We start from the raw sequence: 56507 nt of genomic DNA on the forward strand, positions 1-56507 counted from the left end.
GGGATTTAACGTCGCAGCGACCTACTTTTCCACTCCTGTGAGGAGCAGTATCATCGGCCCTCCAGGTCTTAACGGCCGTGTTCGGGATGGGAACGGGTGTGACCCCTGGGGAAAAGCCGCGACGAAGGGTAGAAGGGTTGAGAAGGGTAAGGCGAAGCTCTGTCGAGCGTTCGTGGGTGATGCAATTCATTGATGAAAGGTCAAGTCTGTGGACCGATTAGTATCGCTCAGCTGAAGCCGTCACCGGCCTTGCACATGCGACCTATCAACGTGGTGGTCTACCACGGGTCTCATAGGGAGATCTCATCTTGAGGGGTGTTTCGCGCTTAGATGCTTTCAGCGCTTCTCACTTCCCGACATAGCTACCCAGCATTGCACCTGGAGGCACAACTGGAACACCAGAGGTCAGTCCATCCCGGTCCTCTCGTACTAAGGACAGGTCCTCTCAAATCTCCTGCGCCCACACTAGATAGGGACCGAACTGTCTCGCGACGTTCTGAACCCAACTCACGTACCACTATTGATCGGCGAACAGCCGAACCCTTGGGACCTGCTTCAGCCCCAGGATGTGATGAGTCGACATCGAGGTGCCAAACCTTGCCGTCGATATGAACTCTTGGGCAAGATCAGCCTGTTATCCCCGGCGTACCTTTTATCCGTTGAGCGATGGCCCTTCCATTCGGGACCACCGGATCACTATAACCTGCTTTCGCACCTGCTCGTCGTGTCTGACTCGCAGTCAAGCTCCCTTATACTATTGCGCTCTGCGGCTGATTTCCAAACAGCCTGAGGGAACCTTCGTACGCCTCCGTTACGCTTTAGGAGGCGACCGCCCCAGTCAAACTACCCGCCTGACATTGTCTTCCACCCGGATCACGGGTGCGAGTTAGAGATCAGCGTTAAACAGGGTGGTATCTCAACGTCGGCTCCACCGACCCTAACGAGCCAGTTTCATAGCCTCCCACCTATCCTGCACAGTCCAACGCCAACCTCAATGTCAAGGTGTAGTAAAGGTGCACGGGGTCTTTCCGTCTAAGTGCGGGTAACCGGCATCTTCACCGGTGCTACAAGTTCGCTGAGTCTCTGCTGGAGACAGTTCCCAGATCGTTACACCATTCGTGCAGGTCGGAACTTACCCGACAAGGAATTTCGCTACCTTAGGACCGTTATAGTTACGGCCGCCGTTCACCGGGGCTTAAATTCGCAGCTTCGCTTGCGCTGACCGCTCCTCTTGACCTTCCGGCACCGGGCAGGTGTCAGCCCCTATACCTCCTCTTTGGAGTTTGCAGAGACCTGTGTTTTTGTTAAACAGTCGCCTGGGACATTTATGTGCCACCACCTCGGGCTATGAACCCTACCGTGGTACCCCTTCTCCCGAAGTTACGGGGTTAATTTGCCGAGTTCCTTCAGCAGAGTTCTCTCAAACGCCTGAGGATTCTCTCCTCGACTACCTGTGTCGGTTTGCGGTACGGACACAAGCACCTCTCCTTAGCAGCTTTTCTCGGCAGTGTAGGATCAGGACTTTTCGTCAGATACCTTGGGCTCGCGGCGCCCGGACTTCCCTAAGCGCCACCCTTGATACCTTTCGCAGGACATTCCATAGCCCTGCGTCCCTACCTTCCTGCGTCCCTGCATCGTGCAAACGAGATGCTCATGGTGCTGGAATATTAACCAGCCTTCCATCGCCTACGCCTTTCGGCCTCAGCTTAGGGTCCGACTAACCCAACGCGGATTGACCTTGCGTTGGAAACCTTAGTCTTACGGCGGACGGGGTTCTCGCCCGTCTTTACGCTACTTATGCCGACAGAGTCTCTTCCCATGTCTCCAGCTGTCCTTACGGTCAACCTTCACAGACGTAGGGAATGCTCCCCTACCACTTACGTTCGCAGCTTCGGTAACATGCTTTAGCCCCGTTGAATTGTCGGCACAGACCCGCTTGACCAGTGAGCTATTACGCTTTCTTTAAAGGATAGCTGCTTCTAAGCTAACCTCCTGGCTGTCTAAGCACATCCACATCCTTTTCCACTTAGCATGTATTTTGGGACCTTAGCTGGCGATCTGGGTTCTTTCCCTCTCGACTACGGATCTTATCACCCGCAGTCTGACTGCCGGACTTCACGGCGTGCCATTCGAAGATTGGTTGGATTCAGTAAGCTGGTAAGCCCCCTAGTCCATTCAGGTCTCTACCTGCACGACGAAACATCCGACGCTAGCCCTAAAGCTATTTCGGGGAGAACGAGCTATCACGGAATTTGATTGGCCTTTCACCCCTATCCTCAACTCATCCAAGCGGTTTTCAACCCACACTGGTTCGGACCTCCATCCGGTGTCACCCGGACTTCATCCTGGTCAAGGATAGATCATCCCGTTTCGCGTCTATTTCCAGCGACTTCCGCCCTATTCAGACTCGGTTTCCCTGCGGCTTCGCCTCCTCGGCTTCGCCTCGCCACTGAAAATAACTAGCCGGCTCATTATGCAAAAGGCACGCGGTTCCACTGGTAAACCATAGTGGTTCCACTGCTTGTAGATTGACGGTTTCAGGTTCTATTTCACTCCCCTCATCGGGGTTCTTTTCGCCTTTCCCTCACGGTACTGGTTCACTATCGGTCAGATGAACATATTTAGCCTTACCGCATGGTCGCGGCAAATTCTGTCAAGGTTTCTCGTGCCCCGACATACTTGGGAACTCCACTCAGAGTCCGATCGGCTTTCGCGTAAGGGGCTATCACCCTGTCTCGCCGGCCTTTCCATGCCGTTCCGCTAACCGTCGGTTTTGTAACTCTGTGCCAGAGGGCAGCTCTGGCCTGCGGGTCCCACGACCCCCCCTACGCAACGCCTGCCGCTTACACGTAGGAGGTTTGGGCTCCTCCGGTTTCGCTCGCCGCTACTACCGGAATCACTGTTGTTTTCTGTTCCTGTGGGTACTGAGATGGTTCACTTCCCCACGTTCGCCTCTCCAAGCCTATGAATTCAGCTAAGAGATTCCTGAGCTTTCACCCAGGAGGGTTTCCCCATTCGGACATTCCCGGATCACCGTTCGCGTGCAACTCCCCGAGACTTTTCGCAGCTTACCACGTCCTTCATCGCTGTCATCTGCCAAGGCATCCACCGTCAACCCTTTGTAACTTGGCCTTCCATCAATGAATTACATTGACTTCAGACCCACGAGAGTTGTTGATTCGCTAAACTTGCCTCGCCTTAAGCCCACAGCGTCACTTCAACGCCATGGATCACCCTTCTCTATTCCTTCTATTTGATTGTCAATCAGCCCCGTCTTTCGACCCGCCCCTCGAGGCGGCTTTGAGCTGGATTCAAATCCCGCAGGATCTCAACTCAACTCAAATTGGTGGGCCTAGGTGGATTCGAACCACCGACCTCACGCTTATCAGGCGTGCGCTCTAACCAGACTGAGCTATAGGCCCCAGTTGCATGCACCACCAGGCGCTGGTGGACCCGACCGGGATCGAACCGACGACCTCCTGGATGCAAACCAGGCGCTCTCCCAGCTGAGCTACGGGCCCGCGAATCCGATGTGGGTCACGAGACACAGCGCGGTGCGCTGTGGCGAGTGGGGCCCCACACGGATGAGCATAACGCCCACAGAACCAACGATGACCACCCGTTGCCAGGCCCTCATCGCAGCACGCTCGTCAAAGACTTGCTCGAGCGTCTTTAAAAACCGGATAGAAATTCGATCGGAAGCGTTGACCTATGCCATTCCGTAGAACGGCTCTCCTTAGAAAGGAGGTGATCCAGCCACAGGTTCTCCTACAGCTACCTTGTTACGACTTCACCCCAATCACCAAGTTCACCATTGAGACCTAGCCCCCTTGCGGGTTACCACAGCCTCTTCAAGTGCTCCCGGCTTTCGTGATGTGACGGGCGGTGTGTACAAGGCCCGGGAACGTATTCACCGTATCATTCTGATACACGATTACTAGCGATTCCACCTTCATGTAGTCGGGTTGCAGACTACAATCCGAACTGAGGACGACTTTCTCCGATTAGCTCCATCTCGCGACTTTGCAACGGTTTGTATCGCCCATTGTAGCACGTGTGTAGCCCTGGACATAAGGGCCATGAGGACTTGACATCATCCCCACCTTCCTCCCGGTTAACCCGGGCAGTCCCCGTAGAGTTCCCGCCATGACGCGCTGGCAACTACGGGTAAGGGTTGCGCTCGTTGCGGGACTTAACCCAACATCTCACGACACGAGCTGACGACAGCCATGCAGCACCTCTGCAGCAGTTCTTGCGAAAAGGCACATCTCTGCACCGGTCCACTGCAGTTCAAGCCCAGGTAAGGTTCTTCGCGTTGCGTCGAATTAAACCACATGCTCCACCGCTTGTGCGGGCCCCCGTCAATTCCTTTGAGTTTCAGCCTTGCGACCGTACTCCCCAGGCGGAACACTTAACGCGTTAGCTCCGGCACGGAAGGGGTCAACTCCCTCCACACCAAGTGTTCATCGTTTACAGCGTGGACTACCAGGGTATCTAATCCTGTTTGCTACCCACACTTTCGCGCCTCAGCGTCAGTTACTGTCCAGGTGGCCGCCTTCGCCACTGGTGTTCCTCCTCATCTCTACGCATTTCACCGCTACACGAGGAATTCCACCACCCTCTCCAGTACTCTAGCCTTCCAGTCTCAGATGCAGTTCCCAAGTTGAGCTCGGGGATTACACATCTGACTTAAAAAACCGCCTACGCGCCCTTTACGCCCAATAATTCCGAATAACGCTTGCCCCCTCTGTATTACCGCGGCTGCTGGCACAGAGTTAGCCGGGGCTTCCTCTCCAGGTACCGTCAAGTAACACGATTATTAGTCGTGCCACCTTCGTCCCTGACGACAGGGTTTTACAGTCCGAAGACCTTCATCACCCACGCGGCGTTGCTGCGTCAGACTCTCGTCCATTGCGCAAAATTCCCCACTGCTGCCTCCCGTAGGAGTCTGGACCGTGTCTCAGTTCCAGTGTGGCCGATCACCCTCTCAGGCCGGCTACTGATCGTCGCCTTGGTGGGCCATTACCCCGCCAACTAGCTAATCAGACGCAGGATCCTCTCCTTGCCCCAGGCCTTGCGGTCCCCAGGTTTCACCTCCAGCATCCCAGCCGAAGGTCTCATGCGGTATTACCACTCCTTTCGGAGCGTTATTCCCCACAAAGAGGTAGATTCCCCACGCGTTACTCACCCGTCTGCCATGCACCTTGCGGCACATCCGACTTGCATGTGTTAGGCACGCCGCCAGCGTTCATTCTGAGCCAGGATCAAACTCTCAAGTTTAATATTCCTGAACTCTTCACCCTCGGGTTCCCCCTCGGGCCAATGTTCTGGTCGTATTTCTCTGAATTCCACGATCCGTCCTAGAACGTCCCGCGGAACCCTCAAAGGCTTCCTATCTTCTATCCGGTTTTCAAAGACGCCCACCGCGCTTCCGCACGGCCTGAAGTTGCCTCGCGAGTTCCCTCGCCGCCCCTTCCAGCACCTCGCAGCCTCAACTGCGCAGGACGTTCAGACTAACATCCCCGCCCGAAAGCGCAAGCAGAAATTTCACCGGACGCGCCGGAACCCAATGGGGAACCCGGGATCCATGGGCTCCCTGACGTAGAATCGACCTCCGGGAGGATGCGTGATCCACATCATCGGGGCGGGCCTGGCCGGCTCGGAAGCCGCATGGCAACTGGCCTCCCGGGGCCATGAGGTCCGGATCCATGAGATGCGGCCCCGCTGGACCACCCCCGCCCACACCACGGAGCGGGCCGCGGAGATGGTCTGCTCGAACTCCTTCAAGAGCGACGATCCCGACTCTGCCACGGGCATCCTCAAGGCCGAGCTGCGGCGGATGGGGTCCCTGATCCTGCGCTGTGCCGAGGCCACCCGTGTGCCCGCGGGGAACAGCCTGGCCGTCGACCGCGACGCCTTCTCATCCAAGGTCACTTCCGAGCTGAAGGCGCACCCCCGCATCCACTGGGAGGAGGCCCGCGTGGAGGCACCTGAGCCGGGCATCCCCACCATCCTCGCCACGGGCCCCCTCACCGCGGAACCGCTGGCGGACTGGATTGCCAGTGCCACGGGGAGCGGCCGGCTCCACTTCTACGACGCCATCGCCCCCATCGTGGAGCGCGAGAGCATTGACCTGGACATCGCCTGGATGGCCGCCCGCTACGACAAGGGTGGTGCGGACTTCATCAACTGCCCCCTGGACAAGCCCCAGTACGAGCGGTTCCTCGACGCGCTGCTGGCCGCCGAGCGCGTGCCGCTCCACGAGCTGGACACGCCCTACTTCGAGGCCTGCCTGCCCATCGAGGTCATGGCGGACCGCGGGCGGGAGACCCTGCGCCACGGCCCCATGAAGCCCATGGGCCTGGATGATCCGCGCACCGGGCGCTGGCCCCACGCCGTGGTCCAGCTCCGCCAGGACACCCTGGCGGGGGACCTGTTCAACCTCGTGGGCTTCCAGACCCGGCTCAAGTGGGGCGCGCAGAAGGAGGTCTTCCGCCTGATTCCCGGCCTGGAACACGCCGAGTTCGCGCGATTCGGCAGCATCCACCGGAATACATACATCCAGGCTCCGAAGGTTTTGGATGCGACACTCGCTGTCAAATCCATTCCAAACCTGTGGATCGCCGGCCAGCTCTCGGGGGTGGAGGGCTACCTGGAATCCGCCGCCGGCGGGCTCGCCGCGGCCTTCGCCGCGGACCGCGCCCTGCGCAGCCTCGAGCCCCTGCCCTTCCCGCCCGACACCATGCTCGGCAGCCTCCTGCACTACCTGGCCCTTGCCTCCAGCGCGGATTTCGGCCCGACCAACGCCATGCTGGGCCTGCTGCCGCCGCTTCCCGAGGGCCTGCTGGACCTGCGGGGAATCAAGCGCGAGGGAGGCACCCGCGCCGTGAAAGCCGCCAAGGGACGCGCCCACCGGGAGAGGGCCCTCCTCTCGCTGGAGCGGCACCTGAACCTGGCCGGAGGCCTGCCATGACCCGTCCCGCCCTTGCCGTGGGCGCCGCCGCCCTGATCCTCGCCCTCGGCAGTGGCGCCTGGTGGATGGCCCGCCGGACGCCGGGCGCCCCGCCTCAGGAGGAGTCCCTGGAGCCCTTCCGCGCGGCAGCCGCGGGCGCCGGAACCCTCATCGACCTCCAGCCTCCCCCCACGCCCCTGAGGAGCGTCCGCTGGGCCGGCCCCCTGCCCGGGGGCGCTGCGGTCGCGCAGGTCCTCTCCCAGACCGGCCGGCAGCAGGTCGTCCTCTTCCAGCAGGGCGAGCCGGGCCCCGCCATCTCCGTGCCCGAACCTCCCGGCACGCCCAACGGGTTCTTCTCCTTCGCGGATCTGGTGGACGCCGCGCTGGCCCCGGGCGATGCGCTGGTGCTGCTCTACCGCAGCGCTTCGGACCCGGCCTCTCCCGCACTGGTCCTGGCCTGCGACCTGGGCACCCGCCAGGTCCGCTGGTCGCTTCGCGCCCCAGGTGAGCACCTGGCGCTGTCCCCGGACCACCGCAGCGTGTTCCTCTTCGGCGCCTCGACGCCCGTGGGCATCCTGGACCTGGCCGGCCGGCCCGGCTCGTCGAAATCCGTCTCCGTGTCGGTGGACCTGCCGCCCGGCGTGGCCTCCATCTCCAGCATCCTGCCATTGGGCCGCCGCGCCTTCCTGGTGGCCCATGGCGCGGGGCTGTCGGCCTGGACCGATGGGGCATGGACCCACGCGCAGGCTCCCGCCCCCTCACCCCTCGGGTTCCCCGGCGGGCTGGGCCGGGTCGCCGGGGATGCGAAGGGCGGCTGGTGGCAGCCCGAACCCGGCGTGCTGGTCCCCCTGGGCCCTGGGGGGAAGCCCGGCCCGGCCCGCGATCTGAAGGCCCTGCTCCCGGAAAACGCGAGCATGGATGCGAACCTGCTCCAGCTCCTCGGCGAGGAGGCGGACGGCCACCTCTGGTTCGGGCTGGCGCGGCCCACCCTTCCCGCCCCCGTGGCCGCGCCCGCGCCTGCGCCAATGCCCGCTCTGGTGCCCACCCCAGCCGCCTCCCCGCTTCCGGAGGCCGCCGATCAGGTTCCGCCCGCTCCAGCGGCAGCGGTACCGGAAGCTCCCGCTCCGGAGCCCGCCGCCGGCCAGCCCTCGCGGGCCGATTGGATGGCCCACCTCGACAAGGGACTGGACCGGCTCTACCTGTGGAAGCCTGGCGAGGCCCGCATGAAGGTGGTGCTCCTCCCGGAGGCCTGGAAGCGCCTGGCAGCACCCCAGGGCATCCCCCCCTTGGCGGGGGCTCCCGTTGGGGACCTGCGCCCCGAGGCCGGGTTCATGCTCTGCGGTGGGCCGGACCGGACCTGGTGGCTTCCGCTGAGGGCCCTCCGGCCCCAGTGAGCCAGGCGCCTCCTCAGCGCCCCCGGCCCTTCCCTCCGGCCAAGTGCTCGCGGATCAACCCCTCGGCCACGGCCCCTTCATCGGGATGGTAGGTGCCGGTCTCCAGCTGGCGCTTGAGGGCCTTGAGCTTCTCGGCCCGGACATCCGGCGTCTCCGCCAGCACCTCGTGGGCCACCTCGACCAGATGCTCGGCCGCAGCGCCCTTGGGGCCCAGATGTTTCCTGCCACCGTCCTTGCGCGATCTGCCGCTGCTGTTCATCTCGTCTCCACGCGCCCCTCGACGGAGCCTTATCGGCAGATACCTGCGCAAACTCAAGCGCCTCGAGCCGTCTTTTTGGCGCCCGGGGCCAATCAAGGATCACCCGGCAGGACCGGAATGCCCAGGGCCACGAGGATCCGGTCGTGCCCGGCCAGATCCTGATGCACCATGGCCTTCCGCCACCCGGCCCCCAGCGCCCGCCGGCACAGCTCACCCCCCTGGTCCGCGCCGATCTCCAACAGGCAGGCCGGCGCCTGGCGGGCCCGCGCCCGCTCCAGCAGCTGCGTGGACAGGGCCAAGCCCCGGTCCGGGGCGAAGAGGGCCGAGGCCGGTTCGAAGGCCAGTTCCCGCTGGAGGCCCGGCTCATCGGCGGGGTCCACATAGGGCAGGTTCGCCACCACCAGGCCCAGGGGATCGGGAATGGCATCCAGCAGGTTCCCCTCGAAGAAGGCCAGGCGGGCGCCGAGCTCCGCGGCGTTCTGCCGGGCCACGGCCAGGGCCCCGGCGCTCAGGTCCGTGGCCGACACCTGCCAGTCCGTCTCCAGGGCCAGGCTCGCGGCGATGATGCCGCTGCCCGTGCCCACATCCACGCAACGGTCCACACGAAGGCGCCGACCCACATCCAAGGCCGCCTCCACCAGCAGCTCCGTTTCCGGGCGCGGGATGAGGGTCGCCGGGCTGACCCTGAACCTTCGCTCCCGGAAGAGGCACCAGCCCAGGATGTAGGCCCAGGGTTCGCCCGTCCTGCGCCGCCGCACCCAGTCGCTCACCTGGAGGCGAACCTCATCGGGCACGAGGTCGCCGCCGTGGGCGGCCATCCAGGACCGGGACAGCCCCAGCCCCTCCTCGAACCAGCGGAGGCTCTCGGCATGGGCTTCGGCGTGGTCCAGGAATCCGGCCAGGGCGGCGCCGAGGTCGAGGCGGAGCTGTCGGTAGGTCTGGACCATCCCTCCAGCCTAGCGCGGGAGGGATCGGTTCAGATCATCGGAGGCTCAGGCCATCAGGGCCTTGGCGCGCTCCTGGCTCTGCTGGGCGACGATCTCGTGGAGGCTGCCGCCGTGGCTGTCCATGGTGACCACGAGGGGGAAGTCCTCCACCTCGATGATCCAGAAAGCCTCGGGGCTGCCGAACTCCTCGAGCATCTTCACGTCCACCACGCGCTTGCAGCGCTCGGCCAGCAGGCTGCCGGCGCCGCCGGTGGCGTGGAGGTAGACGGCCCCGGTCTTCTGGAGGCCTTCGCTGGTCTTCTTGCCCATGCCGCCCTTGCCGATGACGCCGCGGACCTTGTAGGTCTCGATGACGTCAGCCTGGTAGGGCTCCTCGCGGATGGAGGTGGTGGGGCCCGCGGCCACGAAGCTGTAGTGGCCGTCCTCGTGCTTCTTCACCACGGGGCCGCAGTGGTAGATGACCATGTTCTCGAGGATGGGCTTCAGCCACTCGGGTTTCTGCTCCTTCATGTACTTGTGGCCCATGTCGCGGCTGAGGACGACGCGGCCGTTGAGCAGCACTTCGTCGCCGACCTTGAGCTGGCGGATCTGGTCTTCGGTGATGGGGGTGGTGAGACGGATCATGGGTAGCCTCGTCGCGGTCAGTCGAAGGACACTTCGCCGTTGGTCTTGAGCGTGATCGAGCCCCTGCGGCTGCTCCAGCACATGTAGCTGATGGAGACGTAGAAGCTGGCGGGGTGGCGGTACATCTCTTCCGCCATGACGCCCAGCACGGTGGTGTTGCCGCCATAGCCCATGGGACCGATGCCCAGGGTGTTGAGATCGTTGGTGATCTCCTTCTCGAAGGCGTCCATCTTCGGATCGGGGTTCGAGGTGCCGAGCTTGCGGAGGATCAGTTCCTTGCTCTTCTCGTAGCTGGTGACGCGGTCGCCGCCGATGGCCACGCCGAGGATGCCGGGGCTGCAGCCCTGGCCCTGGGCCTTCACCACGGCGTCGATGATGCACTTGCGCACGCCCTTGATGTCGCGGCCCGCGCCCAGCGCGGCGTCCGGCAGGCGGTACTGGGCGCCCACGTTCTCGCAGCCGCCGCCCTTCTGCATGACGGCGATCTGGACTTCCGGCTTGTCCCACTCCTCGAAGTGGACGGCCGGGTGGCCCTCATGGAAGGGGTCCATGTTGGTGCCCGTGTTCTTGCCGCTGAGGGCCTCCACGCAGTTGGGACGCAGCCAGGAGCGCTTGGTGGCTTCCGCCACGGCCGCCCGGACCTGCTGCTTGGCGGCGCGCTGGCTCAGGCCATAGGGGTGGCGCACCCAGACGATGATGGTGCCCGTGTCCTGGCAGAGGGGCGTCACGTGGCCATCCGCGAGGATGATGTTGCGCACCATGTCGTTCAGCGTGTTGAAGGCCCGGCTGCCCTCCTCCTCGGCATCGCGGCCCTTCACCAGGGCGTCGATCACGTCCTGGGGCAGACGGCTGGTGGAGCGGCGGAGCAGCTCGAGCATGGGCAGGGTGAGGTCCAGGGCCTTGAGGTCCGTGAGATCGGGCTTCCATCCGGCGGGCAGCACGGACTTGGACGCCACCACCTCGTTGGAGGTCAGGGTGGGAATGACGCATTCAGACATGGGCCCTCCGGAATCCAGACCCCCATCATCCGCCCGGCGAAGCTCACGCTCAAGTGATCAATGCCCGGTTCCCCTGCCACCGGGCTGGAACCACCGCGAGGCTAACCTGGGTCCACGAGGGAGCCGCCCATGAGCAAAGTCCTGTTCATCCTCAACGACCCGCCCTATGGCACCGAGCGCAGCTACAACGGCCTGCGCCTCGCGGGGGCCACAGCCAAGCGGGAGGGCACTGAAGTGCGCGTGTTCCTCATGGGCGACGCGGCGGCCTGTGCCAAGCGGGGCCAGAAGACTCCCGACGGCTATTACAACCTGGAGCGCATGCTGAAGGGCGTCACCACCCGCCACGGGCAGGTGGGCGTGTGCGGCACCTGCATGGACGCCAGGGGCCTCAGCCAGGCTGAGCTGGCGGAAGACTGCCGGCGCAGCACGCTCGAAGAGCTGGCCGACTGGACCCTGTGGGCGGATCGGGTGCTGGTGTTCTAGAACCCTAGCGGCCCCAGGCCCGACACAACGAGAGCGTCAGGTCCAGCAGGGGCGCCTCGCTGCGGGAGATGGCCAGGCCCTTGAGGTCCCGTTCGCACTGGTTCAGGCGGCCGAGCAGGGCCTTCACGCCCCTGGGCCTGAGCCGGTCGAAGGTGCCGCGGTAGCCGTCCAGGAGGAAGGACTGCTTGGGCGAGAGCCCCAGAGCGGCCGTCAGTTCCGGACCCTTGAGCCCCTGCGCTTGGGCCTCGGCATACTTCAGCAGCCGATCCACCTCGCGCCGGGCCTGGCCCAGCAGCATCAGGGGTTCGTCGCCATCCTCCAGGGCCATGCGGAGGGCCCTCAGCGCCCCGGCCGCGTCCCCCTTCTGCCAGGCCCCGGACCAGGCGAACGCCTTCTGCTCCGCCAGCCGGAAGGTGACCTGATCCACCATGGCCTCGCTGACCTGGTGATCCTCCGCCAGCAGGTCCAGCACCTCCAGGGCCCGCTTGATGAGGCCGGGGTTGCCGCCCTGGCGCTGGGCCAGCAGGGTGACCGCAGCCCCGTGGAGCGACAGGCCCAGGCGCCGGGCCTCCGCCTCGATGAAACCGGGGATCTCGGTGGCCTCCAGGGCGCTTACTTTGAGGATCCGTCCGGCCTTGGCCCAGTCCGTCCAGGGCTTGGCGCCCAGGGCCTTGCCGGGCGAGGCCGGAAGGGTGGACCAGGCCACCAGCAGGAGGTTCACGCCCTCGGGCGGTTTCTCCAGGAGGGCCTTCACCGCCCCGGGGAGTTCCTTCGCCCGGGTGAAGAGGTTGTCGGCCGCGGGCACGATCACCGTGCGGGCCTCGGCCCCAAGGGGCGCCGCCTCCTGGAGGGCCGCCATGACCTCGGGCCAGGGGCAGCCCTCGGCGCAGACCGTCAGGGTGAAGTCCGCCCACTCCGGGTCCACGTGCCGGGCCCTCCAGTCCGCCACGGCCTTCCGGCGGCCATCGCCATCCTCGCCGTGCACCAGGGCGAAGGTCTGGTCCAGCCACGCCGCGGCCATCAGTCCGTGCCTTCCAGCAGCTGGGTGAGGAAGCTCTCCGCGAAGTCGTCGGCGAGGCTCTCCAGCACCTGGAGCTCGCGGCTGTCGAAGCTGGCGAAGTTCTGGTCCACACGGTACTGGTTCGAGAAGGTCAGGCCCCGGCGGGACAGCACCACCGCGCCCGTCTGGCCATCCAGCAGCTCCACGCTGGCCACCACGGCCACCTCCACCCGCGAGGCGGACCCGGCGCTGGCCTTGAGCCGGTCATTGCCCAGGGAGAGCCCCAGGGCGCGGGAGTTGTAGCCTTCGAGTGTCCCCTGCAGCACCCAGCGGGAGGGCTCGCCCGTCCCCACCAGGCGCCAGGGGCTCGCCGCCACGATGCGGTTCTCCAGGGCCTTGGTGAAGCGGTCCTCCAGCCCCAGCCGCGGCGTCAGGTTGCGGAACCGCGCCAGGCGGATGGTCTCCCCCTGCTTCGCCCACGCCGCCGTCCGGGGCTGCCGGTCCAGGCGGTGATAGCCGCAGCCCAGGGCAGCCACAAGGACCAGAGGCGGAAGTACGAATCGGAACGCAGAGGACACAGTGATCCTACGGATGGTAGATGCCCACATAGGGCAGGTTGCGGAGCTTGCCGTCGAAGTCGAGGCCGTAGCCTACGACGAAGTGGTCCTCGATGGTGAAGCCGATGTAGTCCACGGGCACCTCCACCTTGCGGCGGCTGGGCTTGTCGAGGAGCGTGCAGATCTTCAGGCTGAGGGGCTCGCGGTCGTGGAGGAGGTTGCGGACCTTGAAGAGCGTGAGCCCCGTGTCCACGATGTCCTCCACCACCAGCGCGTGGCGCCCCTGGATGGAGCGGTCCAGGTCCTTGAGGATGTGCACCTCGCCCGTGCTCTCCGTGCCCGCCCCGTAGCTGGAGACCTGCATGAAGCTCACGTCGATGTCCAGGTCCATGGACCGCACGAGGTCGGCGAAGAAGGGGAACACACCGTTCAGTAGGCCGATCACCACCAGGTCCTGCCCCGCGTAGTCCCGCGAGAGCTTGGCGCCCAGCTCCTGGACCCGGGCCCGGATCTCGGCTTCCGTGAGCAGCGGGGTGATGCGGTCGCGCATGAAGGCTCCTGAGGGCTGAAGATGGACGGTTTTCACCATTTCCATTCAACCCCAGATGGGCTTCCCGGGTCCATCCAGGGACGGCGTTTCCTCGTCACTGCCCCCGGCGCCGGAGCCTAAGATGATGGCGGAAGCCACCTTGAACGAACCCCCGTTTCCCCAGCCGGCCACCCGGGCCGCCGACCGGATCCCCGATCCGGCCTCGCCGTACCACACCCCCGAGGTGCTGGCCTGGGTCGAGGCCGCCCAGGGCGGCGACCAGACCGCCTTCGCCAGCCTGGTGCGCCTGTTCTCCAGGGATGTCTATGGCAAGGCCTTCTCCATCGTCCGGAACCACCAGGATGCCGACGACGTCGTCCAGGAGACCTTCATCCGCGTCTTCCGGGCCCTGCCCGGCTTCCGTTTCGAGTCCTCCTTCCGCACTTGGCTCATCACCATCGCCACCCGCCAGGCCCTCAACTTCCGCGAGCGCATGGCCCGCGACCACGAAAGCCTGGAGGGGCCCGAGGGCACCCTGGACCACCCCGCGCTCCGGGTCGAGGAGAGCCAGGCGGCCGCGTTCCTGGACCAGGAGGCCCGCCGGCTGCTGCACGAGGCCCTGCCCAAGCTGCCCCGCCGCCAGAAGGAGGCCCTCACCCTGAAGCTGCAGCACGACTGGAAGTACGAGCAGATCGCCGTGCAGATGGGCACCTCCGTGGGCAGCGTGAAGGCCCACATCTTCCATGCCATCCAGAACCTCACCCGCCACATCAAAGGAGGCCGGGCATGAACGCCGAGCCCCTTCCCCCTCCCGGAACCTGCGCCGCCGCCCTCTCGGCCATCGAAGCCGATCCCCTGGCTCCCGGGGCCGCCGCGGAGTCCCACATGAAGACCTGCACCGCCTGCTCCGAGGCCCGGGTGTTCTTCCTGGCCCAGGAGGACAGCCCGGAGGCCCTGGCGCCCGCCGGATACTTCGAGCGCCTCCCCGGCCGCATCCTCCGGAAGCTCCCCGCCCGCCCGGCGCTGCGCCACCGCCTGGGCCCCCTGGGCTGGGCCGCTGCGGCCGCCCTGCTCATGGCCGTGGGAGCCGGCGCCTTCCTGGCGGGCCGGGCCAACCGGACGCCCTATGTGGAAGCCACCCTGCCCGCCCAGCCCGGCCTCCTCGAAACCTCCACCGCCGACACGCCCTTCCACAACCACGAGGAGGAGGCGTCCCAAGTCCAGTCCCTCAGCCCCGAGGAAATGAAGGCTCTCCTGGAGCGCCTGAATTCGGCTCCGGCCCCGACGAGGTGATCCCATGGTCCGTCCCGCCTTGCTGTTGTCCCTCCTGCTGCTCGCCCCGCCCATGCGGGCCCAGGCCGAGGACGAGCGCCCCCTGGTCCGCTTCCGCATGGAACAGCTTCAGCAGACCGTGGGGCTCCCTGAAGACCAGGCCCGCGCCGTGGTGGAACGCTGGTCCCGCTATGACCGGGAACAGTTCGACAAGACGCAGCAGATCCAGCAGATCCGGCGCAGGTTCAACGACATCCTCATGGGGCCGGGCTCGGAGGAGGAGAAGAACGCCAGGGTCCGCCCCCTGCTGGAGCAGTTCGTGGACCTGCGCCGCCAGCAGGCGGACCTCAAGTTCAAGTTCGAGGAGGACATCCGCGCCCGCCTGAGCCCCGCCCAGCAGGTGCGCCTCATCACCCACGTGGAAGAGATGCAGCGGCGCATGGTGGAGGCCATCCGCCAGCAGCGCCTCGGCAACGTGGCGGAACCGGGAATGCGGCCAGGCGCCGGGATCCGCCGGGGCGGCCGGAGGTAGGCCTCAGGCCTGGGGCGCCTCCAGAACCACGGGGATGACCAGGGGCCGGGTCTGCGTGGTCTTGCGGATGACCCGCCGCAGGGCCAGGCGCAGGGTGTCCCGCAGGGCCTCGTCGTCCTTGCGGACCTCCCTCGGGGCCTCTTCGTAGGCCTTGCGGGCCACGCCCGCCAGCAGCTCGGTATAGGCCTCGTCGTCGGAGAGCATCACGAAGCCGCGGCTGAGGATGGTGGGCTCCGCCACGAGGTCGCCGGTCTGGGGATCCACCAGGAGCGTGGCGAAGACCACGCCGTCCTCCTGGAGGATGAGGCGGTCCTTCACCACGCGGGCGTCCACCATGTGGTCCACGCCCTCGCTCACGAAGCACTTGCCCACGGGGACGGCCCCGGGCATGTCCAGCCGGTCCTTCCCGAACAGCCGCAGGCAGAGGCCGCCATCCAGCAGCGAGATGCGCTCCGGAGGCCAGCCCAGCGAGGCCGCCACCTTCCCGTGGGCCCGCAGGTTCCGGTAAGTGCCATGCACGGGCACCATCTGCGAGGGGCGCACGGCGCGGATGAGGTCCGCCAGCTCCTCGCGGCTGCCGTGCCCCGAGGCATGCACGGGCCCCAAGCCCTCCAGGGAGGCCTCGGCGCCCAGGCGCTCAGCCTCGTCCAGCATCCGAGAAATGGCCACCTCGTTGCCCGGGATGGCCCGGGCGCTCACCACCAGGCGGTCGCCCGGCTCGATGGGCAGGCCCTTCACCTCCCGGCGCAGCAGGCGCGCGAGGCCGCTCATGGGCTCGCCCTGGCTGCCGGTGCAGAGCACGAGCAGCTCGTCGGAATCGAGCAGGTGGGCATCCTTGGGGTCCGTGAGGATGTCATCGGGGAGGGCCAGGCGCTTCAGGGAGCGGGCCAGGGCCAGGTTCCGGTCGAGGCTGCGCCCCAGCAGCACCACGCGGCGCCGGAACTCGTAGGCCAGGTCGATGAGCGTCTGGAGCCGGTGGATGTTGGAGCTGAAGGTGGTGACGAAGAGCCGCCCCTTCGTCTGCTCGAAGGCCGCCTCCAGGCCCTCCCGGCAGGCCGACTCCGAAGGCGAGCGGCCGGGGCGGCCCACATTGGTCGAATCCGCCATGAGCAGGCGCACGCCGGCATCGCCCAGGGCCTTCAGCCGGTCCATGCCCGTGAGGCGGCCGTCGAGCGGGTCCGGGTCGATCTTGAAGTCGCCGGAGTGCACCAGCACCCCCTGGGGCGTGTGGAGTGCCAGGGCGCAGGCGTCGGGGATGCTGTGGGTGACGGGGATCCACTCCACTTCGATCTCGCCGTCGCCCACCTTCACGCGGCCGTAATCCGGCACGGGGTGCAGCAGGCCCACATCCAGGCCGTGCTCGCGGAGCTTCCCCTCCACCAGCCCCAGGGTGAAGGCCGTGCCATACACAGGCACCGGCCAGCGCCGCAGGAAGTAAGGGAGCGCGCCGATGTGGTCCTCGTGGCCATGGGTGAGCAGCACCGCCTGCAGCCGGTCCGCGAAGGGCTCCAGGTAGGCGAAGTCCGGCACGATGGAGTCGATGCCCGGCTGGTCGTCCGAGGGGAAGAGCTGGCCGCAGTCCACCAGGAAGAGGCTGCGCGCGCTGTGCACCACCAGCGCGTTCATGCCGAACTCGCCGAGCCCGCCGATGGGGACGAGCCGCAGCTCATCGGGGGCCGGGGCCTCGGTCCAGCTTGTGAATTCAGGCGCGACGGGCATCACGATGGGAACACCTCCGGGTGCTGGATCAACAGGGCGCGGGTGGCTGACAGCCAGGCCGCGGGCGGGACGACTTCCGCGCGGAGCGCCGGCGCCAGCCCCGCCTCTGATAGGGACTCGGCGGGCAGGAGCCCCTGCCAGTTGTTGGCGAGGGTCTTCCGCCGGTGGCTGAAGGAGCGGTGCAGCACCGTGAGCAGGGCCCGGCGCTCGACCAGGCTGGGCGCCTCGCTCCGGGGCTCGAACTGCACCACGGCCGAATCCACCTTGGGGGCCGGGCGGAAGGAGCCGGGCCCCAGCTTCACCAGCCGGGTCAGCCGGGCGCAGAGCTGGGCCAGCACCGACAGCGGCCCGTAGGCCTTGGTGCCGGGCTCGCCCATGAGCTTCTGGGCGACCTCCAGCTGGAACATGAGGACCATGCGGTCCCAGGGGATGCCCTCCGTGAGCAGCCGCGCCAGGATCGGCGTCGCCGCGTTGTAGGGCAGGTTCCCCACCACGGACCAGGGCCCGCCCTCGGGCAGGGGCAGGCGCACCGCATCCCCCTCCAGCAGGTGGAAGTGGGGCTTGCCAGAGAAACGCCCGCTCAACAAGGCGCAGGCCTCGGGATCCAGGTCCACGGCCCACAGGGGCCTTCCATCCGCCAGCAGCCGCTCCGTGAGCACCCCGGGACCGGGCCCGATCTCCAGCAGCCGCGACGCCTTCGACCCCAGGGCCGAGCCCACGATGGTGGTGATGGCCCCCTCGTTCACCAGGAAGTTCTGACCGAGCCGCTTCTTTGCCCGGAGTCTGGGAAGCTGGGCGGATTCAGACACGATTCAGGTTAGCACGGCGATTCGCGGGTTCGGGGGAGCCAGATCAATCACGTATACTTTTTATACATATCCGTGGGCCGCAGCTCGATCCAACCGAGAAGAAATTACCTATCAGCTCGTTTCACTTGATTTAGAATCAAGAAATATCCTCAACACAAGCCACCTATCCTTCTCTCACACCGAGGCGCCTATGGGATTCCGTCCCCGAGCTAGTTCCCCCCAGGGGGGGTACACCCTCATCGAACTGCTGGTGGTCCTGGCGATCCTGGCGATCGTGACCATGTTCGTGGTTCCGAACCTGGGGCCCAAGTCTCCCAAGGCTGTGCGTTCGGGCCTCCAGGACCTCAAGGCCTCCCTCCAGCAGGCCAGGGGTCTGGCCATGAGCACCGGGAAGAACCTCAACGTCCACATCGTCATGGCGGGGAACGTGGCGCGGATGACGGCGGTGGACCTCAATGATGACGGCACCGAGAAGGCGCCCGCCCTCATGGACGTCGCCATCGGCCAGGACTGGCGCCGCTATGCAGACTTCACCACCAGTGACCCGCCGATCGCGGAGGAGGGGGGCACGGCCGTGAAGGATCTGGCGGCCCTCACCACCCTGGGATTCTCGGGCTGGGCCTCGCCCATCAAACCAGACGCCGATGCCACCTCCTACCTCGGATTCTCGCCGCAGGGCGCCCCCCAGTTCGTCGACAAGGGCACCAAGGCCCGCAGCGCCATCAGCGGCGGCACCTGGGTCGGCGTAAAGGGGCTGACGATCAAGGACAAGGGGCTGCCCTACGGCTGCGTCTTCCTGCTGGAGAACGGTCTCGTCACCGCCTATTACAAGCCTGATGCCCTTTTGACCGACGCGCCCAACCAGTGGCAGAGGCTGGAGTAGCCCATGACGGCATTCATCCCATCCCCCAGAACCCGCGCCCAGCGCGGCTTCACCATGGTCGAACTGCTCATGGCCATGGCCATCTTCGCCGTCGGCATGCTGGGCCTGGCGGCCCTCCAGGTCGTGAGCATCAGCCAGGGCACCGGCGGCCGCCTGCGCGGCACGGCAGCCTTCCTGGCCCACAGCGTGCTGGACCGGGCCGCCAGCGAGGGTCAGGTCACCGCCGCCGAGCGCCAGGCGAACACCAACGGCCTACCCAACACCACCACAGGGTGGGCCTTCCTCGGAGCCGCGGACGGCGCGGCCAAGGCGGACGGCGCAGCCCAGGTCTTCGACATCAACGGGCGGCCCATCGATGCCGCCGACAAGGTCACGCCCCCGGTGTTCACCGCGACGTGGTTCAGCCGCGCCGGGACCGTGAACGTCGGCACCCGTACGGCCCTCCAGGAGTTCGTCGTGAACGTGACATGGAAGGAAGCCGACCCCAAGAAGGGGACCGCCCTCGACACCAAAGCCATCTCGGTGAGCCGCTATGTCCGAATCTAAGCCCCATTCCCCCCAAGCCGGCTTCTCCCTGGTGGAGCTGCTCGTGGCCCTGGTGTTCACGGCCATCCTCACCACGGGCATGCTGCGCATCTTCGCCTCCAGCGTCAGCGGGTTCTACACCCAGCAGGAGTCCCTGGGGCTCCAGCGGGCCTCCCGCTTCGCCCTCAACCTCGTGGAGGAGGAGGTCATCCAGGCCGGCTACCTCTTTCCGCCCCGGAACCTGCGGGGAGAGCTGGCCGTGGGCACGCCTGCGGCCCAGCCCCCCGTCCTCCTGCAGCAGACCGACTACCAGCCCGTCTGGTCAGACCCCAATGGCACGACGGTCACCCTCGACAAAGTGGATGAGCTCCAGTTCGTCCAGGACCTGAACCTGGAAGTCGAGGGAACCTTCGCCGCCGACGCCGTCGAGGGTGCCGCCGAGGCCCTCGTGTCCATTCCCAGCGGCAAGGCGACTTTGGACAAGTACCTTGGTTCCTCCGATCATCCCCTGGTGATGGTGATGCTGGATTCGCAGATCCACCAGGTCGACATGGTCCGCATCAAGTCCATCAGCAGTGGCGGCAAGGTGACTCTGGATCCAAACAGCTCCGGCCTGGATGCCTTCGGCAACGAGCGCGGGGGCGGATTCTTCTCCGGAATCTTCAACAACCTGCACAAGAAGGGCGCGCCCTGCACCTTCATCGCCCCGCTCCGCGTCGTGCGCTATGCGGTGGTACCCCGGGCCCTCGACCCCGCGGACCCGACGCACATGATCCCGTGCCTCGTCCGCCAGACCGCGCCCCTGGTCAAGAATTCCATCTTCAAGCCCCTGATGGATCAGACCGCGCCGGACCAGGATCCCTCCTGGACCGAGCAGATCATGGTCGAGGGGGTGTCCGGCCTGAAGGTCGACATCAGCATCGACGGGGGGAAGACCTTCCTCCGCTACAACTCCGACGGGACGCTCAAGGGCGGCATGGACACCTGGGCCAACGTCTATGCGGGACTCGACGCAGCCATCAAGAGCGCCCTTCCCGGCACCAGCGTCCTCGCCAGCCATACCACCAAGGGCCTCGGCGACACCCTCGATCCCATGTGGACCAACTACCTGTCTGTCACATTCCGTCTGGATGTGGAGACCCGCACCCGCCTGGCCCGGGCCGAGTACGCCGCCAACCAGGCGACGCCCACTCCGGCCTTCCGTACCAGGACCGTGACCATGATGATCTCGCCCAAGAACTACGCCCTCGGGAGCATGCTATGAGAATCCCAGGATCCACCCGGCGGCATGAACGGGGCGGCATCGCGATCCTGCTCGCCCTCGTCCTCCTCACCCTCATGGGCGCCATGATCTTCGGTCTGGGCCGGGATTCCCTCCGGGAGATCGCCATGACCGGGAACGAATCCATCGGGCGCAAGGCCGCCGAAGCGGCGGACAGCGGCATCGACTGGACCATCATGTGGGGCATGGGCAACGGCACCAATACGGACCAGGCGGCCATCCGCACCGCCATCGACACCCTCTCCCAGGCCATCGCCGATCCCACCCTCCGGGCTTCCGGAACCGACGGGACGATGAACACCCGGGGGACCGGATACATGAACGAGCAGACAGGCATCCTGCGCGCCTACGTCTACCCGGCCTCCACCACCTCGGACCTGAACTTCTCGAACGCGGGTTACACCCAGTCGTCCGTGGTCCAGCAGGCCATGGAACTCGAAGTCCGCTACCTCGGCCCCTATCCCCTCGCCAACACGGGCGCCCTGACCGCCAGCAAATCCAGCGGTGGCGGGGCCACGGGCGCCCAGCGCTACTTCTTCCTCGTGCGATCGACCGGGCGCGCCAACGTGGGCGACACAGGCCAGTCCTTCGCCGCCCGTCGCGACGCCATCGTGGACATCACGTTCTAGCCTTCTCCAGCCATTCGGTTCCATGCCTTTACGAGCTTCCGCCCCCGGAGTTCCCATGCGCCCCGCACGCCTGTTCCGCATTCTCCTCCTCCTGGCCGCCACCCTCCCCGGCTTCGCCCAGGTGGAGCCCAACCTCCGGACGGTCACGGACCTGAGCGACCCGTACAAGCAGGTCGCGGCCAAGTCGGAAGTCATGGCGATCTACGACTTCACGCCCATTTCCAGGGCCGTGTTCGAGCCGTTCAAGTACCTGACGAGTCAGGCACGGAACGGCTTCCTCCCCAACGCGCCCACGGGCCAGATCGCCCAGAACACAGGGCAGTTCGCCATCGATGTCTTCAACCCGTATGCGCCTTCGGGAAGCCAGAAGTTCGGTGCGGGAGTCGCCTCTCCGGGCAGCGGCAACACACCGGGCACGGCCCGTGCCGCTGGCATCGTCTTCGGCCTCCGGCAGACTACCGCGGGCCCTGAAGTCCGCATGTTCTGGTGGCCCAGGAGGACCCTCCCCGCCGGAGCCCTCGGCGCCCTGGTGGACCGCCTGCACTACACCACCAGCGGTAGCAACACCACCTACGCGGAGATCGTCGGAACCCCGCTGTACCAGGACTCCGCCAATGGCGTTATCACCCTCATCAATAATCCTGACCTGACGCTGGCCCAGGTGATCGCCGCCACCACCCACGTGCGGTTCAGCCTCTACACCGTGGCCAATGACCCTTCCAGCCTGAGGACCATCGATCTTCCCTGCCCTTGGAAGATCTCCGACAGCCCGCAGTTGCAGTCGATTCCCGGCGCCGATTCAGGCTTCTACGTCCAGTACAACAAGTTCACCTCCACAGACCCGCTCCAGCCGGGATCAAAACGGTTCGATCCCTGGTCAGAGGCCTTCAACGGAGCCTCGACCACCACCGGGTCCTACACCATCAATAAGACGACTACGGCGACGGGTTCCACGATTTCCACGATGGGCCCCACGGTCGAATATCCCAACGATACGGGCATCACCGCTTTGGCGGCCATTGAGCTGCTCAAGACCAATTGGGTTCCGAAGTCGTCGTACAAAGTCATCACCGTGGGCAACGGCAGTTCGGCCACCTCGGATGTCGTCATCGGCAACTTCTATTACACCCCGGACTACTTGAGCTGGATCTTCGGCGGCACCCAGGTGCGCTACATCGATCCCTCGGATGGCTCGGTCGGATGGGTTTACACCGATGACCTAGCTCTGAACTATGGTCCCGAAGGAATCAAGAAGACCACCACGTACGTGAAACTTCCCAACGGCCACTACCCCGCCGTTCCGGATGCGATCAAGGACACGAAACCTGGCTGGGCCAATGGACTGCCTGCCATGACCCGCTATCAGGCCATCAAGTTCGCTTCCATCAACGTGATGCTCGACACGAATAACCCGGTGCAGTTCGCCTACCGCTTCCTGGACCCGAACTACGGCCCCACCTCGACCAACCCCGAGGACCTGGGAGTGGGGGTCAATCCAGGCAACCATGAAGAGACCAAACGCCCTTCGCCCCCTTCAAGCGCCACCTTCGGAGCCCCCATCCCGCCGGGCACGGACTCGAGCCAGTACCAGCGCACCATCCGGCTGATGACCCTTCCGAACTTGCTGGCGGAAGCCGACGTCATGCAGGCCCGGGGGCCGCGGGCCTTCGATTTCGATCTGAACTCGAACTTCTGGACCTACGACGTCAGCAGCCCGGATCCCATGATCCCGCAGCCCCTGAACTACGTCCTGGCCGACACCTACCGGCAGCTGTCCGACAATGCCCAGAATCCCTTCGACCGCAACCTGCCCAACGCTGGCTGCGCCAACAGCTACCTGATCGTCTTCCCAGGCCAGGGCTTCAACGACAGCTACACGGCCGCCATGGCCAGCGACGCTGCCAACGTGCCCGGGAACGGCCAGAAGGCCGGCGGCGGAAATGCGGACGGCGCCTATGGCATCGCGAATGATACGGCCTCCCTCGACCCCGCCTCCAGCGACGGCAGCTTCTCGGCCAGCATTCTGTCCTCCGTGGCGGCATTCGGAGGTGGCCCGAGCGCCACCGCCGCCTCCAATACCCGCAACTGGGGAGCGCCCTGGGTCATCAGCGTCAGCGGCAAGACCCGCCGCATCCATACCATCGTCATCAGCGTGGGCGTTCCCGGGGCCTACCGGTTCAAGGGCACGAACGCGGGTGTCAGGGCCCCCCAGGAGCAGCTGTTCCGGGTGGCCCAATGGGGTGATCCCGATCGCCCGGCCTGGCAGCCTTCCAACGGCCTGAAGACGCCCCCCGACCTTCCCGTCCAGTTGGCGAACATCGTCTCGGCCAGCATGACCCAGTACGCCAAGGTCAAATATTTCACCGGCTCTGATCCGACCACCTTGAGCGATGCCATCAAGGCGGCATTCGGCTACATCGTGTCAGCCGGCGCAGCGCTTGCCGCCCCCGCCACTCCCGCCACCGGCGTCCGCTCCGCCAACCAGGCCTACTTCGGCATCTTCAAGACCACTCTGGACCCCCAGCAGAAGATGCAGAAACTGCCCCTCTGGTCCGGGAATCTTTTCTCCATGGGCATCAAGCGGGCCACCATGTTCCTCGACCCGCAGGCCCCCCTCAAGGGGACGCACGAGGTGTTCAGCTTCTACGGCTACGACCTTGGCGGCACCAATGGCGTGGATCCCACGGACATCGCCACCGGCATCCCGGATTTCGACGTCTCCCATCTATGGGACAGCTACGACCTGTTCGGAGCCTACCTGAACCCGCCCACCGGCTCCCCCACGGTCCACACCACCGGTTCCCTGACGGGCAAGCCCATTCTCTGGAACGACCGGACCATGTACACCATGGTCGGAAACCAGCGGGTCGATTGGCCCAAGATGAGCACCCCCGGATCAACCACCACCATCGACCCGGCGGGCGTTCTCGACAAGCTGGCCAACCTCTATGGCTGGGATCTCACCACCAGTTCGCAGGCGACCACCACCATCGGCAAGGATGCGGCCACGAAGTTCGCCATGTGGGTGAGGGGGATCTACAACGCCTCCTCACTGGGCGACACCAACAACAAGATCTACAACCGGCAGGACATCATGGGGGATATCGTCAACTCCGCCCCCCTGGCCATCGAGCTCACGCCCAACGGCGATGACAAGCTGTATCCCGCCGCCTACGACAACCCGTTCACCACGGGCTATACCGATGTCCATGCGCGGATGATCGTGGTCGGGACCAATGTCGGCCAATTGGAGTGCTTCTTCGAATGGGCGGCCACCCGCTCCACACCCAGCGGCACCGATGACGCCGGCAACCCGGTCTACCTCGTGGATGCCAAGGCCACCGAGCTCTGGTCCTTCATCCCCCCGGATTTCTGGCAGGCCCTCTACAACCTGTACGTGACCAGGGGGATCGACGGTGCTCCCCACTCCTACATGGTGGATGGCGATCCCGTCCTGTATCACGTGGACCTTCCCCCTTCGGACCCCACCCGCGGCACCCTCCCGGATACACGGGTGAGCAAGAAGGAGAATGCCCTCATCGCCTTCGGGCATCGCAAGGGGGCCCGAAGCTATTACGGCCTCCAGATCTCTGACCTGGCGGGCTCGATCAAACCCGAGACGCCGGTGATCGCCTGGTACATCAACCCGCAGAACCCCGCAGGCGGGCTGCCCTCCGTCACGGACACCAATACCCAGAACCTCATCAGGACCATGGGCATGAGCACCTCCGTGCCTGCCATTGCCACCGTAAACATGGGCACCGTGGCCACGCCGATCCTCACGCCCAAGAAGCAGGATGTCATGTTCCTCGGAGGCGGCTACAGCAACCCTGAGATGGACGCGAGGTACAAGGACCAGAACTCAGGGGCCTACGGCAAGGGCATGGGAAGGCTCCTGCTCGCCATCGAACCTCTCACTGGAAACATCACCCGAGCCTGGGACTTCCGGGATTTGACCGGCGCCATCGCCGAAGGGGTCACGCCGATCCGCCTTTTCCCTGGGGACCTCTCCCAGCGGCTCTACTTCGCGGACACCACCGGCAATGTCTGGGCCATCAACAATTCGGCCACCCAGATCGGAAGCACCACGGTCAATTCCGGCTACCGCCTGGACTCCGCCTACATCGGCGATTGGCTGGCCATTCCCCGGCCCATCTACAAGAGCTCGGCCAATGTGGATGCTGCCAACAACCCCTTGAGCATGCGCTTCACCACGCGCCCAGATGCCTTCCGCCTGTCAGGCGGGTTCCCGCTGGTGAACTCCGACAACATCACGCCACTCACCGTGATCGTGGCCATCGGCGCCGGGGACCGCAACAACCCCACGGACAAGGATGAGAGCTACAGCATCCGCACCACCAGCTACACCCAGCGCCCGCCCAAACTGAATCGGTTCATGGTATTCGCCGACCGTCAGGACAGTTCCAACCTGGGCTATGACACGCAGGGCATTCCCGACTCGGCCCTCACGACCATCCCCAACGACGGCACCGGCTGGGCCACCTGCTACTCGGATCCCCGCGTCGTCCCGGCCACCGGCTCCACCCCGCCCTACCTGTTCGACGGGAAGAGCGGCTACTACATCACCCTCGGCACCGGCACCCTGACCGGGAACACCTGGAACGGCGGTTTCACCTACGACAAGGTTCTCGTAAGTCCCCTCATCAAGCAGGGCCTCCTCTTCTTCTCCATCTTCAACATCAGCAACGGCAGCGGCTTCAACTGCTCGCCGAACTCATTCACCCGCACCTTCCGCCAGTGCGACATCATGCGGCCCCTGGCCTTGAACCTCCAGACCACGAATCTCGGCACCGTGGGCGATGTCCAAGGAAGCGTCAACCGGTCCGCCGATGTCTGCTCCCAGGCCTCGGACGGCATCGCCCCCTGCACGGGCCTTGCGTTCTACTTCAACTCCTTGTCCAGCCAGCTGGTGGATGCCGGCGACCGGGTGGTGCAGGGTGGCGCCCTGTCCGCCAAGCAGTCTTCGGGCATCACCACCAGCCAGTCCGGCCAGAACACCCCCAGCATCCAGAACGTGAAGGATACCGAGGCCGTCCGCGGCATCCGTGTCCGCGCCTGGCGCATCGTCCGGTAGCCTTTTCCGCTTCCGCATCCGGGGCCCTTTCGGGGGCCCCTTTTCTATCCAAACTGGAGGGGATCCCGGTCGAGGCTGATGGGGCCAGATGGGGCCAGGGGGTGCCGGGCGAGCACCTCGCCCAGGGCACCGCGGGTGCCCTTGAGGAGCAGGTGCATGCGCCAGCGGTCACGCACGCGCGGGACCGGCGCCTCCAGGGGACCGAGCACGCGCAGACCAGGGACGGTGAGGCACTGCCGGAAGGCCTCCAGGGCTTCACGGGCCTCCTTCATGGTGTCCGCCTCGGCGCGGTAGAGGGAGAGGGCCGTGAAGGGTGGATAGCCCAGGCCCTCGCGGAAGGGCAGCTCCGAGGCCGCGAAGCCCTCGAAGTCCTGGGCCAGGGCGAAGGTGATGGCCGGGTGCTCGGGTGAGTAGGTCTGCAGGATCACGCGACCCGGCAGCTCGGCCCGACCCGCGCGGCCCGCCACCTGGGTGAGCAGCTGGAAGGTGCGCTCCGAGGCCCGGAAGTCCGCCACCTTCAGGCCCTGGTCCGCGTTGAGCACCCCCACCAGCGTGAGCTTGGGGAAAGTGTGGCCCTTGGCCAGCATCTGGGTGCCCACCAGGATGTCCACCTCGCCGGCCTCGGCAGCCAGGAGGCCCGCCTCGAGGGAGCCGCGACGGCGCGTGGTGTCCCGGTCCAGGCGCAGGATGCGGGCGGCGGGAAAGAGCTGGTTCAGGTGCTCCTCCACCTGTTCCGTGCCCTCGCCCACGCCCCGCAGGTGGTCCGCCCCGCAGTCCGGGCAGGCCTCCGGCGGCACCGTCTCGTGGCCGCAGAGATGGCAGCGGAGGCGGAAGTCGCCGCGGTGGTAGGTGAGGGAAATGGCGCAGTGGGGACAACCCAGGGTGCGGCCGCAGGCCCGGCACATCCAGAAGTTCTCGTAGCCCCGGCGGTTCAGCAGCAGGAGGGCCTGCTCGCCGCTCACGAGGGTGTCGGTCAGGGCCTGCATGAGGGGCGGCGCCAGGATCACCTTGCGCCGCACCTGCCGGTAGGCGTCCCGCAGGTCCACGACCTCCACCTTTGGGAGCGTGATGCCCGCGGGCCGCTGCCTCAGCTGGAGCAGCCGGTAGCGCCCGCTCTGCGCCGCCTGCCAGCTCTCGAGGCTCGGGGTGGCGCTGCCCAGCACGATGGGGCAACCCTCAAGCTGGGCCCGCTTGATGGCCAGGTCCCGGGCGTGGATGCGGGGATGCTCCTCGGACTTGTACGAGCCCTCGTGCTCCTCGTCCACGACGATGAGCCCGATGTCCCGCAGGGGAGCCATCACCGCGTTCCGCACGCCCACGAAGAGGTCCGCGCCGTTGAAGAGGAGGCGCACCACGTCGCCGTGCTTCTCGCCGGCATTGAGGCCCGCGTGCCCCACGGCGATGCGGCCGGGAAAGCGCGCCTCCAGGCGGTCCAGCAGGCGGGCCGTGAGGCCGATCTCCGGCACCAGCCAGAGCACCCGCCGCCCGGCCGCCAGGACGCGCTCGGCTAGGGCCAGGTAGACCTCGGTCTTGCCGGAGCCCGTCACGCCCTGGAGCAGGTGGACCCCGAAGGCGCCCAGGGTCACCGCTTCCAGCGCCGTCCGCTGCTCCTCGTTGAGGGTCACCGTGCGGTCCGCGCCCGCCTCCCGGCGCTGGGCCAGCAGGTCCACCCGCTTCATGCGTTCCACCAGGCCGCGCTTCTCCAGAGTGCCCAGCACCGAGGTTCCCACTCCGGCGGCCTCCAGCAGCTCGGGCTCCATGAGGGCACCGCCGGCCTCCTCCAGCGCGAGAAGCACCTTCGCCTGGGCCGGCGTCACCCTGGGCGGATGGTGTGCGCCCGTGAGACGGACCTCCGTGAAGCCGGCGCCCCGCAGCAGGGGCCGATGCAGCAGCGTGGGCAGGATGGAAGGATCCCGATGCCAGGCCCCGCCCAGATCCGCCAGCACGTCCCAGGCGCCCCGGTCCCGATGGAATGACAGCCGCTGTCCATCCTCGTCCGCCTCCCAGTGGGGCAGCACGGCCTGGGGCAGGCTCAGCGGCAGCAGGTGCGCCTCCAGGCACCCGTAGTAGCGGGCGGCGAAGGCCTGCAGCTCCCGCAGCTTCGGCGGCAGCAGGGGGAAGGGATCGAGGACGGCCTCCACGGGCCGCAGCTTCGCGGCGGGCGGGGCGGGATCCGGTCCCATGGAAAGGCCCACCGCCAGGCTGTTCCGGACCTTCACCCGCACCCGCACGCCCGCGGACAGACCCTCAGGCGCCAGGTAAGTCAGAGGCGGCAGCGGCCGGTTGAGCTGGATGCGGGTGGGGACGAGGGTCATTTGCCCTTCACCGTCATAGCGCCCCATCGGGTCGCCAGGTCCGGGCGGTTCAGCCGCGTGGCGAGGTCCCGCGCCTTTCCCGGAAGGCCGGCCCAGCCCACCACCTCAGCCGCCTCGTTGAGCACCTGATCGGCGGCCCCGGTATCACCCTGGGAAATCTGGGCCTCCAGCAGGGGGCCGAGGCTCCATTCCCAGGTGGAGGCGTTGTTGCCCCATTCGAACTGCCCGTCCAGGATGCCATCCCGGAGGCTGTTCCAGCGGGGTTCCAGGACTTCGCGGATAGTCGTCCAGTCGCTCCGGGATTTCGCATCCTTCAGATACTCCTCGAAGATGCCGGGTGGCGGCCAGGATCCCGGCGGGGTTCCGGGCAAGGCGGGAATGCCCGCGAGCAGGGGCTGGAGCGGCCAGCCCCCGCACTTCTGGGAGGCGGCGATCCAGATCTGCCATGTCGCGACGCTCTCTGGCGACCGGCGAAGCAGTTCCTCCAGGGTCGCCCTGTGGCGCGTCAGCACGGCGATCATCGACGGAGAGTGCTCCGCCGCAGACCTCCGGATCCGCGAGCCGAACAGGAATCCCCAGAATCCATCGGGAGAGCCGCCGGTCTCGCGAAGGAGGGCGTCCAGCTGCTGGGCCGCCGGCGCCCAGATCTTCAGGTCCGCCTCCGAATCAAGCAGTACCACGGCTGCCGGATTGGAGGGTGCCGGTTTGGCTCCGGGGAGATTCAAGGCCTTGGACGTCCGCCGGGTCGCCACGGTGAGGTATTCGAGGAGCAGGGCCGTCCGTGCGTCCACCCGGTCGGGGTTCTGCCGGAGGAAGGTCGACAGTTCCTGGGCCCGCGAGGACATTCCCGCCCCCTCCATGGCCTTCCCGAGGGCGGCGGACGTCGGTGCCTCGGTCCCCTCCCCGCGCACCTGGCCCTTGGCATCCACGAGGGCCCAGCGGGCTCCCTTTGTCCACCCGAAGCGCTCCCGAAGCACCGGGGCCAGGGCATCGGGCTTCCTGCCTCCTGCCACCACCTTCATCGGCAGGTTCAGAAAGACCATGGGCTCCTCGTCCAGGGCCGAGCGCATGGCCGCCCCCCAGGCGGCCCCTTCGTCCTCCAACACCAGCCAGGTCCCGAACCGGTTCCGTTTCAATTCCCGGTCGAAGGCCCCGGCGGGAGATGCGGGGGGGCGCTGGGCCAGCAGCAGGGCGGGCAGCAGCAGCATCGTCAGACCGCGCATGAGAGGGGCTCCAGTTGCCAAGTTACACTATCCAGATGCTGGTCCTCGGCCTGGAATCCTCCTGCGACGACTGCTCCGCCGCGGTGGTGGAGGAGACGGTCGCAGGCCCGGTCCTGCGCTCCCTGGTGCGGGAGAGCCAGGATGCCATCCATGGCCCCTTTGGCGGCGTGGTACCGGAGCTGGCGGCACGAGAGCATCTGCTGCAGGTGCGGGCGGTCATGGGCGGGGCCTTGGCCCAGGCCGGTGTCGGGTTGAAGGATCTGGACCGCATCGCCGTCACCCGCGGGCCCGGCCTGGTGGGCAGCCTGCTGGCCACCTTCAGCGCCAGCAAGGCCGTGGCCTGGCGGGAGGGGATCCCCTGGGTGGGCGTCCACCACCTGCTGGGGCACCTGAACGCGGCCCGCTTCGCCGCGCCGGACCTTCCCTTTCCGGCCCTGGTGCTGCTGGTGTCCGGCGGCCACACCCACCTCTACCTGGCCAGGGACTGGACCTCGCTCCAGCTCCTCCAGAAGACCCGGGACGACGCCGCCGGCGAGGCCTTCGACAAGGCCGCACGCATGCTGGACCTGGGCTACCCCGGCGGCCCCGTGGTGGACGCCTGCGCCCGGGCCGCAGACCGGGCCGCCGAGCCCTTCACCCCGCCGAAGTTCAGGGACGGCAGGGCCTCCTGGAGCTTCTCGGGCCTGAAGACCGCTGTGAAACTGCGCGTGGAGCGGAACCCGCGCCTGGCCACGGCGGGGGCGGACGATCCTGAGGTTCAGGGGCTCTGCCGCAGCCTCCAGGAGGCCATCAGCACTTGGCTGCTGAAGCCCGTCCCTGCCCTGGCGGAGGAGCACGGCGCCCACAGCTTCGTGATCAGCGGCGGCGTGGCCTGCAACTCCCGCCTGCGGGCCGAAGCCGCGGACTTGGCCGCCCGGACGGGCCTGGCCCTGGCCATTCCCGAGCCGCGTCTCTGCACGGACAACGGCGCCATGATCGCCGCCGCCGGCGCCCTGCTGGAACCGGACGCCGAGCCCTGGATCCAGAACGCCGACGCAGATCTCAAACTGGGAGCCTGACATGGACGTGACCCGCGAGGATGTGCTGCGCTGCGCCGCCCTGGCCCACTTGAGCCTTCGGGAGGACGAGATCGAGCCCATGCGCCTGGCCATGGCCCGCCTGCTCACCCACGCGGCCAGCCTGGATGAGCTGCCCCTGGCCGAGGTGGAGCCGATGTTCCAGGCCCTGGCCCATCCCCTGCCCCGCCGGGAGGACGAGCCGCGGGACGCCTTCACCCAGGCCGAGGCCCTGGCCAATGCGCCTGAGCAGGACCGGGGGCACTTCGTCGTGCCCAAGGTGCTGTAGCGGAAAAGAAAGCGGCCCCCGGAGGAGCCGCTTCCGTCAGTGGGAATCCGGATCAGAAACTGTAGCGGACGCCGAAACGGACCGAGCGCGGCGCCTGGAAGGTGGTGGGCGCCTTGAAGTAGGGGTTGGTCTGGCCCACGTCGAGGCCGCTGAAGTTGTACCGCTGGTCCAGGGCCGTGGCGCTCTGGCTGTTGAGCACATTGGTGACATCGAGCGAGAGCCGGACCTGCTGCTTGGCCACGATCTTGAAGGTGTAGCCCAGGTTCAGGTCCAGGCGGCTGGTGTTGGGGGTGCGTCCCTCGGAGCCCCGGGGCGTGAGGAAGAGCTCGTAGCGGGTGTAGGGGAACGGCTGCACCTGGTCCGCGAAACCGAGGCGGTTGACCGGGGTGCCCGTGGCGTAGGTGAAGGAGGCGCCGAGGCTGAGGCCGAAATCCCACTCGTAGTAACCGTTCGCCTTGACCTGGTGGGTGCGGTCGCCGCTGAGCCTCCCCTCGCTGTTGACGATGAAGTCGGGCTCGTCGAAGGCCGAGTTGATGTTCGGGTCCAGCTGCCCGGTCCCGTCCGCCCCGCCGACCCCCTGGTAGGCGCCTTCGTAGTTGCCGTCCAGCTTGCTCCAGAGGTAGGAGGCCTGCCAGGTGTAGTGGTCCGCGAACTTCTTCTGCACGCTGACTTCCACGCCCTTGTAGTCGCGGGTGGCCCGGGGGTACTGCTTGCCGGTCTGGCTGGTTCCGGGGTTCATGATGAAGTAGTCGCCCAGGGGGCTGTTCACATCGAGAGAATCCTCGATGGCGCGGCCCACGTAGCGGCGGATGTACTTGGCTCCGAGGACGTAGTTGGTGGCCACGGTCGTCTCGGCCCCCAGGATGAGCTCATCCGAGTACTGGCCCTTGAGGTCGGGGTCCACGGGTTCGATGTAGGATCCGACGATGGAGCTGGTGCCGGCCGCGGGGTCCGGGACCAGGCTGGTGGGGCTGAAGTTGAAGATGGTGGGGTTGCTCTCGTCGCTGAAGGAACGGATGACGAGGTCGAGGGGCACCTGCTCGTAGAACCGAGACAGGCTCATGTAGACCTTGTCCTGGCCCTTCCCGGCCCAGTCCCAGATGACGCCCAGGCGGGGCGCCCACTGGTCCTTGAGGTCGATCTTGGTGGCCCCGTGCTGGTCCTTGATCTTGGTGGTGTCGAGGCGGACGCCCACGTTGAAGGTGAGGGCCGGGGTGGCCGACCACTTGTCCTGGACGAAGTAGCCCGCGCTCTCGTGCTTGGGGGAGGCGTTGAAGATGATGCTGGGCGCGTTGTTCACATCCGACCCGGCGATGGTCCAGTAGTAGTGGGAATAGGTGCCGTTGCCGTAGTCCGTGACCTGCTGGCCGCCCGAGTACCCGCGGTGGATGGTGGCCTTGTCGGTCTGGAAGTCGAACCCGCCCTTCAGCTCGTGCGGCCCGAGATACCAGGTGAGGGAGCCCGAGAAGTTGGTGCGGGTGAAGTCCTTGTCGTCGTAGCGGCCGAACCCGTCCCGGTTCCGCTGGGTGGTGTTGTCCACGGTCTGGATGAGCGAGGCTCCGGCGCCCGTGGGGAGCACGGAGTTCTTCTCCTCGTGCTGGCTGGCCTGGAGCTGGACGAACCAGGTCTGGCCGGTCAGCTCGTAGCGCAGGCTGAGATCCGTGCCGCCGATCTTCCGCTCGCCGCTCCAGGTGGTTGCCGGCCCCTGGGGATCCTTCACGGCGCCCGTGACCTTCTCGGGATCGCCGAGGACGGAGGCGATGAGGGTCTGGTTCTCGGCGAGCCTCCAGGTGAGCTTCAGGGCGTAGAGGTCGCGGGTGGAATCCGTGGGGGCCTTCAGGCCATCATCGGGCCCCGGCACGCGGACCTGGGACTCCTGCGAGTTGGTGCGCCGGTCGTAGGCGGCAAAGAACCAGAGCTTGTCCTTGATGATCGGGCCGCCGATGTCGAAGCCGTACTCCGAGGTGCGGTTCTCCAGCAGGAGGGGCTTCTGGCGGAGGTTGGCGTCGTCCGTGTGCTTGTTCCCGCTCTTGAAGATCCGGCCCTCGGAGTACGCGAACACGTCGCCGGAGAACTCGTTGCCGCCCGACTTGGTGATCACATTGATGATGCCGCCGGTGGCCTTGCCGTACTCCGCCTCGTAGCCGCCGGTCTTGACCTGGAATTCCTGCACGAACTCCTGGGGGATCTTCTTGCCCTGGGTTCCGAACTCCACGTTGGTGGTGTTGATGCCGTCCACCACGAAGTTGTTCTCGGCGCCGGAGGAACCGTAGACCTTGAAGCCCACGTTGTCCTGGGATACGCCGGGCGCGAGCAGCGCCACATTGGCGAAATCGCGGGTGGTGGGCAGCTTCAGGATGGCCTCACTGGTGTAGTTGCTGCCGGCGGTGGTGGCCTTCAGGTCCACGGTCGCATTGGCATCCGTCACTTCCACGGTGGCGGTCGCGATGGACTTCAGCGTCAGGTCGACCGTGGCGGTGCGGTCCAGCCCGACCTGGATCTGCGCCTTGGCGGCGTTCAGACCTTCCTTGGTGGCGGTGATGGTGCAGAGCCCGGGCGGGAGCAGGCCAATGCGGTAGGTGCCGGATTCATCCGTGGTGGTGGCGCGCCCGCCCTGGATCCCCACCCCGCTGATGGACACGGTGGCCCCGGCGACCGGACGCCCCTTCGGATCCACCACGCGCCCCTGCAGGGACCCCGTGGTCTGGGCCGAGAGGACGGCTCCGGAGGCGAGTAGCAGGGTCAGAAAGCGCATGCGACGGCTGGCCATGGCCGCTCCAAAAAGGAATGGCCACCATCGGATGGCCAGAGTCAAAAAAGAAGTGGCTTCATCATGGTCATTTGAATGTCCACATCAAGTAAAAATTCCAACCATCAAATTAACGATACAAGAGTCATCATTCATGTGGATACACCCATGTAGCTGACCCCAATTGGGATCGGGTGATCCGGCCCCTTGTTTTCCGGGGTCTACCAGTCGCCGCCGGAATCGCCTCCGGAGTCCCCGCCGCCCCAGTCGCCGCCGCCGGAGTCACCCCAGTCCCCCCCGCTGGACTCCCCCCAATCCGAGGAGGATCCGCCGGAGTCCCCGCCGCCCCAGCCATCTCCCCCGTTCTGCCCGTCATGGTGGTGGTGTCCGCCGCCCATCATGCTGCCGATCATCATGCCGGTGAGAAGTCCTCCCATGCCGCCGCCGGGCTGGCCGTAGCCGCCCTGCTGCATGGGGACGGAGCCCTGCATGGGCGCATCCAGGCCCAGGCGCCGCCGCGCGGAGGGCGGCAGCTCCTCGTCCTTGAGGGTCTGCACGCCTGCCAGGGCGCCGCAGTAGCCGCAAGTCCACTTCACCGCGCGCAGCCCGTCCCACTCCTGCTTCATCTTGTCGCCCGTGGCGCCGCAGGCGGGGCACTTCGGGTAGGGGCTGGGGAAGGTGTGGGGCTCCAGGGGACCTGTGGGCAGGGCGCGGCGGGAGGCACCGAGCTGTTCCGCGCGATCCCTCTTCCCGCGCAGGACGAAGAAGAGCACGATGCCGACGATGAGGATGGTCCAGAACATGGGAACCCCTGGCGAACCTCAAGGGTACCCCGAAACCGCAAGCCCGCACTTGCTGGCATGATCAGCGTCATGCGCTCCCGCATCCCGCTCCCGGAGGACCGCCCCTGGCGCGTGCTGGGCCTCATGTCCGGCACCAGCGCCGATGGCGTGGACGCAGTGGTGGTGGAGGTGGACCCCCGCGGCTTCGAAGGCGGGCGGCCCTTCCTGGCGCTGCTGGGGCACCATCCCGCCCCCTATTCCGAAGCCCTGAAGGAGGCGGTCCTCGCCGCCGCGTCGAACCGCCTGGATCCCGCCGGGCTCTGCATCCTCCAGCGCCGCCTGGGGGACCACCACGCCCGCGCCGCGGCCGATCTGTGCGCGAGCCTGGGCCTGGAGCCCGACCTGGCCTCGCTCCACGGCCAGACCGTCCAGCACCACCCCGCCGAGGGCGCCACCCTCCAGCTGGCGGATCCCTACGTGCTGGCCGAAGTCCTGGGCTGTCCCGTGGTGTGGGACCTCCGCCGTCGCGACATGGCCCTGGGCGGCCAGGGCGCCCCCCTCGTGCCCCTGCCCGAGCGCTGGTTGCGCGGCCCGGAACCCTGGCTGGCCCTGAACCTGGGCGGCATCGCGAACCTGGCGTACTGGGATGGGGCGCACACCCGGGCCTGGGATGCGGGTCCCGGCATGTCCCTGCTCGACCTCGCGGCCCGGCGCTGGCTGGGCCGGCCCTTCGATCCCGGCGGCGCCGCGGCGGCGGGGGAGGTCCATGCCGCCCCGCTGGATCGCTGGCTTCGCCACCCCTACTTCCAGGCGCCCCCGCCCAAGTCCACGGGCCGGGAGGTGTTCGGCACGGCCTGGCTCGACGCGGAAGCCCCGGGGCTGGAGGCCCTGCCCCTGCCGGACCGTCTGGCCACCCTGGCCGCCTTCAGCGCCGAAGCCGTGGCCCGGGAGTTGGCCCGCCTCAGTCCCCTGGCCCCGGGCACCCGCGGCCTGGTGAGCGGCGGCGGAGCCCAGCACGGGCGCCTGCGCGCGGAGCTGGCCGCCCGCCTGGCCCTGCCCCTGGCCGACGACACGGCCTTCCCCGCCGGGGCCCGGGAGGCCGTGAGCTGGGCCCTGCTCGGCGCCGCCAGCGCCCTGGGCCTGCCGGGGAACCTCCCCGAGGTGACCGGCGCGGCACGGCCCGTGGCCCTCGGGAGCTGGGTCTGTCCGTGAGGTTCTCCCGCTGGATCGACCACCTGCCCCTCTGGGTGGCCTTCGGCGCCGCCGTCTCCACGGGCATCTACGAGTCCGGGGAGCTGGCAGTCATGGCCCTGCCCCTGGCGGCCGCCGCCGTGGTGGAGGCCTGGCGATGGGACCTGAGCCGCCATCACCGCTGGCTGGAGGCGGGGGCCCTGGTCTTCTTCCTCGCGGACCTGGCCCGGGGCCGCGGCATCTTCCCCGTGGCCATCCACACGCTCTTCGTGCTGGCGGGACTGAGGCTGGTCCTGCCCCGGGAGCTGCCCCAGCGGCGCCAGCTGGTGCTCATGGGCTTCCTGCTCTTCCTCACCACCGCCGTGAGCACCACGGACCTGGTGTTCCTGCTCTGGGCCCTGCTCTGGCTCGGCTCCGCCGCGGCGGTCCTGCTCCAGCAGAGCTGGGAGGCCTCCGCCCGCCACCGCCGGGGCGCCCCGGTCCATCCGCCCTACGGGGGCCTGCCGGCCTGGATGGGGGCGACGCTGGTGCTGGGGGCGGGGTTCTTCCTGATCCTGCCTCGCCTCAATGCGGGCTTCCGGCCCAGGGCCTTCGCGGGCACCGCCCCCATGGCGAGCCGGGCCGGCTTCGGGGACCAGGTGGATCTGGCCGCCGGCGGCCCCATCGAGCCCAATCCCGAGGTGGTCCTCCGCATCGCCCCGCCCCCGGGCTTGGCTCCCGCCGCCCTGCCCGGGCTGGACCTGCTGCGGGGGGTGGCCCTGGAGCGCGTGGAGGGGATGCGCTGGAGCCCCGGGGACCTGACGCCCCTCCCGGCCCGGAGCCCCCGCACCACCTCCGCCGGGGCCCATGCGGAGTTCCTGTTCTCCCCCAGCGCCCAGGGCATCCTGACCCTGCCCTACGGGACCACGCGCGTGGAACCGGACCAGCTCCTGCGCCGGGGCGGAGGCGGAAGCCTCCGCTGGCGCTTTCCCCGGGCCCGCCCCGTTCCCCTGGACGTCGCCTGGAGCGCGGGAGACGCTGAGCTTCCGGAACCCTGGCTCTCCCCCCGACGGCTCGACCACCTGCGGGAGCTGGGGCCGGACCACGAGGCCGCCCGGCGCTGGAGCCTGCGGCTGGCGCCGGGGGACCCGCCCGCGCCGGAGCTGGCCCGGGGGCTGGAGCGGGCCCTGCGCGGGTTCCGGTACACCCTGGACAACCCCTCGGGCCGGGCGGTGAACCCCCTGGAGGACTTCCTGGACCGGACCCAGGCCGGGCACTGTGAGTACTTCGCCTCGGCCATGGCCCTGATGCTGAGGGCCCGGGGCGTTCCCGCCCGGGTGGTGAACGGCTTCCGCCTGGGCCCATGGATCCCCGAGGGCGGGTACTTCCGCGTGAGCCAGGACCAGGCCCACAGCTGGGTGGAGTACTGGGACCAGGGCCGCTGGCACGTGGCGGATCCCACCCCGGCCGGGGCGGGCCAGGGACCCGGCGGAGGTCCCGCCGCCCTGGGGGCCCTCACCCGCTGGCTCGACACCCTGCGCTACCACTGGGATCGCCACGTGGTGCGATTCTCCGACCAGGACCAGGTGGAGGGCCTCTCCTGGATCCAGAGCCGGCTCCAGGGGTGGGAGTGGCACTGGAAGGCCCCGCCGGCGCCGCTCTCCTGGGGACTGGCCCTGCTGGCCGCGGCCTGGATCGCGTGGCGCACGCGGAGCCTCTGGCGCCCCGCATCCGCGGGCCCCGGCGCCATCCGCGCCCTGCGGCCCCTTCTGGCCCGGACCCGCCACCTGGCCGCCCCCGGGCCGGGCGAGACGGCCCGCGCCTGGCTCTTGCGCCTCGCCGCTCTGCGGCCCGAGCGTGCCGGGGCCCTGTTGGACCTCGCGGACCGCGTGGAGGCCCAGGCCTACGGCGGCCGGGACGGCGCGGCCTCCGCCCTCGCGAAGGCGGAGGCCGCGGCCTGGCGGGGCTGGAAGGCGCCTACTTCCCCGTCAGCCGTTCAAAGGCCTTCATGAGTTCGATGGGCAGCGGGAAGACGATGGTGCTGTTCTTCTCCGTGGCGATCTCCGCAAGCGTCTGCAGGTAGCGCATCTGGATGGCCGTGGGGTTCTCGCTGATCTTGTTCGCGGCCTCGAGCAGCTGCTGGCTGGCCATCAGCTCGCCTTCGGCGGCGATGATCTTCGCCCGCTTCTCGCGCTCCGCTTCGGCCTGCTTCCCCATGGCCCGCTGGATCTGCTCGGGCAGGTCCACGCTCTTCAGCTCCACGCTGGTGACCTCGATGCCCCAGGGCTCCGTGGAGCGGTCGATGATCTCCCGCAGGCGCTGGCTCAGCTTCTCCCGGTCCGCCAGCAGCTCGTCGAGGGTGACTTCGCCCAGGATGGAGCGAAGGGTGGTCTGGGCCATCTGGCTGGTGGCGTAGTAGTAGTTCTCCACGCCGATGATGGCCGCCTTGGGATCCAGCACCTTGAAGTAGACGACGGCGCTCACCTTCAGGCTCACATTGTCCCGGGTGATGATGTCCTGGCTGGGCACGTCCATCACGACCGTGCGCAGGCTCACGGTGACGGCGGTCTGGAAGGGCCGCCACACGAAGCAGAGGCCGGGCCCCTTGGGCTTGTCCTCCACCTTGCCGAGGGTGAAGACCACCAGGCGCTCGTACTCGTTCACCACCTTGAGGCAGGCGAGGAAATAGATCAGCAGGGCGATCGCGGCCGGGCCGAAGCAGCCGAGGGACGTGGCGAAGAGGGCGTCCATTGAGGACCTCCGGGGAAGATTGGCCCCAGTCTACGAGGTTCCTAGGCCCGCACGAACGGATTGGTGGCCGCCTCCTCACCGAGGGTGGTCGCCGGACCGTGGCCAGGGATGACGAGGGTGGCGCCGTCCAGCACGTAGAGTTCCCGCCGGATGCTCTGCTCCAGCGCCTCCCAGCTGCCGCCCCAGAGGTCCGTGCGGCCCACGCCGCCCCGGAAGAGCGTGTCCCCCGCCAGCACCACGCGGCCCTTCGCGAAGACGCCGTGGAAGCAGCAGGAGCCCGGCGTGTGGCCCGGCGTGTGGAGCGTCGTCAGGTCCAGGTGGCGGTCGCCTGCGTTCAGGGCGGCCATCTCCGGCTGGGGGATGGCGGGCATGCCGAACATCCCCGTCTGCTGGGCCAGGGCCTCGATGAGGAAGGTGTCGTCCCCGTGCAGGTGGGCGGGGCACTGCCAGAGGTCCTGCAGCTCCCGCGTGGCCCCCACGTGGTCGAAGTGGGCATGGGTGTGCAGCAGGGCCGTGACCTTGAAGCCGAGCGCCTCCACGCGCTTGCGGATCTTCGCGCCGTCCCCGCCGGGATCCACCACCAGGCCCTGCCGGGTGTCGGGGTCCCACAGCAGCGAGCAGTTGCAGCCCAGGGGGCCCACGGGGAAGGTCTCGAGGTTCAGCATGGCGTCTCCACCTCCATGGTAGGGAAAAGCGGAGGGGCGGGTCAGAGGGGTCGCCGGATGCCGGTGGTACAGTCGTCGGAGCGGGCTCCGGCCATCGTGGGGGCGCCGCCGGAAAGGAACCGCCATGGCCGTGCTTCTTCAGGTCGACTTCCCCTTCCAGGGCCCGTGGGGGGACGGCATGACCGCCGCCCTCAAGGGGCTGGCGGAATCCATCGCCCAGGAGCCGGGCCTGATCTGGAAGATCTGGACCGAGAATCCCGAGAAGCAGGAGGCCGGGGGCATCTACCTGTTCACGGATGCGGCCAGCGCCGAGGCCTACCTGAAGATGCACACCCAGCGCCTGATGTCCTTCGGGGTCCCCCAGGTGAACGGCAAGCTCTTCTCCGTCAACCGGGACCTGTCCGCCCTAGACCGCGCCCCGCTCTGAGCCGGCAGGCGGGACGGGACCCGCATCTTGATGCGTGATCCAGGTGGCTTCTGGTCCATCCTGGAGTCCTGCCATGGCCGTCCGCTCGAACCTCGACAAGTCCCCCGCCCTCCAGCGCAAGCTCTCGGACCTGCCCCTGCGGCCGGGCTGCTACCTTTATCGCGACCAGAAGGGGAACCTGCTCTACATCGGCAAGGCCAAGGTGCTGCGGAACCGGGTGAAGTCCTACTTCCAGAACAAGCACCAGGACGCCAAGACCCGCCGGCTCGTGGCCCGCATCTGGGACCTGGAGTTCATCGTCTGCGAGACGGAGCTCGAGGCCCTGGTGCTGGAAAACAACCTCATCAACGAGCACCTGCCGCCCTTCAACATCCTGCTGCGGGACGACAAGAGCTACCCCTACGTGAAGCTCACCTGGAAGGAGGCCTTCCCGAAGGTCTTCGTCACGCGGAAAGTGCGCAAGGACGGCGGCCTCTACTACGGGCCCTTCTTCCCCGCCAGCACCGCCTACCGCACGGCGGAGCTGGTCTACCGCTTCTTCCAGATCCGCGACTGCGACATCGACATCGACGGCAAGCGCGGCCGGGCCTGCCTCAAGTACCAGCTCCACCGCTGCACGGCGCCCTGCATCGCCGCCGTGAGCCAGGAGGCCTACCGCGAGCAGGCCAAGGAGGCGCGGCTCTTCCTGGAGGGCAAGCGGGACGAGCTGAAGGCCCGGCTGGAGGCCGCCATGTGGAAGGCCGCCGAGGCCGCCGCCTTCGAGCAGGCCGCCCAGCACCGGGACGCCCTCCAGCAGGTGGACGCCTGGTTCACCCGCCAGAAGGCCGCCAGTCCGAACCTGGAGGACATGGACGTCTACGGCAGCGCCGTGCTGGACGGCCGGGCCTGCGTGCACCGCCTCATGCTGCGGGACGGCCGCATGATGGGGCGCCAGGAATACGTGCTGGCGGAGGTCGAGACCTTCGACGGCGCCGTGCTGGCCCAGGTGCTCCAGCGGGTCTACAGCGCCGATCCCGTGCCCGGCCGCATCCTGGCCGAGGTGGAACCGGAGGATGCCGAGCTGCTGCGGGACTGGCTGGGCGGGATGCGGGGATCGAGACCCCAGATCCAGGTGCCGAAGAAGGGCGAGAAGGTGGACCTGCTGGCCATGGCCCGGGAGAACGCCCGGCTTGCCCTGGAGCGCAAGTTCGAGCCGGCGCGTCTCAACGAGGCCGTGCTGGAGGGCCTGCAGGCCTTCCTGGGCCTCAGCCACCTGCCCCGACGCCTGGAGTGCTTCGACATCAGCCACGGCCAGGGCCGCGAGGTCGTCGCCAGCTGCGTGGTGTTCAGCGAAGGCGCGCCGGACAAGGCCCGCTACCGTCGCTTCAAGATGACCAACGAGCAGAACGACGACTTTGCCAACATGCATGAGGCGGTGACTCGTCGGTACAAGCGCATGCGGGATGAGGGCCAGGAATTCCCGGACCTGGTGCTCATCGACGGTGGCCTGGGACAGCTCCATGCCGCGGAAGCGGCCCTGAAGGACCTGGGCATCGACCAGCTGGAGCTGGGCAGCCTGGCGAAGAAGGAGGAGCTGGTGTTCCGCCCCGGATCCAGCGAGCCCCTGCGCATCCCCAAGTCCTCGCCGGTGCTGCAGCTGCTCCAGCGCATCCGCGACGAGGCCCACCGCTTCGCCATCACCTACCACCGGGCCCTCAGGGCCAAGCGCACGCTGCAGACGGAATTGACCCAGGTCCCGGGCATCGGTCCCGCCACAGCCCGGAAGCTGCTCCAGACCTTCGGCAGCGTCACCCGGGTGCGGGAGGCCGGCGAGGCGGCCCTGGTGGAAGCCATCGGCCGGGCCGGCGCCGCCAAGGTGCTGGCCTGGCGGGCCGCCCGGGAAGCGCCCGGGGCTACTTCCCCGTCCCCTCCAGCCGGCTGAGCTCGGTGCGGGCGACCTCGCTGCCGGCCTCCGCCGCTTTGCGGTACCAGTAGAGGCCCTTGGCCCGGTCCGGCGGAACGTCGAGGCCGTAGTAGTACATCGCCCCCAGCATCCGCATGGCGTTGGCGTCCCCCGCCTTCGCCTGGTCCAGGTAGGCCCGGGCCGGTCCCGGGATCTCGGCCTCGGGCGCCGCGGCCGCGGCCTTGGCGGGATGGACCGCCTGACCCGGCGAGGAGCGCAGGAAGACCAGGCCCACCAGCACGGCGACTCCGCCCAGGAGCAGGGCCAGCTTCCAGCCCCGGGACCGCGGCGGGGGGGCCAGCTTCCGGGGCGTCCCGCCCGGCTCGGCCCCCACCGTGGGAAGGGCGACGGTCTGATCGGGCGACGGCGCGCCCTGGGTCAGCGGCAGGACCAGCTTCTGCGTCTGGTCCGGCGGGCCTTCCTGGCCGGGACGGGTGTCATGGTCATTCATGGGGCCCCCCTGGGGTCGCGATCGGCGCCCCCAAGAATAGATCCAATGGCCTCACGAAGCCTCCCCGGGGCCGGGCCCGGAGGCCGCCAGCCAGTGGCGGCGCCTCGGCACGAAGGCCAGGAACAGCAGCGGGGACAGGATGATGTAGCCGAAGGCGTGGCGTGCCGCGTGCTGCCCAACCAGCAGCCAGTAGACCAGCCCGTAGAGGCTGCTCAGCTCGAACAGGGCGGCGTAGAGCAGGGTCTCCCGGAGGATCACCCCGGCCCGGTGGGCCTCTGGCACCCGGTGGAAGGCCTTGAGCACGGTCCCCTTCCGCCAGAGCACCCAGGCGGCGGACAGGAAGACCAGCCCCGTGAAGATGTGGCCCAGCTGGAGGTAGGTGCCCTCGGGCCGCTCCCCGCCGGGCGGCACCACACCCGCCAGGATCAACGCCCCGATGAGGACCGGCGTGCCCAGGCAGAGGACGAGCCCCACCAGCCGGGCCCGGCCCACAGCGGCCTCCCATGACGCAAACGCTGCGCTCATGCGGCTTCGGCGGCCTTGACGCGGATCTCCCCGAAGGTCTCGCCCTGGACCAGGGCGATGCGGCCCGTGCGGACCAGCTCCAGCAGGGCGAGGAAGGTGAGCACCAGATCCTCCCGGGTGCTGACCTGTCCGAGGAGGCCCTGGAAGGGCTTCCACAGGCCGTCCTGGAGGTCGCGGAGCACCTCCACCACCCGCTGTTCGAGGGTCTTGGGCTGGGTGCGGACCTCCACGGGGGGCGGAGGCAGCAGCCGCTTGAGGGCCTCCCGGTAGGCGCCCAGCAGATCGAAGAGCGTGGCGCGGATGGGCTCGTCCTCCACGCGCTTGTGGTCCTCTAGGTCCAGGCCCGGGGCGAAGGCGATCTTCTGCCAGTCGGACTCCCGCGCCGAGAGCTCCCGCGCCGCGGCCTTCACCTGCTGGTAGTCCAGCAGCCGCTGCACCAGTTCCTCGCGGGGATCCTCCTCGCCGGCTTCCTGGGGCGGCCGCGGCAGCATGAGGCGCGACTTGATCTGGAGCAGCTGGGCCGCCATGGCCACGAACTCCGCGGCGATCTCCAGGTTCAGCTCCTCCATGAGCTTCAGGTATTCCATGTACTGCCGTGTGACCTCGGCCATGGGCAGGTTCAGGATGTCCAGCTTCTGTTCGTGGATGAGGTGCAGCAGCAGGTCCAGGGGCCCGTCGAAGGCCGAGAGGTGCAGCGCCAGCCCGCGGAACTTCGTCTCGAAGCCCTTGGGGGGCTCGAAGGTCCGCGATTCCACAGCCGGAGCCTCCGGCACGGGCGGAACCTCGGCCACGGATTCGGGGACTTCCTGGGGGGTGTCGGACATGGCGTGATTCTACCCTCCTCCGCCTTCCGCCATCACGGAAACAGGCGCCCGGTGAGGGCGCCTGTTCCTGGAGCAGGGGTGAGCCTAGCGGCAGACCACCGCGTGGGCCACGATCCAGACACCGCCGCCATCCACGTCGGCCAGGGGGACCGTGAACGAGGTCGAGGTCTCATAGCCGAAGAGGTAGTCGGTGTTGCCGTACTGCCCTGGGGCGATGGTGGTCGGGGCGTCATCCCCGGCGAAGAGGTGGGCCTCCTTGAGGTGGTACCCCGAGACGGTGATCGTGTAGGTCACGGTCACGTTGGTCCCGTCCCAGGCGACGGTGACCGTTCCCACCTTCACGCCGTTGGCCGTGTTGTTGAGGCCGGCGCCCGCCCAGAGATCGAAGGTCCGGGTTCCCGGGGTGAGGAGCTTGATGGCCCAGCCCCAGCGGTTGCGGGTGAGGTTCAGGGAGGGGAGGTTCTCTGGATTGCTCTTCCGGTCGGTGGTCCAGACGTAGCAGCCCTTGGCATAGGCCGTGGCGCAGCACTCGGTGGGCGGAGGCCCGAAGTCGCAGCAGACCGTGTAGACACCGTAGAACCACCAGCGTGGGCCGCTGCCGGCCGTGCCGCCTCCGAAGGCAGTCTGGTGCGCTCCGGTGGTGTCGCCGTCCATGAAGACTTCGGCGTGGGTCACGACGTAGAGGGGCGTGCCGCAGGCGCTGTTCGCGTCCTGGATCAGCAGGTCATGGAAGGGGATGGTGAAGGTGTAGGTGGTGAGCCCTGTGGCATCCACCTTGTAGGGGAACTGCCCGGGGATGGGGATCCCGGCGTTGGGCCCGTTCTGAACCTTGGGCATGTTGGCGAGGTCGTTCCCCACCCACACCTGCAGGTTGCCGAAGGCCGCGCTCCCGTAGGACAGCGTGTAGGTCACGTACAGGTTGTCCAGGTCATTGGATACGGTGACGGATCCGACATTGGTGGTCTGCCCGGCCGTGAGGTCCCAGGTGGTGGTGCCGCAGCCCGCCGTCTGGGCCTGGGCATTCCCGGCGCCGAACAGCAGCAGCAGGGCGAGGGCCGCCGCGGACCTGCGGAACATCCGGCAGGCCGTTTCGAGAAGATGGTGGGTCATGGTGGTTCCTCCAAAGGGGTTAAAGGTGAATTGATGGAAGTTGACGCCTGAAGATCGACTCTGCCGGCCCTCAGGCCAGGAACTGGAGACCGACCCGGAAGCCTCCGGGCACCTCCAGGGACCACCTCACTTCGGACATGACGGGAACCGGCGTGTGGCTGGCCTCGAAGGGGAGGAGCAATCTGAGGATCTCGCCCGGGCGCATGGCGTCGTTTGTGAGGAATCCCGCGCCCCGGGCGCTGATGTCGTACCCCACTGCCTGGCCCATGGGTGCCTGGGCAGGCCGCACCATCGAGGCCGTCCGCTCGAACTGCACCACCAAATTCAGGGTGGTCCGGGGGATGATCCGATGGTCTGGATGGACATTCGGCATGAAGAAAGGCTAGATAGAAAGGCCGATCCCCCCAATCCCCTCGAAAGTGTGTTTTTTTCTTACCAGACTCCATGCGCCGAAAGGATGACTCTTGAATCAAGCGCACACGGACCTCTCGGACATCGTGCGCCGCCGCGCCGCGCCCGGCATCCTCGTGGTGGATCTGGGCGGTCGGGTTGTGTTCGCCAACGAGCCTGCCCTCGCCACGCTCGCCGCCCTGGGCTTTCCGGACCCGGACGCCTGGACACCGCCGGGTGAGGTCGTTCAGCTGTGCCGCCGTGCGCTGGAGGGCCAGGCGACGGCCCTCACCCTCCAGGCCGAGGGGATCGGCAGGGAGGACTCACTGTCCTGCGCCCTGCGGGCCTTCCCGTTGGCCCCCCCGGGAGGCGGCGCCAGCCCGACCCACGTCATGATCCTGCTGGAGGGGGTCGTCGCCAAACACCAGGTGGACCTTGAGAAGGCGCGCCGGGCCTTCGATCTCTCCCGGCGCGAGCTGGAGGTCCTGAACCTCATCAACCTCGGCTGTTCCAACAAGAAGATCGCCGACCAGCTCTACCTGTCCGAATACACGATCAAGGACCACATCAAGAGCCTGATGAAGAAGCTGGGGGTGAGCTCCCGCAGCGAGGCCGTGGCCCTGCTGCGCTGAGGGCGGCCATGGCCGAAAGAAGCGACCCAGGCCACAATGGAAGGCCATGGCCCGCCCTCCTGTCCTCCCCGGCCCCCGTCCCGATTGGCTGAAGATCCGCGTGCCGGCGCCGGAGGTGGTGGCGGAGGTCGAGGGGCTGATCCGCGAGCAGCGGCTGGTGACGGTCTGCGAGGAGGCCCGCTGCCCCAACCTGCACGAGTGCTGGGGCGTCCACCGCACGGCCACCTTCATGCTCATGGGCGACGTCTGCACCCGGCACTGCGGATTCTGCAACGTGGGCAAGGGCCGTCCCGGCGAGCTGGACCCCGAGGAGCCCCAGCGCGTGGCCGAGGCCGTGGCCCGGCTGGGCCTGAAGTTCGCCGTGGTCACCTCCGTGAACCGCGATGACCTGCCGGACGGCGGCTCGACGCACTTCGCCGCCACCATCCAGTGGATCCGAACCCTCTCCCCCCACTGCGGCGTGGAGGTGCTCATCCCCGATTTCCGGGGCCGGGAGGCCGATCTGCTCACCGTCCTGGAAGCCCGGCCCGATGTGCTGAACCACAACGTAGAGACCGTGCCCCACCTCTACCGGCGGGTGCGGCCAGACGCGGACTATGCCCAGAGCCTTGAGGTCCTGCGCCGGACGGCGGAGTGGCGGGACGTCCACGCGCCGGCCATGCGCGTAAAGAGCGGCATCATGGTGGGCCTGGGGGAAACCTCTGAGCAGGTGCTCGCCCTCATGGCGGACTGGCGCGCCTCCCGCGTGGACATCGCCACCATCGGCCAGTACCTCCCGCCCTCGGAGCTGCACCTGCCCCTGGACCGCTTCGTGGAGCCCGCCGAGTTCGACCTGTACCGCCGGAAGGGCCTCGAGATGGGCTTCCAGCGTGTCGAATCCGCACCCCTGGTGCGGTCCAGCTACCACGCCAAGGAGAGCTTCGAGGGCTGAGCGCCCCCGAAACCCTCCACGGATCAGCCCTGCCCTCAGGCCTTGGCGTGCTCGTCCTGCCCCAGGAACTGCTTTTCGAAGGTGGACCAGTCCAGGGTGCCCGCGGCCAGCGGCGTCTCCGCCGTACGGAAGCGGGTGATCTCCTCCTGGTACCAGTCGATGACGGGCTGGCCGATCTTGAGGCCCGGCAGCTCGCCCGCGAGGTCGCTGGGCGCCATCAGGCAGACCCAGCCGCGGTCATAGGGGCTGTGGATCAGCTCGGCGGGATCCGTGAGCAGGCCGGCGTTGTCGTGCTCGATGCGGCCGCTGAGGGGGGCGGCCACGTGCACTTCGCCGGCGGTGCCCTTCAGGGTGAACAGGGGTTCGCCCTGGCGGATGGTCTTCCCGCGCTCCGGCAGCACCACGCCCTTCACGGTGCCGAGGGCCTTGCGCACGAAGTCGTCGATGCCCACCCGGACCTGGCCCTCCGGCTCGATGCGGACCCAGGCGTGACCCGGGGACAGGAAGGCGCCGCCGGGCACGCAGAACTCGCTGGCGGACACCACCTCGGCCATCTCCGGGGCCACCACGCGGACGTTGGGCCGCCGCTGGGCCTCGAGGCGGGCCTCCCGCTTGATGAGGAGCTTCTTCGCGAACTCCGCCAGCTCGTCGGCGGTGAAGGGCTTCTGGACGTACTCGCAGGCGCCGTGCTGGAGCGTCTGCACCGCGGTGTCGATGCTGCCGTAGCCCGTGATCACCACCACGTCCAGATCAGGCCGCAGGTGCTTGGCCGCCTTCACCACCTCGACGCCGTCCATGTCCGGCATCTTGAGGTCGGTGAAGAGGAAGTCGTAGTCGTGGCGCTGGATGAGGCCCAGGGCTTCGGGGCCGTGCTCCACGGTGTCCACGCTGAAGCCCTCGAGCACGAGGATGCGGCGGAAGGAGTCGAGCACCACGGCCTCGTCGTCCACGGCCAGGATGCGGGCCCTGGGGTTCGGGACCTCCACGCGCTTGAGGCTCTTGGCCTCGTAGGTGAAGTCCAGGTGGATGGCCGTGTTCAGCACGGCCTCCCGGGCCTGCCGCTCGCGCTTCTCATGCGCGCGGCGGAGGCTCGTGCGCACCAGGAAGTCGATGCCCACGAAGGCGACGAACATGAAGAGGATCAACAGGGCGGTCATGGAAACCTCCTAGGTGGTGGTGGGAATGGGTATCAGGCTGGTACCGGCGGATGGAGGGAGGCGCAGCGTGAAACAGGTGCCCCGGCCGGGCTCGCTCTGGACCTCGATGCGGCCGCCGTGCGCCTCGACGATGCCCCAGCTGACGGCCAGGCCCAGGCCCGTGCCGTGGTTGCCCTTGGTGGTGTAGAAGGGCTCGAAGATCCGCGGCAGGTCCTCCGGGGGAATGCCGCGCCCGTCGTCCTGGACCAGCATCTCCACGGAGCCTTCCGCGCCAGGCCGGGTGCTGAGCTTGATGGTGCCGCCCTCGCCGTTGATGGCGTCGCCGGCGTTCAGCAGCAGGTTCACGGCCACCTGCTGGATCTGGTTGGCGTCCGCCTCCACCTGGGGAAGCTCCGGGGCCAGGTCCAGGGAGAGGTCCACCTGGTTGAGGGACAGCTGGGTCAGGACCACGGACGCGGCGCGCCGCGCCACCTCATTCAGGTCCATGGGCTTGCGGGCCGGCGGCGTGGGCCGGGCGAAGTCCAGGAGGCCGCGGATGATGCCGCGGCAGCGGACGGTCTCGCGCACGATCACGTCCAGGTCGTCGCAGGATTCCTTATCGCCATCCAACCGCTTGCGGAGCAGGGAGGCGTAGCTCAGGACGCCGGTCAGGGGGTTGTTGATCTCGTGGGCCACACCCGCCGCCAGCCGGCCCACGGAGGCCAGCTTGTCCGCCTGGGCCAGCTGGTGCTGGGTCTCGGCGAGGCGCTGGGTCATGGTGTTGAAGGCGCCCGCCAGTTCCCCCAGCTCATGGTTTCCGCTCACGGGGATCGTGGTGCCGAGGTCCCCTTCGCCCACCCGCCGGGTGCCGGCCACCAGGGCCGCCACGGGCTTGACCACCAGGCGGCGATTGAGCCACCAGAGGATGGCACTGCCGGCCAGGATGGCGAGAATGGCCGAGCCGGTGATGATGGCCCGGCTGCGGGCGATCTCCCGGTCCACCTCCGCCAGGGAGACATTCACGTCCAGCACGCCCAGGAGGCTCTGCCGGGGGCTGTGGGCGTGGCAGGCGGCGGCCGAGCAGGAGGGCTCGTTGGGGATGGGGTTGATGAGGCCCAGGACACGGGTGCCATCCGCAGTGCGGAAGGTCCGCGCCCGGGCCTGGATCCCCAGGCGCTCCAGGGGCCGCCCCTCGGCGTGGCAGGCGTAGCAGGCCTCTCCGCGGATATCGAGGCTGGTGCCGATCTCCTCCTCGGCGGAGGAGAACATGATGCGCCCCTCCTTGTTGAAAACCCGGACCTTCTGGATGCCCTCATCCTGGAGGCCGCCCACGGCCCTGATCTGCCGGTGCAGGTTGTCCCGGCGGTTCTCCAGCATGTCGAAGTGGGTGGCGCTCTTGATGGTCTCGCTCAGCTGGTCGGCGCTGCGCGTCCGCTCCGCGAGGAGCTGGGCCGTGTGCGACCGCAGGAGGGCGAAGGCCATGCCCCCGATCACCGCCGCCGTGGCGAGCCCGGCGCCGAGGATCAGGCGGGTGCCGATGCGGGTCCGCATGGTTAGGATCTCCCCGAAGGCTCCTTCGCCCCTGCCACCGGGCCATCAGGGAAGACCGAGAAGGTCCGGACCGCGAAGGCGAAGACTGCCATGCCGATGGCCACCAGGCCCAGGGACACGGTGATCTCCATGGCCGAGGGCAGGTAGCGGGTGCCGGAGGCGGCCTCCATCCCCGTGATGCTGACATTCAGGCGGTTCATGACGAAGCCCAGCACCGCCAGGAAGGCGCCGCCCACCAGCCAGTCGGGGTTGGAGCGCAGCCGCCGGAAGGACATCAGGGCCACCGGAAGCAGCACGCCGAGCGCGAACTCCACCAGGAACATCCGGCCCTCGTAGCTGAGGTTGGTGATGGTCCCGAAGGCGTGGTTGCGGGCGATCCCCTGCAGCCGCATGAGGCCGAAGATGCCGAGGGCCATGACCATGCCGCGGGCCAGGGGCTCCAGCAGGTCCATCTCGAGGTGCCGGTGGAAGGCCCGCTTGCTAAGGTAGGACTCCAGGATCACCATGCCGATGCCCGCGCCGATGGCCGAGATGTAGAACTGCACCGGCAGCATGGGCGAGTACCAGAGCGGGTGCAGCTTGCTGGGGACGATGAGGTACAGCGAACCCAGCGAGGACTGGTGGAGCGTCGAGAGAAGCACGCCCAGGATCACCAGCGGCGTGATGAGCCGGTGGATGACCTTCGCCGGCGTGTGGAAGCCGAAGTATTCGAAGACCACCGGCGAGAACTCCACCGCCAGCACCGTGGTGTAGAGCATCACGCACCAGGCCACCTCGAACATGACCGAGTGGGTGTTCCAGTAGATGATGGCGTGCCAGATGCGCCAGGGCTGGCCGAGGTCCAGCAGCAGGGCCACGATCACGAAGGCGTAGCCCAGGAAGCCCGTGAGGATGGTGGGGCGGACGATGGGTTCGAAGCGGTGCAGGTTGAAGAGATGCACCACGGCCGTGAGGGTGAAGGCGCCGGCGGCCAGTCCCACGCCGCAGAGCAGGTCGAAGCCGATCCAGAGGCCCCATGGGAACTGGTCGCTCAGGTTGGTGACCGCGCCCAGGCCCTTGGTATAGCGGATCACCGCCACGGCGCAGAAGGCGAGGAAAAGCACCACGAAGACCGCGGTCCAGAAGCCGGGGCGGAAGCGCCGGGGCGCGAGGGTGGCGAGTGTGGTGTTCATGACCGGTCCTCCCGTCCGTGGCCTTGGCCGTTGCGGCCGTTCCCGTTGGCCGTGGCCTTCGCCACCTCCTCCCGTCTGGCGGTGATCCAGTGCACCCCGTAGAGGAAGACGGCCCAGACTGCGACGAAGTCCGGAATGTTGGAGAGCACCTGCCAGGTCTTCATGGCCGGGGGCTCCCCGGGCAGGTTGGACTTCAGCCCGAGCTTCTCGAACGGCACGTTGGAGATCATCAGCACCGACGTGCCGCCGGCCTCCGTGAGCCCGTAGATGTGATCGACATAGGCGCCGGGCTTCTGGCGGATCCGGGTCCGGGCCTCCCAGATCAGGTCCTCCTTCTTCCCGAAGATGGTGGCCTCGGCGGGGCAGGCCTCCGCGCAGGCGGTGGGCTTGCCCTCCTTCAGGCGGCCCGCGCACATGATGCACTTCCCGACCACGGGCACCGGTCGATCCCACTGGTACTTCGGGATCTCGAAGGGGCAGGCCATCATGCAGTAGCGGCAGCCCATGCAGCGCTCGGCGTCGTAGACCACGGGGCCTTCAGGCGTCTTCTTCAGGGCCCCCACGGGGCAGACCGACGCGCAGGTGGGCACTTCGCAGTGCATGCAGAGGCGGCGCACGTTGAGGCCCTCCCGCTCCTGGACCGTCGTCCAGGTATAGGCGGTCAATGCCTCCTCTACCTTGCCCGGTAGCTTGTTCTGCTCCTTGCAGGCGGAGCTGCAGGCGCCGCATCCGATGCAGCGCGTGGCGTCAAAGAGAAGGCCCATGCCCATGGGTTCTCCTGCTTTTTCAAAGTCCCGGGAGACATTCCCGGGGATTCGGAAGAAGCATCCATTCGGCCGAAACCATAGTCAACCCTTTGGTAGCAATTAAAAATGACAGTCTTGTCTCATATAAGAAAAAGGCCTCGCGCGCGCGAGGCACTTCCCAGGAACGGCGCGGGTTAGGCTCTTCCTCTCCGGTGGCCGGATCAGGGGATCAGGACAGGGCCTTTGCCTGCAGCTTCAGGCCCCCCGGAGGTGGTCTTTTTTCACATCGGAAGCCCTTCTGCGGACCTCCAGGACAAGAAACGCCCCGCAATCGCGGGTCGCGACCATGTGGGTCGCGAAGCAGGCTCCAGTGGAGCCTGCGCAGCGGGGCCCCACAGGGAGCGAATCACGCCCGTCAGGCCCCCCCACCAAGCTTTCTTTCCCCTCCGCGGCCCCATCAAAAAAAAGGCCCCGCAACCGCGGGGCCTTTCCAGAACCGCAGATCGCGGCTGATCAATACATGTCTTCCATACCGCCCATGCCGGGCCCCGCGGGGGCGGGAGCCTTGGGCTCGGGGAGCTCAGTGATGATCGCTTCAGTGGTCAGCATCATGGCGGCCACGGAGGCGGCGTTGCGCAGGGCGGACTTGGTCACCTTGGCGGGATCGACCACGCCGAACTTCACCATGTCGCGACCATGTGGGTCGCGAAGCAGGCTCCAGTGGAGCCTGCGCAGCGGGGCCCCACAGGGAGCGAATTACGCCCGTCAGGCCCCCCCACCAAGCTTTCTTTCCCCTCCGCGGCCCCATCAAAAAAAAGGCCCCGCAACCGCGGGGCCTTTCCAGAACCGCAGATCGCGGCTGATCAATACATGTCTTCCATGCCACCCATGCCGGGGCCCGCGGGAGCGGGAGCCTTGGGCTCGGGGAGCTCGGTGATGATCGCTTCAGTGGTCAGCATCATGGCGGCCACGGAGGCGGCGTTGCGCAGGGCGGACTTGGTCACCTTGGCGGGATCGACCACGCCGAACTTCACCATGTCGCCGTACTCGTTGGTGGCGGCGTTGTAGCCGTGGTTGCCCTTGCCCTCGCGGACGGCGTTCACGACCACGGAGCCTTCGACGCCGGCGTTGTTGGCGATCTGGCGGAGGGGCTCCTCCAGGGACTTGCGGACGATCTCGATGCCGGTGGCCTGGTCGCCGGTGGCCTTGAGCTCGGCGAGCTTGGGCAGGCTGCGGAGCAGCGCGACGCCGCCGCCGGCCACAATGCCGTCCTCGACGGCGGCCTTGGTGGCGTGCATGGCGTCTTCCACGCGGGCCTTCTTCTCCTTCATCTCGGTCTCGGAGGCCGCGCCCACCTTGATGACGGCGACGCCGCCCACGAGCTTGGCCAGGCGCTCCTGCAGCTTCTCCTTGTCGTAGTCGCTGGTGGAGACCTCGACCTGGGCGCGGATCTGCTTCACGCGGCCCTGGATGGCTTCGGTGGCGCCGGCGCCCTCGACGATGGTGGTGTTCTCCTTGTCGATGACGATCTTCTTGGCGCTGCCGAGGTCAGTCAGGGTGAGGTTCTCGAGCTTGAGGCCCAGGTCCTCGCTGATGGCCTTGCCGCCGGTCAGGATGGCGATGTCCTCGAGCATGGCCTTGCGGCGGTCGCCGAAGCCGGGGGCCTTCACGGCGGCCACATTCAGGGTGCCGCGGATCTTGTTCACCACGAGGGTGGCCAGCGCCTCGCCGTCCACGTCCTCGGCGATGAGCAGCAGGGGGCGGCGGCTGTTGACGACCTGCTCCAGCAGGGGCAGGAGGTCGCGCATGTTCGAGATCTTCTTCTCGTAGGCCAGGATGTAGGGGTTCTCGAGCTCCACCTTCATCTGGTCGGGATTGGTCACGAAGTAGGGGCTGAGGTAGCCGCGGTCGAACTGCATGCCCTCGACCACGTTCAGTTCGGTGTCGCGGCCCTTGGCCTCTTCCACCGTGATGACGCCGTCCTTGCCGACCTTGGCCATGGCCTCGGCGATGATCTTGCCGATCTCCTCGTCGCCGTTGGCGGAGATGGTGCCGACCTGGGCGATGGCGTTGCCCTCGACGGGCTTCTTGATGTCGTCGATGGCCTTGACGACGGTGTCGACGGCCAAGTCGATGCCCTTCTTGATCTCCATGGTGTTGGCGCCGCTCACGACGGCCTTGATGCCCTCGCGGTAGATGGCGCGGGCCAGGACCGTGGCGGTGGTGGTGCCGTCACCGGCGATGTCGGAGGTCTTGGAGGCGACCTCGCGCACCAGCTGGGCGCCCATGTTCTCGTGCTTGTCCTTCAGCTCCACTTCCTTGGCGACGGTGACGCCGTCCTTGGTCATGAGCGGGGCGCCGAACTTCTTCTCGATGAGGACGTTGCGGCCCTTGGGGCCGAGGGTGACCTGCACCGCGTCGGCGAGCTTGTTCACGCCACGCAGGATCGCCTGGCGGGCATCTTCGGCATAGATGATGGACTTGGCCATGTGTGTCTCCTGATTCAGGGATAAGGGATTAACCACGAAGACCACGAAGACCACGAAGGCACACGAAGCAGTTCTTCGTGGTCTTCCTGTCTTCGTGGTGAACTTTTAGCCCACGATCGCCAGGATCTCGTCCTCGCGCACGATGACGTGGTCCACACCGTCGATCTTCACTTCCGTGCCGCTGTACTTGCCGATCAGCACCTTCTGGCCGGCCTTCACGGACATGGGGTTGCGGGTGCCGTTCTCGTTGATCTTGCCCTCGCCCACGGCCACCACCTCGGCCTCCATGGGCTTCTCCTTGGCGGTGTCGGGGATGATGATGCCGCCCTTGACGGTTTCGGCGGCGTCGACACGCTTCAGCACGACGCGGTCGGAGAGAGGCTTGATAGCCATGGGACCTCCTTGGAAAGAAGAGAAAGAAACGGATGGGGCTGTTAGCACTCAGCCACAGCGAGTGCTAAGTCTGTCACTGGCCCTCAGCCCGGTCAAGCCGGATCTTCCATGATTTTCAAAAATTTTAGTCTTATCTATACATATTTTCTTCTCAAGAATATCAGATATCCGATCCATGAAGGGGGCCCCGGTCAGGGTGTAACCTTTAAGTCATGGAACACCTCGCCATCCTGCGCGACCTGCAAGCCACCCTGGACTACCTTCGGACCATCGAGCGAGACCTGTCGGCCCTGCCCCCTGATCTGGCGGTCCTGGACACCCGGTTGAAGGCCATCGAGAAGCAGGCGGCAGAAAAGACCAAGTCGCTGGACTCTACGCGGATCCATATCCAGATGAAGGCCAAGGAACTGGCCCAGGCGGAGAAGGACGAAGAACGTGCCCGCACGGCGGTGAAGGCCACCAGCCAGAAGGTCCACTACGCCGCCGCCATCCGCGACATGGACGAGAAGGAGCGGCAGAAGGCCGCCATCGCCCGGCCCCTGAAAGCCCTGGAGACCGAGGCCCACGCGCTGGAGCAGGCCCTGGAGGCCCTGGAGGCCGAACGGGCCACCCTCAAGGCCAAGTTCGACGAGCTGCACACCGTCTTCCTGGAAGAGCACGCCAACCAGGTGGAAGGACGGAAGCAGCTCCGGACCAAGCAGGCGGAGCTGGAGTCCAAGCTGCCCCCCCGCGAGGTCACGCGCTTCCACCGGCTCGCCGGCGCCCGCCAGGGGCGCGTGGTGGTGCCCGTGGAGAACGGCGCCTGCACGGGCTGCCACGTGAAGCTGCGCGGCCCCTTCCTCTTCCAGCTGAAAGAGGCCAAGGACGCCGTGGCCTGCGAATCCTGCCAGCGCATCCTCTTCCTGCCGTGAGCCTGTCGGACCGGATCGAGGGCCTGCGGGCCCGCATCCGCCGCGCCTGTGAGGCCGCGGACCGCGATCCGGCGGGCGTCGAGCTGCTTCCGGTGTCCAAGAAACAGCCACTGGCCCTCATCCGGGAGGCCGCCGGGCTCGGATTCTCGCGCTTCGGCGAGAACTACGTGCAGGAGGGCGCCGACAAAGCCGCGGCCGCCCCGGATCTGGCCTTCGTGCTCATCGGCCCCCTCCAGCGCAACAAGGCCAAGCCGGCTCTCCAGCACTTCGCCGAGATCCAGAGCCTCGACCGCCCCGAGCTGGCGGATCGCTTGCGCCGCCTGGCGGAGGAGCTGGACGTGGTGCGCCCCGTCTGGATCCAGGTGGACCTCTGGGACGAGACCACCAAGCTCGGCGGCTGCGCCGGAGCGGATCTGCCCGCCCTCATCGAGGCCCTGGGTGAGGACCCCCGCCTGCCGCTGCGGGGCCTCATGGCCATCCCCCCGCCCGAGGATGAAGGCGCCTTCGCCCAGCTGGCGGCCCTGCGGGATCGGCTCCAGCAGGACCTGGGCCGCCCCCTGCGCCTGAGCATGGGCATGAGCGCCGATCTGGAAGCCGCGGTGAAGGCCGGCAGCGACCAGATCCGCATCGGCACCGCCTTCTTCGGCGAGCGGAGTTACTGAAAAACATCCAACGCAAAGGCGCAGAGACGCAAAGCCGGCCTTCAAGTGTCTCTTTGCGTCTTCGCGCCTTTGCGTTGATCATTTTCCTTTCTCCCGGAGCTCTGATGACCACGATCAAGACCGCCACGGCCTCGCTGCCCGTCTCCGCCGACGCGCTGTTCGCGTTCCTCTCGGACCTGTCGAAGCACCGCGCCTTCCTGGAACCCGCCGCCATGAACTTCCAGGGCGAGGCCGACAAGCACAGCTACGTCCTCGAGGTCATGGGCATGAAGATGCCCCAGGAGCTGGTGGTAAAGGAGCGCGTGCCCGGCCAGCGGGTGGTGCTGGTGCCCGGCGCGAAGAAGCTGTTCGACCACGAGCTGCGCTTCGAGATCGCCGCCGCCGGCGAAGGCAGCACCCTGCGCCTCGTGGACGAGGCCGACATCCCCATGATGATGGCCATGATGGGCGCCGAGAAGCTGCTCCAGGGTCAGCTGGACAGCGGACTCGCGCGCATCCAGGAGCTGGCGGGGGCCGGGCAGATCTGAAGACCAAGGAAGGAATATAAGCGGAGGGGGCGGAGAAACAGAGAGCGCGGAGAAAGAGGATCAAGGATTCTCTCCGCTTTCCTCTGCTCCTCCGCAGTCCTCCGCTTATTTCAGGCCTTTCCGTGAAAGGATGTCCCCGATCCCGGCATGACCCTGTATCGGGCACCCGCCCGCTCCTTCGGAGGTCCCATGCGCCCCGC

At 67.3% G+C, this 56507-nt stretch carries 49 protein-coding genes, 2 tRNA genes, 3 rRNA genes and 1 pseudogene (1 of these 55 running past the window's edge); 23 read left to right on the top strand and 32 right to left on the bottom strand.

Translation table 11 applies throughout. The annotated features are described in order from the left end of the window. Positions 1-8: 8 nt before the first annotated feature. The 5 genes from rrf to G398_RS0105535 form a co-directional block, all read right to left on the bottom strand. Positions 9-124 (bottom strand): 5S ribosomal RNA (gene rrf, locus G398_RS0105515). A 72-nt stretch (positions 125-196) separates the two neighbouring features. Then, a 23S ribosomal RNA gene (locus G398_RS0105520) occupies positions 197-3132 on the bottom strand. 212 nt (positions 3133-3344) lie between these two features. After that, positions 3345-3422 (bottom strand) — tRNA-Ile (locus G398_RS0105525). A gap of 23 nt (positions 3423-3445) precedes the next feature. Next, positions 3446-3521 (bottom strand) — tRNA-Ala (locus G398_RS0105530). Positions 3522-3740: 219 nt separating this feature from the next. Then, positions 3741-5280 (bottom strand): 16S ribosomal RNA (locus G398_RS0105535). Together the 16S, 23S and 5S rRNA genes with 2 tRNA genes alongside form the textbook arrangement of a ribosomal RNA operon. Before the next feature lie 346 nt (positions 5281-5626). On the opposite strand from G398_RS0105535, the gene trmFO reads away from it, so the two are divergent. Together trmFO and G398_RS0105545 are read left to right on the top strand one after the other, a co-directional pair. Then, the gene (gene trmFO, locus G398_RS0105540; protein WP_026852854.1) at positions 5627-6973 is read left to right on the top strand and encodes a methylenetetrahydrofolate--tRNA-(uracil(54)-C(5))-methyltransferase (FADH(2)-oxidizing) TrmFO; all 1347 of its coding nucleotides are present in this window, start codon (positions 5627-5629) and stop codon (positions 6971-6973) included. Further along, complete coding sequence (locus G398_RS0105545) at positions 6970-8346, top strand: hypothetical protein (RefSeq protein WP_026852855.1); 1377 nt, start codon at positions 6970-6972, stop codon at positions 8344-8346. Before trmFO ends, G398_RS0105545 begins: the two co-directional genes overlap by 4 nt. A gap of 13 nt (positions 8347-8359) precedes the next feature. On the opposite strand, the gene G398_RS16500 is transcribed toward G398_RS0105545, so the two are convergent. The 4 genes from G398_RS16500 to G398_RS20990 form a co-directional block, all read right to left on the bottom strand. Next, on the bottom strand, positions 8360-8605 hold the full coding sequence (locus G398_RS16500) for a flagellar biosynthesis anti-sigma factor FlgM (RefSeq protein WP_043483851.1): 246 nt from the start codon (positions 8603-8605) through the stop codon (positions 8360-8362). A 92-nt stretch (positions 8606-8697) separates the two neighbouring features. Then, on the bottom strand, positions 8698-9552 hold the full coding sequence (prmC, locus tag G398_RS16505; protein ID WP_052571523.1) for a peptide chain release factor N(5)-glutamine methyltransferase: 855 nt from the start codon (positions 9550-9552) through the stop codon (positions 8698-8700). A 45-nt stretch (positions 9553-9597) separates the two neighbouring features. Continuing rightward, complete coding sequence (locus tag G398_RS20985; protein ID WP_026852856.1) at positions 9598-10176, bottom strand: FumA C-terminus/TtdB family hydratase beta subunit; 579 nt, start codon at positions 10174-10176, stop codon at positions 9598-9600. A 17-nt stretch (positions 10177-10193) separates the two neighbouring features. Beyond that, complete coding sequence (locus G398_RS20990) at positions 10194-11174, bottom strand: fumarate hydratase (protein ID WP_084512040.1); 981 nt, start codon at positions 11172-11174, stop codon at positions 10194-10196. Positions 11175-11303: 129 nt separating this feature from the next. On the opposite strand from G398_RS20990, the gene G398_RS0105570 reads away from it, so the two are divergent. Beyond that, positions 11304-11657 carry a DsrE/DsrF/TusD sulfur relay family protein gene (locus G398_RS0105570; RefSeq protein WP_026852858.1) on the top strand — a complete coding sequence of 118 codons (354 nt, stop codon included), beginning with the start codon at positions 11304-11306 and terminating at the stop codon, positions 11655-11657. A gap of 4 nt (positions 11658-11661) precedes the next feature. Here the strand turns inward: G398_RS0105570 and holA are convergent, their stop codons facing one another. The 3 genes from holA to hpt are packed head-to-tail and all read right to left on the bottom strand — an operon-like array spanning position 11662 to position 13764. Next, entirely contained in the window at positions 11662-12678 is a 1017-nt protein-coding gene (gene holA, locus G398_RS0105575; RefSeq protein ID WP_026852859.1) for a DNA polymerase III subunit delta, read from the bottom strand. Further along, positions 12678-13193: an LPS assembly lipoprotein LptE gene (lptE, locus tag G398_RS0105580; protein ID WP_026852860.1), complete on the bottom strand. Its 516-nt coding sequence runs from the start codon at positions 13191-13193 to the stop codon at positions 12678-12680. Before lptE ends, holA begins: the two co-directional genes overlap by 1 nt. Positions 13194-13242: 49 nt before the next feature. Further along, positions 13243-13764 (bottom strand): hypoxanthine phosphoribosyltransferase, encoded by a 522-nt coding sequence (gene hpt / locus G398_RS0105585; protein WP_026852861.1) that lies wholly within the window; start codon positions 13762-13764, stop codon positions 13243-13245. 139 nt (positions 13765-13903) lie between these two features. Here hpt and G398_RS0105590 point away from each other — a divergent pair, with 139 nt between their 5' ends. The 3 genes from G398_RS0105590 to G398_RS0105600 are packed head-to-tail and all read left to right on the top strand — an operon-like array spanning position 13904 to position 15547. Next, a complete protein-coding gene (locus G398_RS0105590) occupies positions 13904-14533 on the top strand; it encodes an RNA polymerase sigma factor (RefSeq protein WP_157492293.1) in 630 nt (209 codons plus the stop codon). Then, entirely contained in the window at positions 14530-15036 is a 507-nt protein-coding gene (locus G398_RS0105595) for a hypothetical protein (protein ID WP_026852863.1), read from the top strand. The genes G398_RS0105590 and G398_RS0105595 overlap by 4 nt, the downstream gene beginning before the upstream one ends. A 4-nt stretch (positions 15037-15040) precedes the next feature. Then, entirely contained in the window at positions 15041-15547 is a 507-nt protein-coding gene (locus G398_RS0105600) for a hypothetical protein (RefSeq protein ID WP_026852864.1), read from the top strand. Between the two features lie 3 nt (positions 15548-15550). Here G398_RS0105600 and G398_RS0105605 read toward each other — a convergent pair whose 3' ends face one another. Continuing rightward, positions 15551-17266: a ribonuclease J gene (locus tag G398_RS0105605; RefSeq protein ID WP_052571525.1), complete on the bottom strand. Its 1716-nt coding sequence runs from the start codon at positions 17264-17266 to the stop codon at positions 15551-15553. After that, positions 17266-18075 carry a 16S rRNA (adenine(1518)-N(6)/adenine(1519)-N(6))-dimethyltransferase RsmA gene (rsmA, locus tag G398_RS16510; protein ID WP_043483854.1) on the bottom strand — a complete coding sequence of 270 codons (810 nt, stop codon included), beginning with the start codon at positions 18073-18075 and terminating at the stop codon, positions 17266-17268. Before rsmA ends, G398_RS0105605 begins: the two co-directional genes overlap by 1 nt. 190 nt (positions 18076-18265) lie before the next feature. Here rsmA and G398_RS0105615 point away from each other — a divergent pair, with 190 nt between their 5' ends. The 5 genes from G398_RS0105615 to G398_RS0105635 are packed head-to-tail and all read left to right on the top strand — an operon-like array spanning position 18266 to position 26489. Further along, positions 18266-18958: a pilus assembly FimT family protein gene (locus G398_RS0105615; protein WP_026852866.1), complete on the top strand. Its 693-nt coding sequence runs from the start codon at positions 18266-18268 to the stop codon at positions 18956-18958. A gap of 3 nt (positions 18959-18961) precedes the next feature. Further along, on the top strand, positions 18962-19504 hold the full coding sequence (locus G398_RS19375) for a type IV pilus modification PilV family protein (RefSeq protein WP_026852867.1): 543 nt from the start codon (positions 18962-18964) through the stop codon (positions 19502-19504). Further along, positions 19491-20747, top strand: coding sequence for a PilW family protein (locus tag G398_RS0105625; protein WP_026852868.1), 1257 nt, complete (start codon positions 19491-19493; stop codon positions 20745-20747). Before G398_RS19375 ends, G398_RS0105625 begins: the two co-directional genes overlap by 14 nt. Next, positions 20744-21394, top strand: a complete 651-nt coding sequence (locus G398_RS0105630) for a hypothetical protein (RefSeq protein ID WP_026852869.1) — start codon at positions 20744-20746, stop codon at positions 21392-21394. The genes G398_RS0105625 and G398_RS0105630 overlap by 4 nt, the downstream gene beginning before the upstream one ends. Before the next feature lie 55 nt (positions 21395-21449). Beyond that, positions 21450-26489, top strand: a complete 5040-nt coding sequence (locus G398_RS0105635; RefSeq protein ID WP_026852870.1) for a pilus assembly protein — start codon at positions 21450-21452, stop codon at positions 26487-26489. Between the two features lie 44 nt (positions 26490-26533). On the opposite strand, the gene priA is transcribed toward G398_RS0105635, so the two are convergent. After that, complete coding sequence (gene priA / locus G398_RS16520) at positions 26534-28804, bottom strand: replication restart helicase PriA (protein ID WP_052571530.1); 2271 nt, start codon at positions 28802-28804, stop codon at positions 26534-26536. After that, on the bottom strand, positions 28801-30027 hold the full coding sequence (locus G398_RS0105645) for a hypothetical protein (RefSeq protein WP_026852871.1): 1227 nt from the start codon (positions 30025-30027) through the stop codon (positions 28801-28803). Before G398_RS0105645 ends, priA begins: the two co-directional genes overlap by 4 nt. 14 nt (positions 30028-30041) lie before the next feature. Between G398_RS0105645 and tsaD the strand changes: the two genes are divergently transcribed. Both tsaD and gatC read left to right on the top strand, forming a co-directional pair. After that, positions 30042-31085, top strand: coding sequence for a tRNA (adenosine(37)-N6)-threonylcarbamoyltransferase complex transferase subunit TsaD (gene tsaD, locus G398_RS16525; protein ID WP_157492295.1), 1044 nt, complete (start codon positions 30042-30044; stop codon positions 31083-31085). A 1-nt stretch (position 31086) separates the two neighbouring features. Next, complete coding sequence (gene gatC / locus G398_RS0105655) at positions 31087-31371, top strand: Asp-tRNA(Asn)/Glu-tRNA(Gln) amidotransferase subunit GatC (RefSeq protein WP_026852872.1); 285 nt, start codon at positions 31087-31089, stop codon at positions 31369-31371. A 52-nt stretch (positions 31372-31423) separates the two neighbouring features. On the opposite strand, the gene G398_RS0105660 is transcribed toward gatC, so the two are convergent. Both G398_RS0105660 and G398_RS20995 read right to left on the bottom strand, forming a co-directional pair. Beyond that, positions 31424-34141 carry a TonB-dependent receptor gene (locus G398_RS0105660; RefSeq protein ID WP_026852873.1) on the bottom strand — a complete coding sequence of 906 codons (2718 nt, stop codon included), beginning with the start codon at positions 34139-34141 and terminating at the stop codon, positions 31424-31426. Positions 34142-34341: 200 nt separating this feature from the next. Beyond that, a complete protein-coding gene (locus G398_RS20995) occupies positions 34342-34923 on the bottom strand; it encodes a hypothetical protein (RefSeq protein WP_052571532.1) in 582 nt (193 codons plus the stop codon). 69 nt (positions 34924-34992) lie between these two features. On the opposite strand from G398_RS20995, the gene G398_RS0105670 reads away from it, so the two are divergent. Both G398_RS0105670 and G398_RS0105675 read left to right on the top strand, forming a co-directional pair. Continuing rightward, the gene (locus tag G398_RS0105670) at positions 34993-36114 is read left to right on the top strand and encodes an anhydro-N-acetylmuramic acid kinase (RefSeq protein ID WP_169720619.1); all 1122 of its coding nucleotides are present in this window, start codon (positions 34993-34995) and stop codon (positions 36112-36114) included. Then, entirely contained in the window at positions 36111-38084 is a 1974-nt protein-coding gene (locus G398_RS0105675) for a transglutaminase TgpA family protein (protein WP_026852875.1), read from the top strand. The genes G398_RS0105670 and G398_RS0105675 overlap by 4 nt, the downstream gene beginning before the upstream one ends. Here the strand turns inward: G398_RS0105675 and G398_RS0105680 are convergent. Both G398_RS0105680 and G398_RS0105685 read right to left on the bottom strand, forming a co-directional pair. Continuing rightward, positions 38050-38823 carry a slipin family protein gene (locus G398_RS0105680; protein WP_052571535.1) on the bottom strand — a complete coding sequence of 258 codons (774 nt, stop codon included), beginning with the start codon at positions 38821-38823 and terminating at the stop codon, positions 38050-38052. The genes G398_RS0105675 and G398_RS0105680 overlap by 35 nt on opposite strands. Positions 38824-38864: 41 nt before the next feature. After that, positions 38865-39488 (bottom strand): MBL fold metallo-hydrolase, encoded by a 624-nt coding sequence (locus tag G398_RS0105685; protein ID WP_026852877.1) that lies wholly within the window; start codon positions 39486-39488, stop codon positions 38865-38867. 124 nt (positions 39489-39612) lie between these two features. Here G398_RS0105685 and G398_RS0105690 point away from each other — a divergent pair, with 124 nt between their 5' ends. Next, positions 39613-39915 carry a monooxygenase gene (locus G398_RS0105690; protein WP_026852878.1) on the top strand — a complete coding sequence of 101 codons (303 nt, stop codon included), beginning with the start codon at positions 39613-39615 and terminating at the stop codon, positions 39913-39915. A gap of 73 nt (positions 39916-39988) precedes the next feature. After that, the gene (gene uvrC / locus G398_RS16535; RefSeq protein ID WP_052571537.1) at positions 39989-41836 is read left to right on the top strand and encodes an excinuclease ABC subunit UvrC; all 1848 of its coding nucleotides are present in this window, start codon (positions 39989-39991) and stop codon (positions 41834-41836) included. Here the strand turns inward: uvrC and G398_RS0105700 are convergent. The 5 genes from G398_RS0105700 to G398_RS0105720 form a co-directional block, all read right to left on the bottom strand. Further along, entirely contained in the window at positions 41808-42308 is a 501-nt protein-coding gene (locus G398_RS0105700; RefSeq protein WP_026852879.1) for a tetratricopeptide repeat protein, read from the bottom strand. The two genes, uvrC and G398_RS0105700, sit on opposite strands and share 29 nt — an antisense overlap. A gap of 51 nt (positions 42309-42359) precedes the next feature. After that, complete coding sequence (locus G398_RS0105705) at positions 42360-42833, bottom strand: hypothetical protein (protein WP_157492296.1); 474 nt, start codon at positions 42831-42833, stop codon at positions 42360-42362. Then, on the bottom strand, positions 42830-43657 hold the full coding sequence (locus G398_RS16540) for a segregation and condensation protein A (protein WP_084512055.1): 828 nt from the start codon (positions 43655-43657) through the stop codon (positions 42830-42832). The genes G398_RS0105705 and G398_RS16540 overlap by 4 nt, the downstream gene beginning before the upstream one ends. Before the next feature lie 84 nt (positions 43658-43741). After that, positions 43742-44767: a hypothetical protein gene (locus tag G398_RS0105715; RefSeq protein ID WP_026852881.1), complete on the bottom strand. Its 1026-nt coding sequence runs from the start codon at positions 44765-44767 to the stop codon at positions 43742-43744. A 70-nt stretch (positions 44768-44837) separates the two neighbouring features. Beyond that, positions 44838-45083 (bottom strand): PilZ domain-containing protein, encoded by a 246-nt coding sequence (locus G398_RS0105720; protein WP_169720620.1) that lies wholly within the window; start codon positions 45081-45083, stop codon positions 44838-44840. 148 nt (positions 45084-45231) lie between these two features. Between G398_RS0105720 and G398_RS19385 the strand changes: the two genes are divergently transcribed. Both G398_RS19385 and lipA read left to right on the top strand, forming a co-directional pair. Further along, the gene (locus G398_RS19385; protein ID WP_026852883.1) at positions 45232-45789 is read left to right on the top strand and encodes a helix-turn-helix transcriptional regulator; all 558 of its coding nucleotides are present in this window, start codon (positions 45232-45234) and stop codon (positions 45787-45789) included. A 46-nt stretch (positions 45790-45835) separates the two neighbouring features. Further along, the gene (gene lipA, locus G398_RS0105730) at positions 45836-46720 is read left to right on the top strand and encodes a lipoyl synthase (RefSeq protein WP_026852884.1); all 885 of its coding nucleotides are present in this window, start codon (positions 45836-45838) and stop codon (positions 46718-46720) included. A 35-nt stretch (positions 46721-46755) separates the two neighbouring features. Here lipA and G398_RS16550 read toward each other — a convergent pair whose 3' ends face one another. From G398_RS16550 to G398_RS0105765, 7 genes and pseudogenes are all read right to left on the bottom strand, one after another. After that, positions 46756-47877: a response regulator gene (locus G398_RS16550; protein WP_052571539.1), complete on the bottom strand. Its 1122-nt coding sequence runs from the start codon at positions 47875-47877 to the stop codon at positions 46756-46758. Positions 47878-47886: 9 nt separating this feature from the next. Next, positions 47887-49407: a sensor histidine kinase gene (locus G398_RS16555; protein ID WP_052571540.1), complete on the bottom strand. Its 1521-nt coding sequence runs from the start codon at positions 49405-49407 to the stop codon at positions 47887-47889. A 2-nt stretch (positions 49408-49409) separates the two neighbouring features. After that, positions 49410-50579, bottom strand: a complete 1170-nt coding sequence (nrfD, locus tag G398_RS16560; protein ID WP_052571542.1) for an NrfD/PsrC family molybdoenzyme membrane anchor subunit — start codon at positions 50577-50579, stop codon at positions 49410-49412. Then, complete coding sequence (locus G398_RS16565; protein ID WP_052571544.1) at positions 50576-51349, bottom strand: 4Fe-4S dicluster domain-containing protein; 774 nt, start codon at positions 51347-51349, stop codon at positions 50576-50578. Before G398_RS16565 ends, nrfD begins: the two co-directional genes overlap by 4 nt. Positions 51350-51838: 489 nt before the next feature. After that, positions 51839-52015: pseudogene (gene groEL / locus G398_RS20675) on the bottom strand (chaperonin GroEL); the annotation flags it as partial. Between the two features lie 173 nt (positions 52016-52188). Next, positions 52189-53814, bottom strand: a complete 1626-nt coding sequence (gene groL, locus G398_RS0105760) for a chaperonin GroEL (RefSeq protein ID WP_026852885.1) — start codon at positions 53812-53814, stop codon at positions 52189-52191. A gap of 105 nt (positions 53815-53919) precedes the next feature. Continuing rightward, positions 53920-54207 carry a co-chaperone GroES gene (locus G398_RS0105765; RefSeq protein WP_026852886.1) on the bottom strand — a complete coding sequence of 96 codons (288 nt, stop codon included), beginning with the start codon at positions 54205-54207 and terminating at the stop codon, positions 53920-53922. Between the two features lie 212 nt (positions 54208-54419). Between G398_RS0105765 and G398_RS0105770 the strand changes: the two genes are divergently transcribed. The 4 genes from G398_RS0105770 to G398_RS0105785 form a co-directional block, all read left to right on the top strand. Then, a complete protein-coding gene (locus tag G398_RS0105770) occupies positions 54420-55118 on the top strand; it encodes a zinc ribbon domain-containing protein (RefSeq protein ID WP_026852887.1) in 699 nt (232 codons plus the stop codon). Next, a complete protein-coding gene (locus G398_RS0105775; RefSeq protein ID WP_026852888.1) occupies positions 55115-55780 on the top strand; it encodes a YggS family pyridoxal phosphate-dependent enzyme in 666 nt (221 codons plus the stop codon). Before G398_RS0105770 ends, G398_RS0105775 begins: the two co-directional genes overlap by 4 nt. A gap of 104 nt (positions 55781-55884) precedes the next feature. After that, complete coding sequence (locus G398_RS0105780) at positions 55885-56307, top strand: SRPBCC family protein (RefSeq protein WP_026852889.1); 423 nt, start codon at positions 55885-55887, stop codon at positions 56305-56307. A gap of 189 nt (positions 56308-56496) precedes the next feature. Further along, on the top strand, positions 56497-56507 hold the start of the coding sequence (locus G398_RS0105785; protein ID WP_026852890.1) for a DUF4139 domain-containing protein. It continues 1420 nt past the right edge of the window; only the first 11 of its 1431 coding nucleotides appear in the window; it begins with the start codon at positions 56497-56499; its stop codon lies off the right edge, out of view.

The organism is Geothrix fermentans DSM 14018, assembly GCF_000428885.1.
GTDB classification, from domain to species: Bacteria; Acidobacteriota; Holophagae; order Holophagales; family Holophagaceae; genus Geothrix; species Geothrix fermentans.

Coding starts and splice junctions, on each gene's coding strand:
- G398_RS16565 (WP_052571544.1), bottom strand. CDS start 51,349: ATGGGCATGGGCCTTCTCTTTGACGCCACGCGCTGCATCGGATGCGGC.
- groL (WP_026852885.1), bottom strand. CDS start 53,814: ATGGCCAAGTCCATCATCTATGCCGAAGATGCCCGCCAGGCGATCCTG.
- G398_RS0105625 (WP_026852868.1), top strand. CDS start 19,491: ATGTCCGAATCTAAGCCCCATTCCCCCCAAGCCGGCTTCTCCCTGGTG.
- G398_RS0105570 (WP_026852858.1), top strand. CDS start 11,304: ATGAGCAAAGTCCTGTTCATCCTCAACGACCCGCCCTATGGCACCGAG.
- G398_RS0105705 (WP_157492296.1), bottom strand. CDS start 42,833: ATGAGCGCAGCGTTTGCGTCATGGGAGGCCGCTGTGGGCCGGGCCCGG.
- G398_RS19375 (WP_026852867.1), top strand. CDS start 18,962: ATGACGGCATTCATCCCATCCCCCAGAACCCGCGCCCAGCGCGGCTTC.
- G398_RS0105615 (WP_026852866.1), top strand. CDS start 18,266: ATGGGATTCCGTCCCCGAGCTAGTTCCCCCCAGGGGGGGTACACCCTC.
- G398_RS16550 (WP_052571539.1), bottom strand. CDS start 47,877: ATGACCGCCCTGTTGATCCTCTTCATGTTCGTCGCCTTCGTGGGCATC.
- G398_RS0105715 (WP_026852881.1), bottom strand. CDS start 44,767: ATGACCCACCATCTTCTCGAAACGGCCTGCCGGATGTTCCGCAGGTCC.
- G398_RS0105645 (WP_026852871.1), bottom strand. CDS start 30,027: ATGCGCGGTCTGACGATGCTGCTGCTGCCCGCCCTGCTGCTGGCCCAG.
- G398_RS0105630 (WP_026852869.1), top strand. CDS start 20,744: ATGAGAATCCCAGGATCCACCCGGCGGCATGAACGGGGCGGCATCGCG.
- G398_RS0105680 (WP_052571535.1), bottom strand. CDS start 38,823: ATGGACGCCCTCTTCGCCACGTCCCTCGGCTGCTTCGGCCCGGCCGCG.
- G398_RS0105770 (WP_026852887.1), top strand. CDS start 54,420: ATGGAACACCTCGCCATCCTGCGCGACCTGCAAGCCACCCTGGACTAC.
- G398_RS0105635 (WP_026852870.1), top strand. CDS start 21,450: ATGCGCCCCGCACGCCTGTTCCGCATTCTCCTCCTCCTGGCCGCCACC.
- prmC (WP_052571523.1), bottom strand. CDS start 9,552: ATGGTCCAGACCTACCGACAGCTCCGCCTCGACCTCGGCGCCGCCCTG.
- G398_RS0105700 (WP_026852879.1), bottom strand. CDS start 42,308: ATGAATGACCATGACACCCGTCCCGGCCAGGAAGGCCCGCCGGACCAG.
- uvrC (WP_052571537.1), top strand. CDS start 39,989: ATGGCCGTCCGCTCGAACCTCGACAAGTCCCCCGCCCTCCAGCGCAAG.
- G398_RS16555 (WP_052571540.1), bottom strand. CDS start 49,407: ATGCGGACCCGCATCGGCACCCGCCTGATCCTCGGCGCCGGGCTCGCC.
- G398_RS0105670 (WP_169720619.1), top strand. CDS start 34,993: ATGCGCTCCCGCATCCCGCTCCCGGAGGACCGCCCCTGGCGCGTGCTG.
- G398_RS16540 (WP_084512055.1), bottom strand. CDS start 43,657: ATGTCCGACACCCCCCAGGAAGTCCCCGAATCCGTGGCCGAGGTTCCG.
- G398_RS0105690 (WP_026852878.1), top strand. CDS start 39,613: ATGGCCGTGCTTCTTCAGGTCGACTTCCCCTTCCAGGGCCCGTGGGGG.
- G398_RS0105685 (WP_026852877.1), bottom strand. CDS start 39,488: ATGCTGAACCTCGAGACCTTCCCCGTGGGCCCCCTGGGCTGCAACTGC.
- nrfD (WP_052571542.1), bottom strand. CDS start 50,579: ATGAACACCACACTCGCCACCCTCGCGCCCCGGCGCTTCCGCCCCGGC.
- G398_RS0105660 (WP_026852873.1), bottom strand. CDS start 34,141: ATGGCCAGCCGTCGCATGCGCTTTCTGACCCTGCTACTCGCCTCCGGA.
- G398_RS20995 (WP_052571532.1), bottom strand. CDS start 34,923: ATGTTCTGGACCATCCTCATCGTCGGCATCGTGCTCTTCTTCGTCCTG.
- G398_RS16500 (WP_043483851.1), bottom strand. CDS start 8,605: ATGAACAGCAGCGGCAGATCGCGCAAGGACGGTGGCAGGAAACATCTG.
- gatC (WP_026852872.1), top strand. CDS start 31,087: ATGGACGTGACCCGCGAGGATGTGCTGCGCTGCGCCGCCCTGGCCCAC.
- holA (WP_026852859.1), bottom strand. CDS start 12,678: ATGGCCGCGGCGTGGCTGGACCAGACCTTCGCCCTGGTGCACGGCGAG.
- G398_RS20990 (WP_084512040.1), bottom strand. CDS start 11,174: ATGTCTGAATGCGTCATTCCCACCCTGACCTCCAACGAGGTGGTGGCG.
- lipA (WP_026852884.1), top strand. CDS start 45,836: ATGGCCCGCCCTCCTGTCCTCCCCGGCCCCCGTCCCGATTGGCTGAAG.
- G398_RS0105765 (WP_026852886.1), bottom strand. CDS start 54,207: ATGGCTATCAAGCCTCTCTCCGACCGCGTCGTGCTGAAGCGTGTCGAC.
- G398_RS0105595 (WP_026852863.1), top strand. CDS start 14,530: ATGAACGCCGAGCCCCTTCCCCCTCCCGGAACCTGCGCCGCCGCCCTC.
- G398_RS0105780 (WP_026852889.1), top strand. CDS start 55,885: ATGACCACGATCAAGACCGCCACGGCCTCGCTGCCCGTCTCCGCCGAC.
- G398_RS0105600 (WP_026852864.1), top strand. CDS start 15,041: ATGGTCCGTCCCGCCTTGCTGTTGTCCCTCCTGCTGCTCGCCCCGCCC.
- G398_RS20985 (WP_026852856.1), bottom strand. CDS start 10,176: ATGATCCGTCTCACCACCCCCATCACCGAAGACCAGATCCGCCAGCTC.
- G398_RS0105605 (WP_052571525.1), bottom strand. CDS start 17,266: ATGCCCGTCGCGCCTGAATTCACAAGCTGGACCGAGGCCCCGGCCCCC.
- G398_RS0105545 (WP_026852855.1), top strand. CDS start 6,970: ATGACCCGTCCCGCCCTTGCCGTGGGCGCCGCCGCCCTGATCCTCGCC.
- hpt (WP_026852861.1), bottom strand. CDS start 13,764: ATGCGCGACCGCATCACCCCGCTGCTCACGGAAGCCGAGATCCGGGCC.
- priA (WP_052571530.1), bottom strand. CDS start 28,804: ATGACCCTCGTCCCCACCCGCATCCAGCTCAACCGGCCGCTGCCGCCT.